We start from the raw sequence: 40451 nt of genomic DNA, 5'->3' as shown, positions 1-40451 counted from the left end.
CAATGCTCCGGGGTGTGTTGCAGCCTGAAAAGGCGGGCACTGAGATGAATAGAACGAACCCGTGAACTTGAATCGGATCATACCGACGTAAGGAGAGTGAGTTGTGCAGCTGCGGCCCGCGCAGTACAACTGCAAAATTTGCCACTATTTACGACCCTTTCGGAGCACTATGCCGGCCCTGCCGGTAACACCAACGAAAGGGCAACCGTGACAAAAGCCGATACCACTGCGCCAGCGATAGCGCCGGAAATTCTGACAGACCTGCTGGAATTCATGAGCCGGCCCCAGGGCGGCGACGACGAATTCAACGCCCTTGCGCTACGACTATTCACCCACCAGTTCCGGCATAACCTGGCATTCCAGCGCTATTGCCGGCAACAGGGAAAAACGGCACGAACAGTAAAGCACTGGCGCGACATTCCTGCTGTCCCCATCAATGCCTTCAAAGACCTGACGCTTAGTTGCGTGCCGCCAGAGCATTGCGAACGGGTATTCATGACCAGCGGCACCACGCGCATAGATAGCAAGGGCCGCCATTACCATCCCCACTTGCGCGTGTACGACCACTCCATGAAGCTGCACTTTGCAGAGCGCTTCATGCGCGGGATGAAACGGCTGCGCATGGGCATCCTGTTTCCAACAGAAGATATGATGCCCAATTCGTCCCTGGCGCACTATCTCGGCTTGGCGCTCGACGGGTTTGGGGCTGACGGCAGCAGCTACTTCATCGGTCCTCAGGGTATGGACACCGAACGCCTATGCGAAACGTTGACGCAAGTGCAGCGTGATGGCGAGCCTTACGCCTTGCTCGGCGCCAGCTACAGCTTCGTTCATCTTATGGACGCGCTGCAACAGCAGGGTTTGGCTTTTTCTTTACCGCCGGGCAGCCGCTTGTTTGATACCGGCGGGTTCAAAGGTCAATCCCGCGAAATGGCGACGGACGAATTCTATCGCCAGCTCAGCGCAAACTTTGGAGTGCCTGCCAGCGCATGCATCAACATGTACGGCATGACCGAACTCAGCACCCAATTCTATGACGATGGCAACGCCACGCAACCGGCGATCAAGTCGGGGCCGCACTGGATACGATCACGTACCGTAGACCCAATCACCGGACAAGACGTGCCGGCAGGCGAACGTGGCGTGTTGGCGCATTGCGACTTGGCGAACTTCAATTCGGTAACCACCATTCTTACCGAGGATGTGGGCGTGGCAGTCGACGGCGGCTTCTTGCTGTTGGGGCGCGCACAGGGCGCTCAGGCCAAGGGCTGCTCCATGGCAATGGATGCGTTTTTGCAAGCGGCAAAGGCATGAAACCCGCTCTCAAGGCCGTGGGCGGCTATATTCCCGGCATCGCGGCCAGCGCTTTAGCGTGGGAAACGCTGGCTTTCGAGGCCCATGGACAGCGGCTGGAAGTGGCTTTGCCCAGGCTCACGCCATCGCAATTGGAAACGGTAGCCACCACGGTAAGCGCAGCCGCACGGGGCCACTTGGCCTCATTGCCTGTTCTGGAAATCGTGGATGTTATCGATCGCACCATCGCCCGCATGCTGGACGCCGACGATCCCGGCCGTCAGGAAATCGAACGCATGCTGTCCATCGTTAGCGGCTTCGATCACGAGATGGTGAGGCTGGGCATCAACGCCAGCCTGAAGGCCTTTCGCCGGCCACAACTGCTGCGCTTTCTTGTCGAAGACTTTGGCGACCCAGGCCTGCTTGACGACTTCCGCCCTCGTGCAAAAGGTGGCTGGACACGCGCCTACGGCCCTGCGTTGCTGGGGCATGTCTGGGCTGGAAACGTCCCTGGCCTGCCGCTATGGAGCATGGTGTCTGGACTGTTGGTGAAAGCCGGCAATGTAGGCAAGGTATCCAGCGACGAGCCCTTGTTCGCGGGTTGGTTCGCACGCTCGCTTGCCGAGGTTGAGCCTCGGCTTGCCGGCGTCTTCGCCATCGCCTGGTGGCCAGGGGGTGAAACGGCGCTGGAACAGACGCTATGCCAGCATGCAGACGTACTGACGGTATATGGCGGCGATACGGCGCTTGCCGCCTGGCAGCGCCAGTTGCCTGTAGGCAAGCGCTTGCTGTCCCACGGCCACAAATTCAGCGCCGGCCTGATCTCGGCCACGGCCCTGGACGCCAGACAATCCCAGCTTACGGCCAGGCAGGCAGCATTGGACATCGTACGCTGGGATCAACAAGGCTGCTATTCACCACAAGTTTTTTACGTCGAACGAGGCGCGCAGGTTTCCCCGCACGAATTCGCCTGCCAACTCGCTGGCGAGGTGGCAGCACTGCAACATGCATTTCCGCGCCGAGCCTTATCACTGGAAGAATCCGCCGCCGCAGCCAGTTGGCGACAAGCACTCGAACTACACCAACTGCGAGGCGAGCCTATCGAATTGCTGGGGCCTGTGGACGCGCCCTGGTGCGTGGCTTATATCGACAAGCCACAGGCGTCGCCGCCAGGCGCATTGAATCGCACGGCATGCGTCGTGGCGGTCGACACCCTGGACGACGCTGCGCTTTGGCTAGGCAGCCAGAGCGCCTTCCTGCAAACAGTGGGGCTGGCTGCCAGCCCCGAAGAGCTATTTCGCCTGGCGCCTTTGTTCGCGCAAGCGGGCGCCACCCGTATCTGCGCATTGGGCACGATGACGATGCCTGCGGCCGGTTGGCATCATGACGGACGCTTCAGCCTATTGGATCTTGTGCGCATGGTTGACATTGAAGCTTCGGCGGAACAAGCCGCCGAGGCTTTGGCCTTATACAGGGACTAAATACCAGATCGCTATGGATGATGTTTTCTTAAGTATGCGTCAGGTCAGCTATCGCTACCCTGATGCGCCGGTCGCAGTCAACGAGGTAGATTGGCTCATGCCGGCAGGCGCTATCCATTGTTTGTTGGGGCGCAGCGGTTGTGGCAAATCGACACTGCTGAAACTGGCCGCGGGGCTGCTGCTGCCGGCAGCCGGCAGCGTGTCGCTCGAAGGCAAGCCAGTGCGCGGTCCCAGCCCGGCTACAGGTTTCGTGTTTCAAGCCCCCACATTATTGGAATGGCTGAGCGTACTCGACAACGTGCTGCTGCCGGTGTCCCTACAACGCTCGCCCGATGCCGCCGATACCGCACATGCACAAGCACTGCTCGATGAACTAGGCCTGGGAACAATGCATGATCGGTATCCGCATCAGCTTTCGGGTGGCCAGCAAAGCCGAGTAGCCATCGCACGGGCCCTGCTCACGCAACCTCGACTGCTGCTGATGGACGAGCCCTTTGCTGCGCTTGATGCGCTGACACGCGAAGAGCTTCAAGATATTTTGCTAGCGGTCTGTCGCCAGCATGGCACGTCGGTCTTGTTTGTCACGCATGACATTGCCGAGGCTGTCTACCTTGCCGATCGCGTGGCCGTGATGGACAAAGGCCGCATCACCTGCGAAAAATCGATACCCCTCGCCCGCCCCCGATCATCCGGCCTGCGTCACAGTACGCAATTCAACGAGATCTGCGCCAGCCTGCGGCAGGTCATGGATACGACACAATGAAAGCCGGCCTCTGGAAATCGTCACGAATCTGGTCGCTGATGCTGCTGCTGGCGGTCTTGGTGGTATGGGAATGGGCCGCTACCGCTTTTGCGTGGTCGGACCTTGTACTGCCGGCGCCATCCACGGTAGCGCGGTCGCTATGGCGAGGATTGTATTCGGGCTACTTCTGGCCGCATATTGCGCAAACCACACTGGAAGTCATCGCGGGCCTGGCGCTTGGTGGAATATTCGGATTCGCCTGCGGACTGTTGCTGGGTGAATCAGCTTTCGGCCGTCGCGTGTTCATGCCTTATGTCGTGGCCAGCCAGGTCATGCCCAAGCTTGCGCTTGCACCACTGCTTACCGTTTGGCTGGGCTTCGGCACGCTGCCTATGGTCGTCATTACCGCGCTGGTCTGCTTCTTTCCCTTGCTGGAAAGCACAATGACCGGCATCGGCCAAACGGACTTATCCCGTCGGGAACTGTTTCGCATGCTGGGCGCCACACGCTGGCAAACCTTGTGGCGCCTCCATGTGCCGACAGGGCTGCCGGTCATCCTCGCAGGACTGCGCATGGCGGTCGTCCTGGCGCTGGTCGGCGCTGTGGTGGGGGAATTCATAGGCGGCAGCCAAGGCTTGGGCGCCCTCATCATCGCGGCACAAGGCTCCATGGACACGCCGCTGATGTTTGCCGTGCTTACGCTCATTACCCTTGAAGGTTTACTGCTTTATCTTGCCGCCGTGTGGGTGCAAAAGCGACTGCTGCGCCCCTACACCGTCACCCAATCAGGACGTCAACAATCATGACACTCATACGAACGCTATTTTTGCGGCGCCTGGCGGCGCTAGGCGCGGGCATTGCCCTGGCGCTTGTTATGCAAACCAGTTGGGCCCAGGCTCCTGAGCTTGAAAAATTCACGTTGGCGGGCTGGAGCAAACCTATCACCGAGATCACCAATCTGCTGGCTGAGCCGGACCTGGGTTTTTTCCGCGATCAGGGGCTGGCGCTGAACTACCTTCCCGGCGCAGGAGGTGGCGATGCCCTGCGCAACCTATTAAGCGGCCAGGCCGATGTCGCGTTCACCGATCCCGGTTCTTTCTTTGCCGCGCTCGATAAAGGCGCCAAGCTACGCGCCATTTATGACATCTACCCGCAAAATGTATTCAATGTCGTGTCGCTGACGTCCAGCGGCATCACTAAGCCATCCGACCTCAAGGGCAAGCGAATTGGCGTGTATAGCCTGTCCAGCGGCACTCGGCAAAATTTGCAGATTCTTTTGCAACAGGCCGGGCTCAGCGAGGCCGATGTGACCGTCGTGGTGACTGGCCTGCTCAATTTCGTCCCGCTTATACAGGGTCAGGTTGATGCCACGGCCGCCACCGATACCGGCCTGGCGCTTGCCCGGCGGCGTGGCTTGGGGGACGTCAATGTGATCGAGGTCGCGAAGTACTTGAACTATTCCAGCGATTTGTTCGTGGTGCGCGAATCCACCTACCAGCACGACAAGGACAAGCTGCGCCGCTTCATTGCCGCCTACCGCCGCAGCGTCGAATGGATGATCAGCGATCCCGAACGCGCAGCGCAACTGGCGGTAAGGCGCGCCATCGATGGACAAGACCCCGCGCTGAACGCGGAAATCATCGCAATACGCAATCGCGCCAGCGTCTCGGAACTGACACGCAGGCTGGGGTTGGGTGTGCTTAACCTGGATACGCTGCAAGCAGCCGCCGACGCTTACCTCAAACTGGATTTGATCAGCCGGCCCATCACAATACGCGACGTCGTGGCTGTGGATTTGATTCCCCGTGCAGAATAAAGATCGGAAACAGGAAACAGACATGGACTTCAAAAATAAAGTGGTACTCGTCACCGGCGCCAGCCGGGGCATAGGCGCCGCCATCGCCCAGGCCTTTGCCCGTGAAGGCGCTTTGGTGGTGGTCAATTACTTGCGCAACGAAAAGGCCGCAGACCAGGTCGTCGAGCGCTGCAAAGAATTGGGCGGCGATGCCTGGGCCATAAGGGCCGACGTAATGGACCCGGCGGCAGTGGAAGACATGATCGCGCAAGTGCTTGCGGAAACCGGCCGCATTGACGCTGTCGTCAATAATGCCTTTCGCGCGTATCGGTTCAACCCCGATCATCGGCGCCGTTTCCAGGAACTGGACTGGGGCGCATATCAAGAACAATTCGACGGCGCGGTGCAAAGCGCCTGCAATGTATGCAAGGCGGTCCTACCCCATATGCGCCAACGCGCCAGCGGAAGTATCGTGAATATTTCCAGTGATCTGGTGGAACATCCCGTGGTGCCCTACCATGACTATGCGACGGCGAAGGCGGCACTGGTCGGTTTCAGCCGACACCTGGCCGCTGACTTGGGTCCTTACGGCATACGAGTCAATTGCGTCGCACCGGGGCTGGTCTGGCCCACGGAAGCCAGCCGGGAAACCCGCGAATCGATACGTGAACAACTGGCCGGACAAACGCCGCTGCGCCGCATTGCCACCCCAGAAGATGTGACAGGACCGGTGATGTTTCTTGCCTCTGACTGGAGCCGCTTCATGACGGGCCAGGTACTTTATGTAGATGGTGGCCTGGTGATGCGGTAAGGCAAGCCTGCGGCAACAGGTCTCGCCAGAATCATGTACAATCCTGGGCTTGGCTCCAATACTTGGTTGCCAAATGGCGCAATGGCAGAGTGGTCATGCAGCGGATTGCAAATCCGTCCACCCCGGTTCGATTCCGAGTTGCGCCTCCAGAATACTAGTCAGCACAAAAAAAACCTGCCCGGCCTTCGCCACGCAGGTTTTTTTATTTGTCGGTACTTACTATCGGACCACGACTAGATGAGTAGTGAAATTCCCCACGACACTAGCCCCCCTAATGCTATCGCCCCAGCACAGGCCAGTTTGACGCTACCTGTATCAACATAGTCATACAGCGCCTTCATAGCAATAACCAGCACAAAGCTGCCCAGTACAATCGCCGCGCCCTCGGGAAGCAAAAAAGCAGCCAGGGCGATGCCGACAAGAAAATGGAACAATATATGCAGCGTCCGGGCGGCCATGCGATCTCTCGGGTGGAAGGAAACGGCTCCCCATTGAGCCTTGTAGGCGGAATCGAGCTTGGAATTAATCATAGAGTATTCCGCCGTTAACGCTATTGAAAAGTGGGCAAATGAACAAGCCGTACCATACAGCTGACGCGGTGACGCATTAGCTGGCAGTGGCAAAATTGTCGGGTTTATACCAATATAAAACAACAAGAAGCTACAGCATCGGCCAATTGCCTGATCGCTGAACAGCCTATTGGGCTTAGTATTACCACCCAAATCCTGTCACATATGGTAGCTTAATCCAATAATAGCACATGCTACCAGTTACTTTTATACGTTTAACGCACGATAAGAACCCTGTCCATTACGCCAAATTACCTATAGATTACTAGAGCGTACATGTTATAGGATGCCGCCCGAAAAGAACCTCAAGAATTGTAAATTCAGGTTCTGCAATGGCTACAACCTTCATACAAACGTAATAAGTACGTTTTATTACGTTATATCTTTCCGTTTTTCGCCTAGATTGCTGCAATAGCGTTCAGTCGCAAACAAACGCGGTTTGTTACAGGGCATCCAAACTGCTCTGATAGAGTTCAACGTCACTAAACACTTGTCGATACGTGCAGCAAATACGTAGCGCTTTGAATAGGACGGATGCGAATTGCTTTGTAAACAGGACAAACATCCTAGAAACGATTTTTCTCATGCGCCAATTGGCCATGCAATGTCTCTTCAAGAGCCAAGCGCCAATTGGTATGTGGCGTACACCAAGCCTCGACAGGAGTCCGTAGCAGAGATCAACCTGCAGCGACAAGGTTTCGAAACATACTTGCCCCTCTTCAAAGTAATCAAGAAGCAAGCCGTGCAGCCCGGCAATAAGGAAATCGATGGGCTTACCGAAGCATCTGCCGCCTATGAACCCATGTTTCCCCGATATATGTTCTTCAAACCCGCCAGTGAGAAGCAATCGGTAGCGGTCGCAAGATCCAGTCGAGGAGTCAACAGCCTCGTGACATTCGGCACCGAGTTGGCGGTGGTCTCACCCGACGTGCTGCAAGCCATCCAGGACATGGAAGCACAGCGCAATAACGCTGATGTTTCCAGCATTAGCCCGTTCCAGCCAGGGCGCCGTGTGCGGTTACGTAATACCGCCCTGGACGGCATAGAAGGCGTCGTTCAAGCAGTGGGCGCCGAGCGCGTTGTGCTGCTAATGCACATTCTGGGGCAACAGAAAACACTCAAAGTGCAGCACGGTCAATTAGAACTTGCCTAGCCATTTCTAGCTGTTTGAGTGTTCCAAGAGTGACGTGTATCGCCGCAGTAAGAAGCGCGAGACACAAGTGTTCCCGCCGCCCACTATCGGATTAAGGGTTCGCACCTTGCAGTGTTTCTTGCCTGTCATGGCAAAAAACACTGCGGTAGCCTGCCCGGCCGTTTTATATCCCTGTTTTTTTTTAAAGTTCATTTGATGAAAGTATCGCTTTCAAGCCAGGTTGCTGGTTTCCCTGCACGTTGCGCCACGCTTTGTTCCGTGGTGGGAATGTCCGTCCTGCTGTCTGCATGCGCCCTCTCCCCTGGCATGTACATGGGTGACCCAGTGAATGACAAGGCGGCAATAGAAGCTGACGCCGCTCCAGCGGGTGCGCTCACCTCAATAACAGGCGAACTCATCGTGCAACAGCGCCAAGCCCAGGCAAAAGAGGTCAAGACAGAGGTCAAGCGACTGTACGGTTCAAGAAAATCCTACACGATTGGCCCCGGCGATATTGTCAATATCGTGGTCTGGGGTCATCCTGAAATGGCGCTCGCCCCGGCCACATCCAACCGCAGCATGGGCTCATCCAGCCAGGCTGACGTGGGCAACGGCTATAACGTGAATCCGGACGGCACCATCCAGTTTCCTTTCGTTGGCCCAGTCAAGATTGCCGGCCTGACCGAGAACCAGGCACGTGAGCTTCTGACCAGGCGCATCGCCAAGTACATCAAAGATCCGCAACTTACGGTACGCGTGCAGGCCTACCGCCATGATCGGATCTATGTCGATGGCGAAGTACGGGCCCCCGGACTACAAACCATGGATGACATACCCATGACCTTACCCGAGGCCATCAATCGCGCCGGCGGGTTCACGCCCGAGGCGGACCGATCAACGCTGATTCTGACACGCAAAAACAACTCGGTAGAAATCAATCTGCCACAGCTTACCCGGCTGGGCGTGAACCCCAATCGCATTATGTTGGCCGATGGCGACCTGCTTCGTGTAGTAAGCAGGAACGAATCCAAGATCTTTGTTCTGGGAGAAGTGTGGACCCCACGCGCGCTGCAAATGCAGGACGGCCGCCTGTCACTGACCGAGGCGCTTGGCGAGGCCGGCGGCGCCAGCCCGCTTACTGCCGATGCGGGGCAAATATATGTCATCCGCAAGGTCCCGCATGATAAAGACCCCGAAGGAAAGGCGGAAATTTATCACCTGGATGCCGGATCGCCTTCCGCATTCATGTTGGCAAACGACTTCCAGCTGAAGGCCCGCGACGTTGTCTTCATTGACGCCGCACCCGTCGTTCGCTGGCACCGTGTAATCGGCCACCTGATACCAAGCTATGACAGCCTGCTCATCAACACCCGAAATACCACCAAGTAGGCCGCGCTCTCATGGATAACATTCTTCTCGTCTGCGTCGGCAACATTTGCCGCAGCCCCGTTGCCGAAGCCTTGCTCAAAGAGCAGCTCCCTGACAAAAATATTTGGTCGGCGGGGCTGTCGGCGCTGGTGGGCCGGCCGGCCGATCCACTGGCGCAGGCTATCGCCGCGGAACATGGTCTGGACATATCGGCCCATCGCGCTCAGCAACTGACCAGTTGGATGTGTACGCAAGCCGATCTCCTGCTGGTCATGGAAGACGGCCACCGGCAGGAACTGGAGACCCGTTATCCACTGGCTCGCGGAAAAATCCACTGCCTGGGCGACCTGGGCCCGGACAAGGCTTTCCAGATCGCCGACCCTTACCGGCTATCAAGAATTGCATTCGAGGCCGCCCATGCGGAAATCGACCGCGGCGTCCATTTTTGGGCCAACCGCATCAGGCTATTGAGTTAAGAGATACTGAATGACGACACCTACCGACAACGCCTCATCTGCCCTATCCGAGCTCCGGAACAACGACGACTTTGATTTTCTTAGTTTGCTTGACGTGGTCCTGGAGGCTCGCTGGCTGATTATTTCCGTGGCGGTTGTCACCGCAGTGCTTGGCGGCGTCTACGCTTTCCTGAGCCAGCCGGTATACCAAGCCGACAGCCTGATCCAGGTCGAGCAAAGCCAGGGGACCAGCAGCAATGCATTAAGTGAAATGTCCTCGCTCTTCGACGTGCAATCTCCTGCGTCCGCAGAAATGGAGATACTCAAGTCGCGGCTCGTGGTGGGCCACGCCGTGGACAATCTTCAACTGTATATCAGCGCGAGTCCGCACTACCTTCCCTTTGTGGGCTCGTGGCTGGCGGCGCGCGCCAGCGATCTGTCTGACCCAGGCTTCATGGGTATTGGCGGTTATGTATCCGGAACCGAGAAGATACGACTGGGACACCTGGACGTACCTGCGCAGCTGGAAGGGCAAAGCCTTACGGTGCTCGCCACAAAGGACGGCTACCAGTTGCTGGATCCCGAAGGGCAGAAACTGGTCGACGGCAAAGTGGGCGTATCCGCTGAGTTTGAATCCGGCGGTGAAGCCGGGCGCATACTGATCAACACGCTGCAAGGCAAGCCAGGCGCCGAATTTAACGTGCAACGCCGCTCAAGGCTGGCCATGATAAATGGCTTGCAAGGCAGCCTGGTGATTACGGAAAAAGGCAAGCAGTCGGGCGTACTGTCGCTTACGCTGACCGGCACGAACCCGGCCCGGATCACACGCATTCTGAACGCAGTGGGATCCGCGTACGTACGCCAGAATGTCGAACGAAAGGCGGCCGAGGCGGAAAAATCGCTGGCCTTCCTCGATGACTTCCTGCCGGAACTGAAACGCAAAATGGACGAAGCGGCAGACAAATATACCGAGTTCCGCGACGCCCATGAAACATTCGACCTGGGCACCGAAGGAACGCTGTCATTGCATACCTCGGTGGGCTTGCAGACGAAGCTGTTCGAGCTGGAGCAGCAGCGACGGGAACTGTCAGCGCAATTCACCGATGCGCATCCGAGCGTGCGAGTCATTGACCAGCAGATCGGCGCCGTCAAGAAAGAAATCACTCAAATTACCGGGCAGATCAAACAACTGCCCGACCTGGAGCAGCAGTTGCTCAATCTGACACGCGACGTGAAAGTCAATGGGGAACTTTATGTGAACCTGCTTAATAGCGCCCAGCAGCTCAGATTGGTCAAAGAAGGCAAGGTCGGCAATGTGCGCGTTGTGGATACCGCCGTGGTTCCCGAAACCCCTATCAAGCCGAACAGAATGATGATCCTGAGCATCGCCGCGCTGTTCGGGCTGGCGCTGGGCATAGGAATAGCCCTGTTGCGCAACATGATGCGCCCCGGCATCAAGGATCCCAGCGATATCGAATCAGCGCTAGGTCTGCATGTGTTCGCGACCGTTCCGCATTCGCCTCCGCAAGCTGATCTGCACAAGCTCGTTTCGACGCGTGTTCCAGGCAGCCACGTGCTGGCCCATGTCTCGCCTAAAGATCCCGCCATCGAGAGCCTGCGCAGCCTGAGAACCGCTCTGCAGTTCGCCATGCTGGACGCCGCGAATAACATCGTATTGTTTACGGGCCCTACTCCAGGCATCGGGAAGTCGTTTACCAGCGTCAACTTTGCAACGATACTGGGCGCGGCGAATAAGCGCGTGCTCCTGATCGATGCCGACTTGCGCAAGGGTTATATCAACCAATACTTCGGGCTCGAGCGCCGTCATGGCTTCAGCGAACTGATTGCCGGCAGCCTGCCGCTGGAAGAGGTGTTGCACAAGAATGTTGTACCCAACGTAGACCTGCTGACCACTGGCGTGCTGCCTCCTAACCCGGCAGAACTGTTGATGTCGCCGGCCACCGTATCCATATTGCGCGGCCTCTCGGCCAGCTACGACCTGATCCTGCTGGACACCAGCCCCGTACTCGCCGTCTCGGACGCCACGGCTCTGGCGCCCCACGCCGGCACGGTATTCCTGCTTGCACGCGCCGGTGTCAGCACGCTGGGCGAACTGGAAGAGTCTTCCAAGCGCCTGCTGCAGGCGGGCACACAGGTCAAAGGCGTCATCTTCAATGACCAGGCAGTCAGCACCCGCCGCTATGGTTCCAAATATGGCAACTACCGATACACCAATTATGAATACGAGGCCGAAGGCCCAACGTCGTGACTAGCCTGAACAGCAAAATCGGAATAGGGATCGTCTGGAACCTGGCCAATATGTTTATTAGCCGGGGAGCCTCGGTCGTATTCACGCTATTCCTGGCCAAGTTCCTGGTTCCCGAAGCGTTTGGGCTGATGGCCATGATCGCCATTTGCTATGCATTGGCCGACGCCCTGATGACATCGGGCTTTGGCCAGGCCATCATTCGCCAGAAAGACATTACGCCGCTTGATCTCTCGACCGCCTTCTTTACCAACCTTGCGTTCAGTTTCCTCGTCTACCTGATGGTGTATCTGGTGGCGCCCTGGGCCGCCAGCTTCTATGAGCAGCCGGAGTTGACCACCCTGATACGCGTCACCGGTCTGGTGCTCTTCATCAATTCGCTGAAAGTAGTCCAGCTGGCACTGTTGAACCGGAACATGGACTTCAAGTCCCTGATGCGCATCAACTCGACGGCGACCGTCTGCGCCGGCCTGATAGCAGTCGCGCTGGCCTACGCGGGCTTTGGCGTCTGGAGCCTGGTCGCCCAATTCACCGTGTCGGCGCTGGTGTCCACGGGGATGCTCTGGCTATCCAGCACCTGGCGCCCCACCCTTTCCTTCAGCATGGCGTCGTTCAAGTACATGTTCGGGTTCGGCTCAAAGCTGACACTCGAAAGCACCTTGAATGTGCTTTACGAGAATTCCTACATTCTGGTGATAGGTAAGCTGTTCAGCCCGGAGATCACTGGCCTGTATTACTTCGCCAAGCGCATCCGGGACCTGATCGTCGACCAGGCCAACAGTGCGGTCCAGCAAGCCACGTATCCCGCCATGGCTCGCATTCAGGACGACGACACCGACCTGAAGAGAATGTACCGGCTTGTCATCCAGTTGCTGTTCTTCGTGGTGACCCCTGGACTGCTGGCCGTGTCCGTACTGGCGCAGCCTCTATTCGAGGTGGCTTTCAACGAGCGCTGGCTGCCTGCCGTGCCTTACTTGCAGTTGCTGTGCCTGGCCGGAATTCTGCTGCCAATCCATACCGTCAACTTCAACATGCTTAAAGTCAAAGGGCGTACGGATTTGATTCTATACCTGGGGCTGGTGAAGAAAGGACTGCACCTGGTATTGCTGGCCGCCTCGGTGCCTTATGGCATCGTGGGAATATTGATAGGACAGATCATTGCAGTGGTGTTGTCCTCGGCACCGTATATGTATTACTCGAACGCCTTGATCGGCTATCGCCTGGCCGAACAGATCAAGGACATGCTCAAGCCCGTGATCGCGGCAAGCATTGCGGCAATTGCCAGCTGGTTGCTATTGAACGCCCTGGGCCTGTCGGCCGTGTGGGCAGCAGTGAGCGGCGGCCTTGCCTTTTCAGTGCTCTATATCGGCATCAGCCACCTTGCCAATATCGAAGGCTACGCACTGATCAAGAGGAAATTTAAAACCATCCTGCCCGGCATCTTGCGCAAGCGAGCCTCCGGGACGCAAGCCTGAGCAGGCACGATGCAAACACACAGGCCACTGACTATGAGCGGGACGAAGGGTACAGAAATGAGCAAGACATTGTTTGCTGGGGAATATTCTTCCAGAAACGTAGGCGACGGCATCATCAAACTGGCTATCGAGCGGCTCTGCCGCGACCATGGCATAGCCGCGGATTTCAGGGACTTCTATGGCAACTCGGTCCAAGCCAGCAGCTTCACACTTCCGCATGGCAAGCCAAAAAAAAGCACGCTCAAGAACGCTTTGCTGCAGTCGGCCGCCGTTAACTATGCGATCGCTGTCCTGTTCTATTTCACGCGCTACAAAAAGATCGCAGCCGGCTACGACATTCCGAAGTACGAACAAGTCATTATCGGCGGCGGTAATTTAATGATGGACAACTTTCTGAATTTTCCGCTGCTGATCCTGCGCATCGTGCAGCAATGCGAGCGCAACAATATACCGGTCAAGTTGTTTTCGGTAGGGGCAGGAAAACAATACAGCTGGCTGGCCAGGCTGATTGTGTCGAGGATAGTGAAATCGACGGCAATGCGCAGCGTGATGTGCCGCGACAGCCACTCCTTCGCGCTGATCAGCGCCACAGCCGGGAAGCGCCATGAACACAAGGTCAAGGCCGGCTTCGACAGCGCGCTTTACTTGAAAAGAGAGACAGCGGAACAGGCGTCCGGCAGCGTAGTGGGGCTGGGCGTAATTGCCCCGGCCATCCTGAAGACACTTACACCCGAACACCCAATGTCGGACAAACAGTATGCATTGCGTTGGTGGGCAGACGTGGTCCAGGCTCTCGTGCCCCAGGTTGGTGCCGATCAGATCGAAGTGCTTTCGAACGGCTCGGCTGCGGACAATGAGTTCGCCCAGGAGCTTTGGGCGACTTTGGTTCCCAGGTTCCCGGGAATCACCGTATGCACCACCATACAAGACCCCACCGACTTGATCCAGAAAATCGGCAGCTATCGTGCCCTCGCCGCCTACCGCATGCATGCCGCAGTCACCGCCATGGCTATGGAAGTTCCGGTAGTCGGCTTCGAGTGGGATCCGAAAGTCCTGCATATGTTCACTTACTGCGGCCGGCCAGCATCCTGCGTATCCATGGCGCAGTTCAGCAAGCGCTCGGCGCAGGACATTACCACCGCTCTGCTCAGCGAAACCCCGGTGCGTCTCGACACCATCAGGGAAAGTCTCAGTAAAGATTTTCAAACAGCGGTGGGTGCATGAGGATCCCAGGCAAGATTGCCTTGTTCATTCCATCGCTACACGGTGGCGGCGCAGAGCGTGTCATTGTGTCGCTGGCCAATGGAATTGCCCGACGGGGCATTCCGGTAGACCTGGTGCTGGTCAAAGACGCCGGTATCTACCGGTCTCATGTTGATCCCAAGGTCAGAGTGGTAGACCTAAAGGGCAAGCGCGTGTTGACCAGCCTCTTCGCCCTGGCCGGATACCTCAGACGCGAACGGCCCGCAGCCATGCTCTCGGCGATGAACTATGTCAACGTTGTTGCCGTGTGGGCCCGCGTGCTCTCGCGCAGCAAGACGCGCCTGGTTCTGTCCGAACATGCCAATTTATCGCAGGCCATGGCGGACAACGCCGGCTTGATTTCGAAGGCGCTGCCGTGGCTGATGGCCATCTCATACCGCAAGGCGGATGCCATCGTGGCCGTGTCCGACGGCGTGGCCGAAGACCTTGCAGCAACATTGGGATACCCCCGCAACGCTGTGACTACACGCCACAACCCGATAGAGACTGATGAGCTGGCAATCAAAAGCCGTGTGGCGCTTGATCATCCCTGGTTCGCCGAGGGCGAGCCGCCCGTCATCATCGGTGTCGGACGCCTCAGCAAGGAAAAAGACTTTCCCACGCTCATCAAGGCATTCAACCAATTGCGAACCACGACACCCGCTCGCCTGGTCATATTGGGCGAAGGCGGCGAGCGCCCTCTGCTGGAGTCGCTTAAAGCAGCTTCGCCCTATGGCGCCGACATATTGCTGGGAGGTTTTCAGGACAACCCATACAACTGGATGCACCGTGCTTCAGTGTTCGTGCTCTCGTCCCGATGGGAAGGCTTTGGCAACGTGCTTGTCGAAGCCATGGCCTGCGGCACGCCGGTCATTAGCACTGCCTGCCCCAGCGGCCCGGAAGAAATACTGGAACAAGGCCGATGGGGCCGCCTGGTGCCTGTCGGTGACGCCGGCGCGCTCGCCAGCGCCATCACTCAGACATTCGCCAACGCCTCGCCACCCGACGTCGAAAAGCGGGCAGCAGCCTTCGGAGTTACCCACGCCGTCGACGCCTACCTGAACGTATTAGCCCCCAAACGCTTGGCTTCAATTTGATGACTCCCATACAAGGATTTTTATGTGCGGCCTGACAGGCTTCTACTCCCCCCACAGCACAAACGAAAGCGATGGCATCGGCTTGAATATGGCCAACGCCATTTCGCATCGGGGGCCTGACGATGCCGGCGTATGGACGGACCAGACGTCGGGCCTGACGCTGGCCCACCGCCGCCTGTCTATCCTGGACCTGTCTCCTGCCGGGCACCAGCCCATGCATTCGGCGTGCAGTCGCTATGTGATTGCCTTCAATGGCGAAATCTACAACCATCTCGAGTTGCGCGAGCGCTTGCATAGCGAAGGCGTCCAACTGGCCTGGCGCGGCCATTCCGATACCGAAACCCTACTGGCCTGCATCGCAGCCTGGGGTACGGAAAAAGCGCTGCAAGCCAGCGTCGGCATGTTTGCCATTGCGCTATGGGACCGGCAATCAAAGCAACTGACGCTGGCACGTGATCGCCTGGGCGAGAAACCGCTCTATTGGGGCTGGCAAAATGACACCCTGCTCTTCGGTTCCGAACTGAAGGCCTTGAAGGCTCATCCTGCGTTCCACGCCACGGTCAATCGCGATGCCATAGCGCTATTGCTGCGCCACGGCTACATCAGCGCGCCGCACAGCATTTATCAAGGCATCAACAAACTGTGCGCGGGGCATTACATCAGCATCCCCCTGGGAGATCCCCGCCTTGCCCGCACGGCCAGATCGACCGCCTATTGGAGAATGAACGACACTATCCATGCCGGCCTGAATGATCCCTTCCAGGGTACGGTCACCGCAGCCACCGACGCACTGGAACAGCAGCTAAGCACGAGCATAGGCGCCCAGATGCTGTCTGACGTGCCGCTGGGCGCGTTCTTGAGCGGCGGCATAGACAGCAGCACCATCGTCGCCCTGATGCAAGCCCAGAGCTCGCGGCCAGTGCGCACTTTTACAATAGGTTTCGACGATGCGCGCTATAACGAAGCGCAGCATGCCAAAGTTATCGCCAAACATCTGGGCACTGACCATACCGAGTTGTACGTACAGCCCGAAGATGCATTGGCGGTGATTCCGCGGCTTCCGGAAATCTATGACGAGCCATTCGCCGACAGTTCGCAGATACCCACTTTCCTTGTCTGCCAACTGGCCAGGCAACACGTTACCGTCTCACTAAGCGGCGATGCCGGCGATGAACTGTTCGGCGGCTACAACACGTATCAGTTCGCTCCCGCCCTATGGCGCAAGATCAGCCGGCTGCCGGCACCGCTACGCAGCATCGCCGCAGCCGCCATGGCAAAGCTGCCCGCGTCGTCGTGGGACTCGGTACTCAAAGCGCTTGGCCCCCTCATGCCTGATCGAGCCAAGCGCTCGCTCAGTGGCGAGAAGATCCATAAGGCGGCCGGGCTGTTGTCTTCCGACAGCCGGGAATCCTTCTACCACCGGCTCAGCAGCCACTGGGAACATCCCGAGCACATTGCGATTGGCTCCCGGGAACCTGCCAGCCTGTTCAATACGCCGCATGACTGGCCCCATACCGACAGTTTCGAACACTGGATGATGGCGGTAGGAACTCAGTCGTACATGGTCGATGACATCTTGCCCAAAGTCGACCGCGCCGCCATGGCAAACAGCCTGGAGGTCAGGATCCCGATGCTGGACCACCGCGTCATCGAACTGGCATGGCGCATGCCGCTTGATCTTAAGCTGCGCGATGGCAAAGGAAAATGGCTGCTGCGCGAAGTACTGTACCGGCATGTTCCTCGCGAACTGATCGAGCGCCCTAAGAAAGGCTTCTCGATACCCTTGGCCGCCTGGCTGCGCGGACCATTGCGCGACTGGGCCGAAGCATTGCTGGACGAACACCGCTTGCGCCGGGAAGGTTTTTTCTACCCGGCTCCGGTTCGCCAGGCATGGCGCCTGCACCTGGAAGGAAAACAGGATTTTTCGGCACGGCTATGGAGTCTGCTGATGTTCCAGGCATGGCTGGAAACACAATAATGACGATACAGCACCCCACCAAAATCACTCATGTCATCGTGGGCCTGGACGTGGGTGGCGCAGAACGTTTCCTGTTCCGCCTCGTCGACGCCCACAAGAACAATCCGAATTTCGAACACCGGGTCATCTCGCTGACCACAAAAGGCGTCCTGGGTCCCGGGCTCGAACAAATGGACGTACCGGTGACTGCGCTGGGTATGCGCAGCATTGCCGATACACCCAAAGTGTATTTCCGCCTGGTCGACGCCTTGCGCGCGAATAAGCCGGATGTCCTGCAATGCTGGATGTATTACGCAGACTTGCTGGGTGGACTGGCCGGCCGGCGACTAGGCATGAAAACCATATTGTGGGGCATCCGGAATTCCCATTTTGAATCGGGTGGCACGCGCCTGAAACGGCTGATCCGCAAAGTATGCGCATGGCTGTCTCATCTGCTGCCGAGCAGTATCGTCTGCGTTGCCGAGTCGGCGCGAACGGTGCATGCCGATGCCGGGTATGACAGCACACGCATGCAAGTCATTCACAACGGTTATGACCCGCAAGCTTTCCAATACTCCGACACGGCCAGGCAAGCATTGCGCCGTGCGCTGAATCTGCCCGACGACGCGATCGTCGTCGGTTCTGTCGGCAGGTATAGCGCCGCGAAGGACCATGCGAGCTTTGTGCGCGCAGCGGCCGTAGCCGGCCGCGAAGAACGCAATGCGTATTTCCTGCTGGTAGGCCGCGACCTGACGGCGGCCAACGAAACGTTGGTGCAACTGATCGCCGCAACGGGATTTCCCGAACGCTTCCTCTTGCTTGGTGAGCGAGCCGACATAGCCGCCTGCATGAGCGCCATGGACGTGTTCTGCCTGCACTCCCTGACCGAGGGCTTCCCCAACGTTCTGGGCGAGGCCATGTGCGTGGGTCTGCCTTGCGTTACGACGGATGTAGGCGATGCCAGCGTGCTGCTGGGCACAACCGGACTGGTCGTTCAAAAAAACTCCGTACCCGAGCTGGCCAGCGGCCTGTTGCGCATGCTGCGCACACCCGGATCTGACCGGGAAAAACTAGGCGCGCGCGCCAGACAGCGCATCGAAGAAAACTTCACTCTGGCGCATGCCGTGGACAAATTCGAAATGCTTTACCGCCCGCAGGCTTAACGGCTGCTTGTCAACCTGTTTATTGGTGAAAAATGGCTTTAAAAGATTTCATACTCAAGTACGCGCCGATCGTCGGCCAGAACATAGGCATCAGCCTCTACAACACTTTTTTGTACAAGCAGCGCCACAAAGGTCATTACAAGGCTTACGGCGATTACTACCGACGCTTCGAGAACGCCAGCGAGCAAGAGATCGCGCATGAAGCGCAGAACCGGCTCGACGAATTCCTGCAGTCAACCACGCAGAACTCACCCTGGTATCGAAAGCATCGGGGCAAGCCCTTGCACGAGTTTCCCATTTTGGAAAAAGCACAGTTGCTGGCGCACATGGACACAATCCGGACTATCGAAGAGAAAGAGGGAATAGTGAGCCTCACCGGCGGTACGACCGGCGCATCGATGAAGGTCATCTATGCACACAAGGACATGCAGGAACGCTTTGCGCTGAAGGACCACTTCCGGGCCCGCTACGGTTACCGCTTGGGCAAGAAAGTTGCCTGGTTCAGCGGCAAGAGCCTGGTGCGCCCCCAGGACTTGGAAAACGGCAATGTATTCCGCGACGACTACATCAACAAGATCCGCTTCTTTTCCACTTTTCATATCAGCCAGCAGAACTTCGACGCCTATTGGCGTGCCTTCTGCAGTTTCAAGCCGGAATATATCGTAGGTTTCCCGTCCAGCGTCTATGACCTGTGCACTATGGCGCAAGAGCGTAACCTCAAGTATGACGGCAAGGTCACGGCGTTCTTTCCCACGGCGGAAACGGTATTGCCGCAATACCGCTCGGTCATTTCGGAGGTATTCGGCTGCCAGGTCGTTGACCAGTACGCGGCCTCGGAAGGTGCGCCATTCATATTGGAATGCCCTCACGGATCGCTGCATATTCATCCCCTGACAGGCGTATTCGAGGTCGTCGACGAGAACATGCAGCCCGCGGATGAAGGCGAAATCCTGGTCACCTCTTTCACGACCCACGGCACGCCCCTGGTACGCTATCGCATCGGCGACCGAATCAAGCTTGCACCAGAATCTTTCCGCTGCGCATGCGGATCCAGCTTTCCGGTGGTCGAATACATTGACGGCAGAACATCCGATTTCATCTGGTCGCCGGAAAATGGCAAAGTCAACCTGGGCAACATCAGCAACTGCACCAAGGATGTTGACGGCATCATCTGCTTTCAAGTCATGCAGAAAGAAGCGCATGCCGTTCACATTGCCGTGGTCGCCAATGCGCGGTTCACGCGCGACCAGCAGCAGAATTTCATTGATGCGATGACTTTGCGGCTAGGGACCTCGGTGACGGTCCAGCTTGATCTGGTCGACGAAATACCACGCGAACCCAGCGGGAAATTCCGGCTGGTCAAGAACATGCTGACATCCGACCTGATGCAATCAGCATCGATGCAAAGAAGCTGAGCCGGATGTCCCTGATCGATTCGCCTATCCAGCTCGCCAGCACATTGCTGGTATATCTGGCCGGCCTGTTCATTTCCCTGTCAGTGGGCAAGCGCCTGGGTACACCGGTGCGGCGAACTTTCCTGCTTTATGTCTGGCACTCCCTGTTTTGTGTCGTCTATACGATGTACGCCATCAGCAATGGCGCCGATGCCCTGGTGTACTACCTGAAGGCGTCCAACGGCGAATTCATGCTGTCGGTTGGTACCGGTGCCGTAGTCAGTATCGCCACACTTTTCGTCACCGGCCTGAACCTGTCATTCCTGGGTGCGTGCATCCTGTTCAACATCTTCGGCACCATAGGCCTGCTGGCATTCGATGCCAGTTTGCGCGCGGCGATCGCTGACAAGTCGCGGCTCATGCGCCACTTCGCCACACTGATCGTCTTCCTGCCGTCCATCAGTTTCTGGACGGCGGCGCTGGGCAAGGATTCGCTTGCGTTCATGGCTGCAGGCCTGGCGCTCTGGTGCGCCTTGGACATGAGGCGCAGGACGCTAATCATGGCGTGCGCAATAGGCATCATGCTGCTGGTGCGCCCGCATATAGCCGGGACCATGCTTATCGCACTGACCGGCTCTCTTGTGATGCAACGAAAGATACCTTTGCCGCGACGTTTGATACTTGGCGGCGTGGCGCTCGCGGCGACGGCCGCCATGGTCCCGTTTGCATTGAACTATGCCGGGGTCGGTGAAGGAGCCGGCACCGATGAACTGATGAGTTATGTAGAGCAGCGCCAATCCGTCAATACACAAGGCGGCAGCAGCATTGACATAGCCTCCATGAGCCTGCCCTTGCAGTTGTACAGCTATCTCTTCAGGCCCTTGCCTTTCGAAGCCACGAGCGTCTTTGCCCTGGCCGCCTCGCTCGACAATGTGGTCCTGCTGTTCCTCTTCATCGCCGGTGGCATAAAGATTGCAAAACGGGGCAAATACACAGTCGAGAGCAATCGCGCCTTCTTATGGCTGTATTCGTTGCTGACCTGGGTCATCCTGGCCATGACCACGGCCAACCTGGGAATTTCGGTAAGGCAGAAATGGATGTTCGCGCCCATGCTGATCTTCCTGTTCATCTCCTTATTGGGCAAACCGCGACGCCAGTCCCGCCTACGCCAGGCCATTCCCCCACCACCCCTTGTTATTACGGCAAAAGTGTCCGAATCATGAAATTCTTGTTGATAGCGGGCTTCCCCGACTCCTTATTGCAGTTTCGCGGCGCTCTGATCGAAGCGCTGCAAGCCGCGGATCTGGAAGTGCATGTCGCCGCGCCGGATCTCCCGGAGGGCGATGCCATGCGCCAACGCCTGGAAGCGAAAGGCTTGATCATTCACGACATCCCGCTGCATCGCACAGGCATGAGTCCCGTCGCAGACCTGAAATGCACGCTGCATCTATGGCGGCTGATGCGGGCCGTAAAACCGGACTTCGTCATGGGCTACACCATCAAACCGGTCATTTATGGATCGCTGGCCGGATGGCTGGCCCGCGTGCCGCACAGGTTTGCCCTGGTGACCGGTCTCGGGTATGCATTTCAGGGCCAGCAGAGCGACGGCAAAGCCCGACGCCTGCTGCGTTCCCTGGTGCAGGGACTTTACTCCCTGGGTCTGCGCAGGACCGAAAAGGTATTTTTTCAGAACCCGGACGATGAAGCCTTGTTCAGGACGTTCAGCATACTGCCGCCCGCCACGCCCTCTTGCGTGGTCAACGGCTCCGGCGTGAACGTGGCCGAGTATCACCCAACGGCTCTGCCGGCCGCCCCCCATTTTCTCTTGATTGCGCGGCTGCTGGGCGACAAGGGCGTCCGTGAGTACGCTCAGGCCGCTGCGCAAATCCGCGCCCGGCGGCCTGACGTCCTGTTCAGCCTGGTGGGATGGATAGATGAAAATCCCGACGCCATCAAACAGGCAGAGCTTGACGCCTGGACAGGACAAAGAACATTGAACTACCTGGGGCGCCTCGCAGACGTGCGGCCCGCCATTGCGGCATGCAGCGTCTATGTCCTGCCCTCTTATCGCGAGGGCACGCCACGCACGGTGCTCGAAGCAATGGCCATGGGCCGGGCAGTCATCACGACAGACGCGCCAGGCTGCCGCGAAACGGTTATGGACGGCGTCAACGGTTGGCTGGTACCGGTCAGGTCGGCCGATGCTCTGGCAACTGCCATGCAGCGATTCCTGGATGAACCGGAACTTGCCGCGCGCATGGGAACCCGGTCGCGCGACATTGCAGAAACCAAGTATGACGTGCACAAAGTCAACGCAGTGATGTTGCACGAAATGGGTATCCAATGATTAAGCGCCTGCTCGATATAACGCTGTCTGCTTCCGCCCTGGTGCTGCTTGCCCCGGTAATGGGCGTCGTAGCCTGGCAGATCTCGCGAAAGCTGGGATCGCCTGTGCTGTTTCGCCAGACTCGCCCGGGGCTCGGCGGCCGCCCCTTTGAAATGATCAAGTTTCGCTCCATGCTCGACGCCGTCGATGCCAGCGGACAGCCATTGCCGGACAGTCAGCGCCTGACGCCATTTGGCAGCCTGCTGCGTTCCACCAGCCTTGATGAGCTGCCCGAACTATGGAATGTACTCAAAGGCGATATGAGTCTGGTCGGGCCGCGCCCGCTCCTCATGGAATACCTGCCGCTGTACAGCGCGCAACAATACCGGCGGCATGAAGTGCGCCCGGGAGTCACCGGATGGGCGCAGATCAATGGCCGCAATGCCTTGAGCTGGGAAGACAAGTTCAGGCTGGACGTTTGGTACATAGAACATCAATCACTGTCGCTCGACATAAAGATCCTCTTCATGACATTGAAAAAAGTAGTCGTTCGCGACGGCATCAGTGCCCAAGGCGAAGCAACCACTTCCCGATTCACCGGATCAACGCTTTCAGAAACGAAAACCGAAACAACAAGGCGCAAAGCATGAACACTCCCTTGTATGCCGTATACGGCGCCAGCGGCTGCGGCCGCGGCATCATGCCTCTGGCAAAGGCCCAACTCGACGAACTGGGCATTCGAACAGAACGGCTCGTGTTTATTGACGATAACCCGGCAGCACGCCTGATCAATGGACACCGAGTGCTGACCTACGACGAATTCCTCGCAACCGAGGCCGATATCCGCTATGCGATCATCGCTATTGCAAACGGAAACGTGCGCGAAGCTCTGGCCCGTCGCTGTGCCACCGACGGCGTCCAGTCATGGAGCGTGCGCGCAGCCAATGTCATCACCATGGACGACGTCACTGTGGGAGAAGGCTCTGCACTCAGCCCCTTCGTGACCCTGACCTCGAACATCCGGATTGGCAAGCATTTCCACGCCAATCTTTACAGCTATGTCGAACACGACTGCATCATCGGCGACTTTGTCACCTTCGCCCCCGGCGTCAAATGCAACGGCAACATTCATATCCATGACCATGCCTATATAGGCGCCGACGCCGTGATTAAACAGGGCACGCCCGACCATCCTCTGATCATCGGTCGCGGCGCGGTCGTCGGGATGGGAGCCGTCGTGACACGCAGTGTCCCGCCCGGCGCCACAGTCGTAGGCAATCCAGCCACTCATCTTATAAGGAAGTAAGAACATGCTGAATACCTCCTTCGCTCCATGGCCATCTTTCACTGAGGAAGAAGCCAATGCTGTACGCGACATCATCCTGTCAAACAAAGTGAACTACTGGACCGGCCAGGAATGCCGACAGTTCGAACAGGAATTCGCGAAGTGGACCGGCTGCGAACATGCTGTCGCTGTGAGTAACGGTACGCTTGCCCTGGACGTGGCGCTCAAGGCGCTGAATATAGGCCCCGGAGACGAGGTCGTCGTCACGCCGCGCACCTTCCTGGCCTCGGTGTCCTGCATTATCAATACCGGTGCAACGCCTGTTTTCGCCGACGTCGACCGCGACTCGCAGAACATCACGGCACAGTCGATACAGGCCGTCCTGACTCCACGTACCCGCGCCATCATTTGCGTTCATCTGGCGGGCTGGCCCTGCGACATGGACCCGATCATGGCGCTCGCCAATGAGCAAGGCATCTACGTCATCGAAGACTGCGCACAGGCCCATGGTGCGCTTTACAAGGGCAGACCTGTCGGATCCATCGGGCATATCGGCGCCTGGTCTTTCTGCCAGGACAAAATCATGAGCACCGGTGGCGAAGGCGGCATGGCGACGACCCGTGACCGTGCTCTCTGGTCAAAGATGTGGTCCTACAAGGACCACGGAAAAAGCTGGGAAGCCGTTTTCGAGCAAGATCATCCCCCGGGCTTTCGCTGGCTGCATGAAAGCTTCGGCACCAACTGGCGCATGCTGGAAACCCAGGCCGTCATCGGGCGCATTCAGTTGCGCCGTATGCAGGATTGGCAATCCCAACGCCTGAATAATGCACAACGTATCTGGGACACCGCCTCCCGGCTTCCTGGGTTGCGCGTACCTGTTCCGCAGGACGGCATCCGTCATGCTGCCTATAAATGCTATGTCTTCGTAGAACCGGCGCAGCTTAGGTCCGACTGGAGTCGGGACCGCATACAAAATGAAATCACCGCTTTGGGCGTGCCTTGCTATACAGGGTCATGCTCCGAGGTGTATCTGGAAAAGGCCTTCGACAATACCGGCTGGCGCCCGGCCCAGCGTCTACCGGTCGCCCGCGATCTGGGTGAAACGGCCTTGATGTTCCTGGTGCACCCCACCCTGACCGAGTCCGAAATCAATACAACATGCCTTGCCCTTGAGCAAGTCATGAGCCAGGCCGCCGCAACGGGTGAAAGCGATGCTCGCTGAACTGAAACGGCATATCCCGAACTTGCGCGAGCGTATGCTGGCCTTGTCCCGCGACCAGAAGTGCTTGCTGCAAATTCTCGCAGACACCCTTCTGATCTGGATGGCGCTGTGGCTGGCGTTTTTCATACGGCTTGATGATGCGTCCAAGATAGAGCCTATGCGCGGACATGCCTGGCTTTTCGTGCTGGCACCCGTGCTTGCCATACCCTTGTTCGCACGGTTTGGTCTTTACCGCGCCGTCATGCGTTATTTCGGTAATCAGGCTTTCACCACCATCGTCAAAGCCGTTACTGCGGCGAGCGCCCTGCTTGCGCTAGGCATCTATGTTTATGGCAAGCCCCCAGCCCTTATTCCACGATCCATCGTCATCATTTATTGGATGCTATGCCTAATGTTTGTCGGCGGATTGCGCATCGTCATGAGGCAGTATTTCAGCAGCGACCGCATCAGCCTGCGAACGCGGCCATCCGGCCGTCGCGACGGCAAGAGAAAGGATGCGCGTCCCCTTGTCATTATTTACGGCGCAGGCGCGGCCGGGAATCAGCTGCTGCTTGCCCTGCGTATCGGACGCGAGATGATTCCCGTGGCCTTCATCGACGACAATCCTGAACTGAGCGGGCGCATCATGGCCGGACTGACTGTCCATCCATCCAGCGACTTGGGCCAGCTGCTGGAGGACACTGACGCGGATGAGGTCTTGCTGGCGATTCCATCCGCATCGCGTATGCGGCGCAATGAAATCATCAACATGTTGGCGTCCTATCCCGTTTATGTGCGAACCATCCCCGGCTTCATGGACCTGGCCAGCGGTCGAGTTCAGGTGGAAGCACTGCGCGAAGTAGATATCGACGACTTGCTGGGCCGCGATCCGGTACAACCCCGACCCGACCTGTTCGAGCGCTGCATCAAGGATCAGGTGGTGATGGTTACGGGGGCAGGCGGGTCGATAGGTTCGGAGCTATGCCGCCAGATTGTGCGCAGCAGCCCCCAAGTCTTGATCCTGTACGAACACTCGGAATTCGGCCTCTACAGCATACATATCGAACTGGAAACGCACTTGCGCAATTCAGGGCGCACACTTCGCATCATTCCCATTCTGGGATCAGTGCGCAATCAGGGCCGCCTGTTCGATGTGATGAGCTCCTGGAAAGTCAACACCGTCTACCACGCCGCGGCCTACAAACATGTACCCATGGTGGAACGCAATATTGCCGAAGGGATCGTCAACAATACCTTCGGCACCCTCTATGCGGCGCAAGCAGCTTTGCGGGCGGGAGTGCAAAACTTCGTACTGATTTCGACAGATAAGGCGGTGCGTCCTACCAACATTATGGGAAGCACCAAGCGGCTGGCCGAACTGGTATTGCAGGCACTTTCCAGCGAGTCCATGCCGTTTCTTTACGATCGTAACGGTGAAACCGCCGAGAACAAAACACGCTTTACGATGGTGCGCTTCGGCAATGTCCTGGGCTCTTCAGGATCAGTGATCCCTCTGTTTCGCGAGCAAATCCGCAAGGGCGGTCCGGTAACGGTGACCCACCCGGACATCACGCGCTATTTCATGACCATACCGGAAGCGGCGCAGTTAGTGATCCAGGCCGGAGCCATGGGTTCCGGCGGAGATGTGTTCGTGCTGGACATGGGCGAACCGGTGAAGATCGCGCAATTGGCTGAAAAAATGGTGCAGTTATCCGGCCTGAGCGTGCGCTCGGCCCGGAATCTGGATGGAGATATAGCAATCGAGTTTACGGGGCTGCGTCCCGGCGAAAAGCTGTACGAGGAATTGCTGATCGGCGACAACGTGACGAAGACCGAGCACCCGATGATTATGCGGGCGCAAGAGAAGCAGTTAGCATGGGGTGTATTGAAGTTATCGCTTACCGAGCTGTCGACGGCGATCAAGAACGACAATTACACTGAGGTAAGAGAGCTGTTTTTTCGGCTGGTGGATGGGTATAAGCCAGAGGGCGGCATTGTGGATCTTATTCACGAGCGGCGCAGGCAGCCTTCGAAGATCCACTGACGGGATAGTTGGCGCTTAAGTAAGGTACGTTGTATAACCTAGAGCTTGCCAGCCGCAGTATCCCTCACGAGACCTTGCATGCCCTATCGGTTTGACCTGTATACGCTACAGCTTTTTATCGCTGTGATCGAAGAAGGTAGTATTGCCGCCGCCGCGCAGCGTGAACATATTGCGGCCTCAGCGCTGAGCAAACGGCTATCGGAATTAGAGCGGATGCTGGGCACGGATCTGTTCATCAGGCGCGCACGGGGCGTCGAGGCAACGAAGGCCGCCCAGGCGCTGGCTCGCGGAGCGCGTAATCTCTTGCACCATGCCGATGACTTGTCCAGCGAGTTGAGCGGATATTCCCAGGGAACGCTTGGCCATGTCCGGCTCGCAGCCAATCTTTCGTCCATTGCACAGTTCTTGCCGCGAGAACTGCAAGCCTTCCTTACACAATACCCTGGCGTGACAGTCGACTTAAGCGAAATGGTAAGCACTGAAGTCACTCGCTCTGTAGCAGAAAACGCCGCGGACATCGGCATTTATAGCCAAGCAGATGACCAATATGGGCTGACTACCTTCCCCTACCACAAGGATCGCATGGTTCTGGTAACCCCGTGCGATCATCCCCTTGCGTCAAGAAAGTCCGTTGCCTTTATCGACACGCTGGCCTACGACCATGTCGGCATGCATCGCGGCAGCGCTGCCAACATTCTCTTGGCGCGGGAAGCCATCGCGGCAGACCGCCCCCTCAAGCTCAAATTTCAAGTGACGTCATACGACGCACTTATTTCGATGGTGGACGCCGGATTGGGCGTCGGCATTATGCCCGTCAAAGCCACCGATCTGTATGTTTGCAGCGGGATACGGACTGTGCCGCTCACTGATACCTGGGCTTCCCGACAGCTCAAGCTTTGTGTTCGTCCGGGGGAAGCCTTATCGGCCGCAGCGCAAAGCCTGCTTAATCATTTAATCCAGAAGTAAACCATCGCGAAACGCGATGCCTCCATGAATAAATGTTGCTTGTTGCGATGCATCCGGGTCGATACGATATGGCCTATACGCTTGAAGCGGCAACAGATTCACGGAGAAGGAAATGAGCATACCAGTCAGCGTCGAAGTCATTGAAGTCGGCATGCGTGACGGGCTACAGATGGAGTCCGAGTTCGTTGACACAGCCACCAAAGTTGAGCTGATCAACGGGCTGATGGCCGCGGGAGTGCGACACATTGAGGCCACCTCCTTCGTTTCCCCCCGGGCAGTGCCGCAACTGGCGGACGCCGCCGAAGTCCTGGCTGACGCCAATCGCCCAGCGGGTTCGCGGTTCGCAGTGCTCGCGCCTAACTTAAAGGGTGTAGAGCGCGCCATCGCCGCCAAGGCCGATGAAATCGTGGTGTTTCTATCAGCCAGCGAAAGCCACAACCAGAAAAACCTGAATCGCTCGATCGACCGCTCTCTGGAGGATATCTCCGCCATCGCGCAACATGTCGAAGGCGTAGATATCAAAAAGAAAGGTGCTATCGCCTGTGCATTCGGCTGCCCTTTCGAGGGCGATGTTGAACTCGATACGCTCAAGCGCATTGTCGGCCACTTCCACTCGCTCGGCTTCCGGGCGCTCACTCTGGGTGATACGACCGGTATGGCAACACCCATGCTGGTCACCCGCACAGTTTCAGCACTGCGCGATGCGTTCCCGGACATGAAACTCACGCTGCACTTTCACAATACCCGTGGCATTGGATTGGTCAACGTTGTAGCCGGCCTGAACGCCGGTATTGACAGTTATGAGTCGTCAATAGGCGGGCTGGGGGGATGTCCCTTCGCGCCCGGCGCCAGCGGCAACATCTGCACGGAAGATCTTGTCTATCTACTGAACGAAATGGGCATACACACTGGCATCGATCTCGATAAGCTCATTGGTGTGGCCAATCATATGGAATCGGTTTTGGGCCGAACCCTGCCGGGGCAGGTGATGAAAGCCGGTCCGCGGCTACGGCTGCACGGCTACGAAGACGCCGCCTGCGCAATGGGTTGATGCCATGCCACTTTCCGGAATCCGCATACTTGATCTGACCCGAATTATTTCGGGCCCTTATTGCACGGCCTTGCTGGCCGACCTTGGCGCAGAGGTGCTGAAGATCGAATCGCCTGAATCGGGCGACCCCGTACGCGAACAAGGTGTTATTCGCGAAGGAATCAGTTGGTATTTCGCCAACTACAACCGCAACAAAAAATCGCTCGGGATCGACTTGTACAGCCAGGACGGCAAAGCCTTGCTCGCCCGTCTTATCTCTGCCAGCGATGTCGTCGTTGAAAACTACCGGCCTGGCGTCATGGAAAAAATGGGCTTTGGGCCCGAACGCCTCAAGGCGCTTCGTCCCGACATTATCCATTGCAGCATCAACGGGTTCGGAGACACAGGTCCCTATCGCGACCGCCCCGCTTTCGATTTCGTTGCACAGGCAATGAGCGGCTTTATGAGCCTGAATGGCGCTGAGAACGAACCGCCCCTGCGGGCAGGCCCGCCTATCAGCGATCTGATCGCCGGCTTGCATGGCGCGCTCGGCATTACGGCCGCCCTGTTGCGGCGCGGGCGGACCGGGCGCGGCGATGCCGTCAGTGTCAGCCTGCTCAGCAGCATGGTAAGCATGCTGAGCTTTCATGCGTCGAACTTCCTCGCCAGCGGCGTCGTGCCGCCCCGCAGCGGCAATGACCATGGCATCGCAGCACCTTATGGTCTGTTCCAGACTAGCGACGGCCAAGTCGCCATTGCTCCCAGCAATGAAGGCGTCTATCGCAAGTTGCTCGACGCGACCGGCCTGTCCCATATTGGCGAGCGTGCAGAGTTCAGCACCAATGCGCTACGCATGGAGCGTCGACAGGAGATCAAGGATATTATCGAGGCGCGCACGCGCGAACATTCAAGCGAGTACTGGATACAACGTCTGAATGACTTCGGCGTACCTTGCGGGCCAGTGCTTGGCCTTGCCGATGTTTTCGACGATCCGCAGGTCAAGGATCAGGAAATGGCGATTACAGTCAACCACCCTGGCCATGGCGACGTCAGCATGCTGGGTTTTCCAATCAAGTTTACCGAAGCCCCCAGTTCGTGCCGGCTTCCTGCGCCAGAGCTGGGCGCCGACACCGAAAGCGTTCTGATGTCCATAGGAGTCACTGCTGCCGAAATCGAGCACTTGCAAGAAACCGGCACTATTTCAACCCGTTGTACCCAAGCCTGAAAACAGGCCATAACAGAAACCAGGAGACAAAAACAATGACTCGGAAACTTCTACTCGCTTTGATGTCTCTGGCGTTAGCGTCGCCAGCCATGGCGCAGACCTATCCCGTTAGTCCAATCAGCATCATCGTTCCCTTCACGCCTGGCGGCGGCACCGACAGCATGACGCGACTGATCAGCAACCACCTGTCGGAACAAACCGGCTGGAATGTCATTGCAGAAAACCGGGCAGGCGCCGGCGGCACGATTGGCCTTGCCACCGCGGCACGGGCGACTCCTGACGGCTATCGTCTTGTGATGGGCCAGGTTGATAACCTGGCCGTTGCGCCATGGCTGTATCCAAATCTGTCATATGACTCGGTGAAGGACTTCGCGCCTATCGTGAATGTCGCCGGCACCTCAGTCATTATCGTGACACGCGCTGATTCACCCTACAAAACGCTGGACGACGTGATCAAGGCGGCCAAGGCGAACCCAAAGAGTATTGACTATGCATCCCCGGGCGCGGGCACCATCACCCACCTTGCAGCCGTGCTGTTCCAGGAGAAAGCCGGTATTACCTTACAGCATGTTCCCTATAAAGGTTCGGCGCCCGCTATGGCCGATCTGCTAGGGGGCCAAGTTCCCGTTCTGTTTACGTCGGTCCCCTCCGCGTTCGCGCAGTTGAATGCGGGCACCATCAGAGCGCTGGCTGTCACGTCGAGCAAACGCAGCAGCATACTGCCCGACGTACCGACCATCGCCGAACTGGGTTACGAAGGCTTCGACGTTACAGTGTGGTACGGGCTTCTTGCGCCGGCCGGAACGCCGAACGACATCGTACAAAAGATCAATACTGAAATGAACAAAGTGCTGTCATCCGAAGGGTTGGAGAAAGCCATGAACGCTCAAGGCGCTGAGCCCCTGGGCGGCACCTCCGCCGAATTCGCGCAGACCATCGCCCGCGACCACAAAAAGTGGGGCCCTATCGTCGACGCCTCCGACGCCAAGACCAAGTAATCTGATCATGCATAACTACTCCCGCGTCTATGTTGCTTGTCGGTTCCCACCCGAAGTGCTGGAGCTGTTCGTCCAGCGATTCGGCGCCAGCTATAACGATACGGGTCGAGTCCTGACCTCGGCAGAGCTCGTCGCTAACGCGCAAGGCATGGATGCAATCATTATTACCGCAACAGATCGCATCGACAAAAACGTTGTGGCCCAGTTGCCTTCCTCGGTCAAAGCGATCTGCACCTATTCCGTGGGTACAGATCACATAGACCTGGAAGCCTTGCGTGAGCAAGGTATTGCAGTACTCAGCACGCCTGATGTACTTAATGAGTCATGTGCCGACGCGGCATTGCTGCTGATGCTGGGCGCCGCAAGACGCGTCATCGAGGGCGCTGCTCTCATTCGCGAGGGCACCTGGACTGGCTGGAGCCCACAACAATTGATTGGCCACGATGTCTGGGGCAAAAGGCTGGGCATACTCGGCATGGGCCGTATCGGTCGGGCGATCGCCACACGGGCGCGCGGCTTCAACATGCAGATTCATTATCACAACCGCAGTCGCCTGGCGGCCGATATCGAGACTGGCGCCCGTTACCATGACAGCCTTGAAGCGCTCGCTACACACAGCGACTTCCTTTGCATCGCATGCCCGGCAAGTCAATCCACGCGAGGCATCGTCAATGCCAACATAATTAGTCGCCTGCCTGCCCACGCCATCGTATGCAATATCTCGCGCGGCGACATTGTCCAGGACGAAGACCTGATCCAGGCGCTTCAAAGTGGCGCCATCGCCGCCGCCGGTCTCGATGTGTTTGCCGGCGAACCAGACATCCACCCGGCTTATCGTACGATGCCTAATGTTTTCGGTTTGCCCCACATTGGCAGCAGCACGCTGGACACACGGATTGCCATGGGCGAAATCCTGTGCACAGGCCTGGAAGCCTTGTCGGCAGGCGCCAAGCCCATTAATCAGGTGTGCTGAATCGCGGCAAACACAGAAACAGTTCAAGCAAGGAGCAATATGAAAAAAATTGGAATGATAGGGATAGGCTTGATGGGGCACGGGATTGCCACGAATGTCCGAAAGGCGGGCTATCCGCTGGGCATACTGGAACACCCCGGAAACCAGCCTCTCGATAGCCTGATTGCACAAGGGGTAACAACATACCAAAGCCCCCGGGCACTCGCCGCGGATTCAGAAGTCATCATCCTGTGTGTCACGGGCTCGCCCCAAGTGGAAGCGGTTCTCTTCGAGCCGGATGGCGTGCTTGAAGGGCTTAAGGAAGGAACGGTGGTCATTGACTGCTCGACCGCAATACCTTCCTCGACGGTTAGGATTGCCCAACAAATCGTCGACAAAGGGGGACGATTCCTGGATTCGCCCATGACGCGGACGCCAAAAGAAGCCGCCGAAGGTCGATTAAACCTGCTGGTTGGCAGTGATCGCGCACTATTCGACGAAATGCTGCCTCTTTTGCGCAGTTTTGCCGAAAACGTCACGCACGCGGGCCCGGTGGGCTCGGGCCATCGTATGAAGCTCCTGCATAACTACGTCTCGTTGGGACAAGTGGCGCTTATCAGCGAAGCAGCAGCATGTGCAGCCAAAGCCGACATAGATCCCGCAGTGCTGGTAGAAGTGCTCGCCAAAGGCGGCGGCGGCGGAGCAGCCCTCGATAGGCTTAAGCCGTTTCTTCTCGATCAAGACCCGACCGCGTTGCGCTTCACGCTTTCTAACGCGAATAAAGACTTGGGCTATTACACGCTGATGGCTAAAGACGGCGAAGCCGCACACGAAATAGCCGACGCTGTAGCCACGACCTTCGAACGTTTTGCAGCGCTCGCACCAAACCGCTATGTATCCGAGCTCGCCTCTCTTCTAAATAATATCGAGTCAGATCAGCAGCTTAAATGAAAAAGCCGATATCGCGATAAACTACTGGCTCGGACAGTTCATCAGCCCCATGGCTTGCGCCCTGGGGCTTTGTTGTTTCGGTGCCTGACGCCAAGCCCTCAGGCCCTGTCGCGTTCGCGCTTCTATATACCTAAAAGCTATAACAACCTTCCAATAAGTTACTTCTCGTTTGTAAACACTCCTTCTACAATCTTTTAATTAATACAGCATCTACGGCAGCAGGCCCGTTGCTTGAGAACGGCTTGCTGCTTTTTTGTTCCCCATCCATGATAGAAATACAAGCAGTTTCCCAGCGTTTCAACGGACCATCCGGGCCTGTGGACGCGATACGCGACGTCAGCATATCGATACGCAAGGGCGAGGTCTTCGGCATTATCGGGCGCAGCGGCGCCGGCAAAAGTACGCTGGTGCGAACCCTGAATCTGCTGAACCGCCCTACTTCCGGCCAAATCATCCTGGACGGCCAGGACATGACATCGCTGAATCCCGAGGGTCTCCGACAGGCGCGACGCCACATCGGCATGATTTTCCAGCATTTCAACCTGCTGTCGTCCAGAACGGTATACGGTAATGTTGCCCTGCCGCTAGAACTGGCCGGCGTCAGCAAAGCCGATATCGACCGCAAGGTTCGTCAACTGCTTGAACTGGTCGACCTGACCGCGCTGGCCGATCGCTATCCCGCGCAAATCAGCGGCGGTCAGAAACAGCGCGTCGGTATCGCCCGCGCACTGGCAAATGACCCCAAGGTGCTGCTGTCGGACGAGGCCACCTCGGCGCTGGACCCGGAAACCACCAAGTCCATCCTTGAGCTTCTGAAGAAAATCAATCGGGAACTGGGGCTGACCATCGTGCTCATCACGCACCAGATGGAAGTGATCAAGCTGATCTGCGACCGCATGGCGGTCATGGAAGCAGGCGAACTGATTGAACACGGTTCCGTGCTGGACGTGTTCCGTGCGCCGCAGCATCCAGTGACGCGCGCCATGATAGGCGACGTTATTTCGCAAGACCTGCCAAAAGGAGTCTTGCAGCGCGTACGCGCACGGCTGGCGCAAACTAGCGAAGGCAAGGGGCGTGACCACCTGCTGCGCCTGGCCTTCACCGGATCAGAGGTGGAAGAACCCTTGCTTTCCGAAGTCGTGCGCCGGTTTGGCGTGGACTTCAATATCTTGCATGGCCAAATAGACGAGATCCAGGGGCAGGCCTTCGGCTCGCTGGCGATCCTGGCCACAGGCAATCTAGACGAAATAGAAAATGCGAAAACATTCATGCGTTCGCGCGGCGTAACGGTAGAGGAGCTGAATCATGTCACAGCAGATGATTGATCTATTCATCAAATCATTTCTTGAAACCTTGCTGATGGTGGGCGTATCGGGGGTCGTGGGCGCGCTGGTCGGCGTGCCGCTGGGCATCTTGCTGCACCTGACAGACCGCAACGGCGTGCTGCCCGCGCTAAGCCTGAACCGCACAGTAGGCATCCTGGTAAATGCAGTACGCTCCACACCATTTATTATCCTGCTGGTCGCCATTATTCCGCTTACCCGCTTCTTTGTCGGCACATCCATCGGTACTGCGGCGGCCATCGTTCCGCTGACCATTGCCGCCGCGCCGTTCGTTGCGCGGCTGGTGGAAACCGCATTGCGCGAAGTCGATCGCGGCCTGGTTGAAGCCGCGCAAGCGATGGGCGCCACCACATGGCAAATTGTCTATAAAGTGCTGGTCCCTGAAGCTTTTCCAGGCATCGTTGCTGGCCTGACCATCACCTTGGTGAGCCTGGTGGGCTATTCGGCAATGGCCGGAGCGGTCGGCGGCGGTGGCCTGGGCGACCTGGGCATCCGTTATGGCTACCAGCGGTTTCTACCCGAAGTCATGCTGCTGGTCGTATTGATTTTGATCGTTTTTGTTCAACTGGTGCAAACATTGGGTGATGCACTGGTGCGCCGTTTAAGCCATCGCTAGCCGCAATCCGGCCCATGCGAATTTAATGTATTTTTCAAAGGAAAAAAATGAAGCGTCGTCAGCTACTGCAGTTTGCCGCCGGACTGGGCGTGATCGCCAGCCTTGCCGCAAGCCCGGCCATGGCCCAGGACACCGTCTATAAAATCGGTGTAACAGGCGGCCCCCATGCCCAGATCATGGAGTTCGTCAAAGGCGTGGCAGCTAAAGACGGTTTGAAGATAGAGGTCGTTGAATTCAGCGATTACGTGCAGCCAAACGCCGCGCTGGCTGCCGGCGACCTGGCCGCCAACAGCTATCAGCATCAACCCTACCTGGATGCTCAAATCAAGGATCGCGGCTACAAGCTGACGAGCGTGGGCTACACAATTACCTTCCCCATGGGCATTTATTCCAAGAAAGTCAAAAGCCTGGCTGAACTGTCCAACGGAGCCCGCGTTGGCGTTCCGAACGACCCCACCAATGGCGGCCGAGCCCTGCTGTTGCTGCAATCGCAAGGCTTGCTGAAGTTGAGTGCCGATGCAGGCTTGAAAGCTACTCCATTGGATATCGTTGAAAATCCGAAGAAACTGAATATCGTCGAACTGGATGCGGCACAACTGCCCCGCTCGTTGTCAGACTTGGATGCTGCTGCCGTCAATGGCAATTATGCCGCTTCGGCAGGCCTGAATCCGGTTACCGACGCCATTGCCATTGAAGACGCGAAAGGGCCTTATGCCAACATTATCGCCGTGCGCACAGAAGACAAAGACCAACCCTGGGTCGCGCAGTTGCTGAAAGCCTATCACTCATCCGCCACCAAGGAATTCGTCACCTCCACGTTCAAGGATTCCGTCATTACCGCCTGGTAATAGTTATTCCGCCGGCGCGTATTTCTTGCGAGCCCCATCATTGGATACGCTCCGATGGTGGGGCTTTTGCCTGCGCTCCGTAGTACTATCGTTGAACAATCAACCACTCAGGCAACATTGATCATGGACGCAAACGTACTCGCCGCCATGGCACGCTGGCCGGATGTGCCCGATGTGTACGGCTGGCTTTCCTTAACCGAGAACGGTCAATGGCGCTTGCACCCGCGCGGCGATGCCTGGCCTTCAGACGCTCAAGGCTGGGACGCAGCAGTAACGGCGGACGACGGCAGCTTGGCTAGCGGCGCCGACACTGCGGGGGAATCTATTACCAGCCCTCAGATACTGCAATTCATCAATCGCAATTACGCCAACGACGAGCTTGGCCAATGGTTTTTTCAGAACGGGCCGCAGAAGGTCTATGTGCGCCTCGATGCAGCGCCGTACATCCTGCAAACCACAAACGACAATGCCGACGATACGCTTTGCCTGCGCACCCATAATGGCCTGGATATCAAAAGCATAACCGGGTGGATGCTGGACGAGACGGGCAAACTGTATGCGCAAACTGAACATGGACCTGGGTTAGTGGCGGGACGAGACTTGGCAAGCGTACTCAATGGCATTCATACACCGGAGGGCATCGCCATCCTTGATGTGCTCGAACAGACGCCCCTTCTGGACGGCGCAATCGCCGTCCAGGCGCAAAATCTGCCATCGACGGTGTTATTCAAGGCATGCACTGCAAAAGCAGTACCGCAAGCGCTGGGATTCGTGCGCTATCCAAGGGCATTGCCTGCCAGCCAGCCCAACCCATAAAAATAGAATGTGCGGACTGACTCACGATCCCCGCGCTTTGAGTAGAATCACGCCATGACCTTGCAAGCTCCCGACTTTTACTTCCCTGCTCCGCGTACGCAAAAATTCTGCAGCCAATGCGGTACGCTTCTTAGCCGGCATATTCCACCAGACGACAACCGACTGCGCGATGTTTGCAATAGTTGCGGCGCGGTTCACTATCAAAATCCACGGAATGTGGTGGGCGTGCTTCCCATATGGGAAGACAAGATCCTGCTATGTCGCAGGGCCATTGAGCCCCGCTATGACAAATGGACCCTGCCCGCCGGGTTTATGGAGCTGGGCGAAACAACGGCGCAAGGCGCCATGCGCGAAACACAGGAAGAAGCCGGTGCCCAGATCGAACTTGGCCGGCTATATACCGTGATCGATGTTCCGCATGCGGAACAGGTGCATTTTTTCTATTTGGCCAAAGTCCTCAGCGACGAACTGTATCCTGGCCCGGAAAGCCTCGATGCCGCGTTCTTCAAAGCTGAAGACATTCCCTGGTCAGAACTGGCTTTCCGCACGGTTGTCACGACACTGGAGCATTACCTGGCCGACCTCGAGACAGGTGTGTTTCCTATTCATCACTATGACATCCCATTGCCTCCACCCAAATAGTGACGGGATCGGGGTGCAACAGGCTATGTTGCGGCCAGGGCAACAACCATCATGACACGCCTTATCTGGCTGGACGACGCCACGCCTTTACCGCATCCCGATAACGCGCACCCGGAAGGTCTGCTGGCGGCCGGCGGCGGATTGTCTGTCGAACGCCTGACCGAAGCTTACAGCAAGGGGATATTCCCCTGGTTCAACGAAGGGGAACCCGTACTGTGGTGGAGCCCCGATCCCCGCATGGTCCTGACCTGCGCCAACTTCCGAGTGTCGCATTCCCTGGGCAAAAAATTGCGCCAAGTGGGACGCGACGAATGCTCGGCCAACGCCAGGATACGCATTACCACCGACACCGCTTTTGCGCAGGTCATTGCCGCCTGCGCAGACCCGCGCGCGCAGCAGCCAGGGACCTGGATTTCACCCGCCATACAGTCTGCCTATCTGGCCTGGCACCATGCAGGCGTTGCGCATAGCATCGAAACATGGATGGACGGGCAGCTTGTAGGGGGTGTATACGGCGTCAATCTGGGTGGGTTTTTTTTCGGCGAATCCATGTTCAGCCGCGCCAGCGATGCCAGCAAGCTGGCATTGGCCTACCTGGTTCGATTCCTGACCGCCCGCGGCATACATCATATTGACTGCCAACAGCAGACCGGCCACCTGGCCAGCCTGGGTGCACAGCCCATGAGCCGCGCGTCTTTTCTGAACATGTTGGCGCTTGCGCTCGAAGAAAAAAAACCGGTATGGGCGCGCGGGCAAATACTGCAGTCGGGCGAACTTGCACCTATGGGATGAATGACGCCATAATGACTGCATAGCATCACCGAGTCCAGTCATGAGCCATCCGACCGAGCTAACCTTCAAGACCTTGCAGTTTTACTCCACGGCCATTTATCCGTGCAGTTACTTGCCAGGCCTCGATGCACGATCACAGGTGGCGGCCCCCACCCACCTTATCGATGCACCCACCTATTCCAGCCTGGTAGAACAAGGCTTTCGCCGCAGCGGTCTGTTTACTTACCGCCCCCATTGCGATAACTGCCGGGCTTGCCTGCCGATACGGGTAGACACGCAGCGCTTCGTCCCAAACCGAACCCAGCGCAAAACATTAAAACGGCACGGCAATCTGCAAGTGTGTATCATGCCGCTGCAATGGGAAGCCGATCATTTCGACCTCTACGACCGCTATCAACGGGGTAGGCACCCAGGCGCAGGCATGGATGAAGACAGCCAGACACAATATAAGCAATTCCTGCTGACCAGCCGGGTCGACTCCCGCCTGGTCGAGTTCCGCTTGCCGTCGGGCGAGCTGCAAATGGTATCGGTCATTGATGTACTGGAAACAGGTCTGTCATCGGTATATACCTTCTACGATCCGGATGCGGCAGGCAGCCTTGGCGCTTACGGGATATTGTGGCAACTAGCGCAATGCCGCAGCATGAATTTGCCATGGCTATATCTTGGCTACTGGATACAGGAAAGCCGTAAAATGGCATACAAATCCCAATATACCCCGTGCCAGATCCTGCAAGATGGCGTCTGGACTGAACTGGCCATCCCCTAATTCCATCATGTCATTTTTATTCAATACCTATCCCCTGGCCCGTTCCGCCCTGTTTTCACTAGATGCCGAAGCCGCCCACGAATTAACGCTGACATCTTTGCAAAAGGCTTACGACTGCAGCCTGACTCGCAGGCTGATGACTTCACAACCAGAAAAGCCATGCTCTCTAATGGGTCTGTCTTTTCGCAATCCGGTCGGACTGGCCGCTGGGCTGGACAAGAACGGCGCGCACATCGATGCGCTGGGGCAATTGGGCTTCGGCTTTGTGGAAGTCGGCACTGTGACTCCAAAGCCCCAACCCGGAAACCCCAAGCCGCGCATGTTTCGGTTACCCCGCGCCGATGCCCTGATCAACCGGCTGGGCTTTAACAACCAGGGGCTGGATACCTTTATTGCCAACGTGCAAAGCAGTCAGTGGCGCAGCCATGGCGGTATTCTAGGGCTGAATATTGGCAAGAATGCAGCCACGCCCATCGAGCATGCCGTTGACGATTACTTGCTGGGCCTGGAAGGCGTGTATCCCCATGCCGACTATGTCACCGTCAATATTTCATCGCCCAACACCCAGAACCTGCGCGCCTTGCAAGGCCACGACGAGCTTGCCGCCTTGCTATTGCCCTTGCAGGAAAAACGCAAAGCACTCGCCGACCGTCATGGCCGCAATGTACCCATGGTGGTAAAAATCGCACCAGACTTGTCCACCGAGCAAATCGACATCATTGCCGATCTATTGCCCCGCTACGGCGTGGACGGCGTCATCGCCACCAACACCACCCTGTCCCGCGAGGCGGTACAAGGGCTGCCGCACGCCAATGAAGCCGGCGGTTTGTCGGGGCCTCCCGTACATGAACTGTCGCTGAAGGTCATTGCCCGCCTGCGGCAGCAGCTGGGTGAATCGTTTGCCATCATTGGTGTGGGTGGCGTGCTTTCGGGCAAACAGGCACGCGAAAAAATATCGGCCGGCGCCAATGCCATACAGCTATATACCGGGCTAATTTACCGCGGCCCAGCGCTAATAGCGGAATGCGTAAATGCCATGAAATAAATCGAACAAACCGGAGTGGGTTTCACCGCATGTAATCCACTTTCACTGTGTGTGGTCGCGCCTTCATACGTGCCTACGCGCGCGGCAGCCAGAGCGCTCTTGATTGCTTGTTCTGGTGGGATTGACGCCATGCGCCCCTTCTTGTATGGTGATTTCACTAGCCGTAGGACTTGCGGGCGAAAGCCTCCCCCTTCGGCCAGAAGATAGTTTAAAAAGGCTCACTTCGGTGGGCCTTTTTATTTCCTGACGGAAAGATTTTAATCACACAACAAGAATTGGTGGTGGCGAGCACCGATAAAGTGAGATCAAAAAGCCCGGCCCCGAAAAATTTCTTCTTCGGGGCCGGGCTTTTTGCATGCTGA

The 40451-nt window shown here is 57.4% G+C and carries 37 protein-coding genes and 1 tRNA gene; 37 read left to right on the top strand and 1 reads right to left on the bottom strand.

Annotated features, from left to right (window positions below):
* Positions 1 to 273: 273 nt before the first annotated feature.
* The 7 genes from ABWO67_RS05185 (at position 274) to ABWO67_RS05155 (ending at position 6271) form a co-directional block, all read left to right on the top strand.
* Complete coding sequence (locus ABWO67_RS05185; protein ID WP_353148499.1) at positions 274 to 1314, top strand: LuxE/PaaK family acyltransferase; 1041 nt, start codon at positions 274 to 276, stop codon at positions 1312 to 1314.
* Positions 1311 to 2774 (top strand): acyl-CoA reductase, encoded by a 1464-nt coding sequence (locus ABWO67_RS05180; RefSeq protein WP_353148496.1) that lies wholly within the window; start codon positions 1311 to 1313, stop codon positions 2772 to 2774. Before ABWO67_RS05185 ends, ABWO67_RS05180 begins: the two co-directional genes overlap by 4 nt.
* A 13-nt stretch (positions 2775 to 2787) precedes the next feature.
* The gene (locus tag ABWO67_RS05175; RefSeq protein WP_353148493.1) at positions 2788 to 3537 is read left to right on the top strand and encodes an ABC transporter ATP-binding protein; all 750 of its coding nucleotides are present in this window, start codon (positions 2788 to 2790) and stop codon (positions 3535 to 3537) included.
* Complete coding sequence (locus ABWO67_RS05170) at positions 3534 to 4322, top strand: ABC transporter permease (RefSeq protein ID WP_353148490.1); 789 nt, start codon at positions 3534 to 3536, stop codon at positions 4320 to 4322. The genes ABWO67_RS05175 and ABWO67_RS05170 overlap by 4 nt, the downstream gene beginning before the upstream one ends.
* Complete coding sequence (locus tag ABWO67_RS05165) at positions 4319 to 5332, top strand: ABC transporter substrate-binding protein (protein WP_353148487.1); 1014 nt, start codon at positions 4319 to 4321, stop codon at positions 5330 to 5332. The genes ABWO67_RS05170 and ABWO67_RS05165 overlap by 4 nt, the downstream gene beginning before the upstream one ends.
* Before the next feature lie 22 nt (positions 5333 to 5354).
* A complete protein-coding gene (locus ABWO67_RS05160; RefSeq protein ID WP_353148484.1) occupies positions 5355 to 6122 on the top strand; it encodes a 3-oxoacyl-ACP reductase in 768 nt (255 codons plus the stop codon).
* A 75-nt stretch (positions 6123 to 6197) separates the two neighbouring features.
* Positions 6198 to 6271, top strand: a tRNA-Cys gene (locus tag ABWO67_RS05155).
* An 84-nt stretch (positions 6272 to 6355) separates the two neighbouring features.
* Here ABWO67_RS05155 and ABWO67_RS05150 read toward each other — a convergent pair.
* Entirely contained in the window at positions 6356 to 6652 is a 297-nt protein-coding gene (locus ABWO67_RS05150) for a hypothetical protein (protein ID WP_353148482.1), read from the bottom strand.
* 643 nt (positions 6653 to 7295) lie between these two features.
* Between ABWO67_RS05150 and ABWO67_RS05145 the strand changes: the two genes are divergently transcribed.
* From ABWO67_RS05145 to ABWO67_RS05000, 30 genes are all read left to right on the top strand, one after another.
* Positions 7296 to 7844, top strand: a complete 549-nt coding sequence (locus tag ABWO67_RS05145; protein ID WP_353148480.1) for a transcriptional activator RfaH — start codon at positions 7296 to 7298, stop codon at positions 7842 to 7844.
* A gap of 195 nt (positions 7845 to 8039) precedes the next feature.
* Entirely contained in the window at positions 8040 to 9212 is a 1173-nt protein-coding gene (locus tag ABWO67_RS05140) for a polysaccharide biosynthesis/export family protein (protein ID WP_353148478.1), read from the top strand.
* Between the two features lie 11 nt (positions 9213 to 9223).
* Complete coding sequence (locus tag ABWO67_RS05135; protein ID WP_353148476.1) at positions 9224 to 9667, top strand: low molecular weight protein-tyrosine-phosphatase; 444 nt, start codon at positions 9224 to 9226, stop codon at positions 9665 to 9667.
* Between the two features lie 10 nt (positions 9668 to 9677).
* Positions 9678 to 11915, top strand: a complete 2238-nt coding sequence (locus ABWO67_RS05130; RefSeq protein WP_353148473.1) for a polysaccharide biosynthesis tyrosine autokinase — start codon at positions 9678 to 9680, stop codon at positions 11913 to 11915.
* Complete coding sequence (locus ABWO67_RS05125; RefSeq protein WP_353148470.1) at positions 11912 to 13387, top strand: lipopolysaccharide biosynthesis protein; 1476 nt, start codon at positions 11912 to 11914, stop codon at positions 13385 to 13387. The genes ABWO67_RS05130 and ABWO67_RS05125 overlap by 4 nt, the downstream gene beginning before the upstream one ends.
* A gap of 57 nt (positions 13388 to 13444) precedes the next feature.
* A complete protein-coding gene (locus ABWO67_RS05120; RefSeq protein WP_353148467.1) occupies positions 13445 to 14611 on the top strand; it encodes a polysaccharide pyruvyl transferase family protein in 1167 nt (388 codons plus the stop codon).
* Positions 14608 to 15726 carry a glycosyltransferase gene (locus tag ABWO67_RS05115; RefSeq protein WP_353148465.1) on the top strand — a complete coding sequence of 373 codons (1119 nt, stop codon included), beginning with the start codon at positions 14608 to 14610 and terminating at the stop codon, positions 15724 to 15726. Before ABWO67_RS05120 ends, ABWO67_RS05115 begins: the two co-directional genes overlap by 4 nt.
* A 22-nt stretch (positions 15727 to 15748) precedes the next feature.
* The gene (asnB, locus tag ABWO67_RS05110) at positions 15749 to 17704 is read left to right on the top strand and encodes an asparagine synthase (glutamine-hydrolyzing) (protein WP_353148463.1); all 1956 of its coding nucleotides are present in this window, start codon (positions 15749 to 15751) and stop codon (positions 17702 to 17704) included.
* On the top strand, positions 17704 to 18846 hold the full coding sequence (locus tag ABWO67_RS05105; RefSeq protein ID WP_353148460.1) for a glycosyltransferase family 4 protein: 1143 nt from the start codon (positions 17704 to 17706) through the stop codon (positions 18844 to 18846). The genes asnB and ABWO67_RS05105 overlap by 1 nt, the downstream gene beginning before the upstream one ends.
* 32 nt (positions 18847 to 18878) lie before the next feature.
* Positions 18879 to 20261, top strand: coding sequence for a phenylacetate--CoA ligase family protein (locus ABWO67_RS05100; RefSeq protein ID WP_353148457.1), 1383 nt, complete (start codon positions 18879 to 18881; stop codon positions 20259 to 20261).
* A gap of 5 nt (positions 20262 to 20266) precedes the next feature.
* Entirely contained in the window at positions 20267 to 21463 is a 1197-nt protein-coding gene (locus ABWO67_RS05095) for a hypothetical protein (protein WP_353148454.1), read from the top strand.
* Positions 21460 to 22587: a glycosyltransferase family 4 protein gene (locus ABWO67_RS05090; RefSeq protein WP_353148451.1), complete on the top strand. Its 1128-nt coding sequence runs from the start codon at positions 21460 to 21462 to the stop codon at positions 22585 to 22587. The genes ABWO67_RS05095 and ABWO67_RS05090 overlap by 4 nt, the downstream gene beginning before the upstream one ends.
* On the top strand, positions 22584 to 23216 hold the full coding sequence (locus tag ABWO67_RS05085) for a sugar transferase (RefSeq protein WP_353148448.1): 633 nt from the start codon (positions 22584 to 22586) through the stop codon (positions 23214 to 23216). Before ABWO67_RS05090 ends, ABWO67_RS05085 begins: the two co-directional genes overlap by 4 nt.
* Positions 23213 to 23872, top strand: coding sequence for a NeuD/PglB/VioB family sugar acetyltransferase (locus tag ABWO67_RS05080; RefSeq protein WP_353148445.1), 660 nt, complete (start codon positions 23213 to 23215; stop codon positions 23870 to 23872). The genes ABWO67_RS05085 and ABWO67_RS05080 overlap by 4 nt, the downstream gene beginning before the upstream one ends.
* Before the next feature lie 4 nt (positions 23873 to 23876).
* The gene (locus tag ABWO67_RS05075; protein ID WP_353148442.1) at positions 23877 to 25073 is read left to right on the top strand and encodes a DegT/DnrJ/EryC1/StrS family aminotransferase; all 1197 of its coding nucleotides are present in this window, start codon (positions 23877 to 23879) and stop codon (positions 25071 to 25073) included.
* The gene (locus ABWO67_RS05070; RefSeq protein ID WP_353148440.1) at positions 25063 to 27096 is read left to right on the top strand and encodes a polysaccharide biosynthesis protein; all 2034 of its coding nucleotides are present in this window, start codon (positions 25063 to 25065) and stop codon (positions 27094 to 27096) included. The genes ABWO67_RS05075 and ABWO67_RS05070 overlap by 11 nt, the downstream gene beginning before the upstream one ends.
* 78 nt (positions 27097 to 27174) lie before the next feature.
* On the top strand, positions 27175 to 28062 hold the full coding sequence (locus ABWO67_RS05065; protein ID WP_353148437.1) for a LysR family transcriptional regulator: 888 nt from the start codon (positions 27175 to 27177) through the stop codon (positions 28060 to 28062).
* 112 nt (positions 28063 to 28174) lie between these two features.
* Positions 28175 to 29113, top strand: a complete 939-nt coding sequence (locus tag ABWO67_RS05060) for a hydroxymethylglutaryl-CoA lyase (RefSeq protein WP_353148434.1) — start codon at positions 28175 to 28177, stop codon at positions 29111 to 29113.
* A 4-nt stretch (positions 29114 to 29117) separates the two neighbouring features.
* A complete protein-coding gene (locus ABWO67_RS05055; protein ID WP_353148431.1) occupies positions 29118 to 30317 on the top strand; it encodes a CaiB/BaiF CoA transferase family protein in 1200 nt (399 codons plus the stop codon).
* A gap of 35 nt (positions 30318 to 30352) precedes the next feature.
* The gene (locus tag ABWO67_RS05050) at positions 30353 to 31315 is read left to right on the top strand and encodes a Bug family tripartite tricarboxylate transporter substrate binding protein (RefSeq protein ID WP_353148429.1); all 963 of its coding nucleotides are present in this window, start codon (positions 30353 to 30355) and stop codon (positions 31313 to 31315) included.
* Positions 31316 to 31322: 7 nt separating this feature from the next.
* Positions 31323 to 32288 (top strand): 2-hydroxyacid dehydrogenase, encoded by a 966-nt coding sequence (locus tag ABWO67_RS05045; RefSeq protein WP_353148426.1) that lies wholly within the window; start codon positions 31323 to 31325, stop codon positions 32286 to 32288.
* Positions 32289 to 32327: 39 nt separating this feature from the next.
* Positions 32328 to 33218 (top strand): NAD(P)-dependent oxidoreductase, encoded by an 891-nt coding sequence (locus ABWO67_RS05040; protein WP_353148424.1) that lies wholly within the window; start codon positions 32328 to 32330, stop codon positions 33216 to 33218.
* Positions 33219 to 33484: 266 nt separating this feature from the next.
* Positions 33485 to 34543: a methionine ABC transporter ATP-binding protein gene (locus ABWO67_RS05035; RefSeq protein ID WP_353148421.1), complete on the top strand. Its 1059-nt coding sequence runs from the start codon at positions 33485 to 33487 to the stop codon at positions 34541 to 34543.
* Positions 34524 to 35177: a methionine ABC transporter permease gene (locus ABWO67_RS05030; protein WP_353148418.1), complete on the top strand. Its 654-nt coding sequence runs from the start codon at positions 34524 to 34526 to the stop codon at positions 35175 to 35177. The genes ABWO67_RS05035 and ABWO67_RS05030 overlap by 20 nt, the downstream gene beginning before the upstream one ends.
* A 47-nt stretch (positions 35178 to 35224) precedes the next feature.
* Complete coding sequence (locus ABWO67_RS05025; protein WP_353148415.1) at positions 35225 to 36025, top strand: MetQ/NlpA family ABC transporter substrate-binding protein; 801 nt, start codon at positions 35225 to 35227, stop codon at positions 36023 to 36025.
* 123 nt (positions 36026 to 36148) lie between these two features.
* Complete coding sequence (locus tag ABWO67_RS05020) at positions 36149 to 36841, top strand: DUF2946 family protein (RefSeq protein WP_353148412.1); 693 nt, start codon at positions 36149 to 36151, stop codon at positions 36839 to 36841.
* Positions 36842 to 36895: 54 nt separating this feature from the next.
* On the top strand, positions 36896 to 37483 hold the full coding sequence (locus ABWO67_RS05015; protein WP_353148409.1) for an NUDIX hydrolase: 588 nt from the start codon (positions 36896 to 36898) through the stop codon (positions 37481 to 37483).
* 51 nt (positions 37484 to 37534) lie between these two features.
* A complete protein-coding gene (aat, locus tag ABWO67_RS05010; RefSeq protein ID WP_353148406.1) occupies positions 37535 to 38275 on the top strand; it encodes a leucyl/phenylalanyl-tRNA--protein transferase in 741 nt (246 codons plus the stop codon).
* Positions 38276 to 38315: 40 nt separating this feature from the next.
* Positions 38316 to 39044, top strand: a complete 729-nt coding sequence (locus tag ABWO67_RS05005; RefSeq protein ID WP_353148403.1) for an arginyltransferase — start codon at positions 38316 to 38318, stop codon at positions 39042 to 39044.
* Positions 39045 to 39051: 7 nt separating this feature from the next.
* On the top strand, positions 39052 to 40089 hold the full coding sequence (locus ABWO67_RS05000) for a quinone-dependent dihydroorotate dehydrogenase (RefSeq protein ID WP_353148400.1): 1038 nt from the start codon (positions 39052 to 39054) through the stop codon (positions 40087 to 40089).
* Positions 40090 to 40451: the final 362 nt, after the last annotated feature.

The sequence above is a fragment of the Pollutimonas bauzanensis genome (genome assembly GCF_040393045.1).
GTDB classification, from domain to species: domain Bacteria; phylum Pseudomonadota; class Gammaproteobacteria; order Burkholderiales; family Burkholderiaceae_B; genus Pollutimonas; species Pollutimonas bauzanensis_A.
This window is presented reverse-complemented; position numbering and strand designations above follow the sequence as displayed.

What these genes read in the sequence shown, in the direction of transcription:
- ABWO67_RS05045 (WP_353148426.1), top strand. Translation starts at nt 31,323, where the DNA reads ATGCATAACTACTCCCGCGTCTATGTTGCTTGTCGGTTCCCACCCGAA.
- ABWO67_RS05145 (WP_353148480.1), top strand. Translation starts at nt 7,296, where the DNA reads ATGTCTCTTCAAGAGCCAAGCGCCAATTGGTATGTGGCGTACACCAAG.
- ABWO67_RS05085 (WP_353148448.1), top strand. Translation starts at nt 22,584, where the DNA reads ATGATTAAGCGCCTGCTCGATATAACGCTGTCTGCTTCCGCCCTGGTG.
- ABWO67_RS05160 (WP_353148484.1), top strand. Translation starts at nt 5,355, where the DNA reads ATGGACTTCAAAAATAAAGTGGTACTCGTCACCGGCGCCAGCCGGGGC.
- ABWO67_RS05175 (WP_353148493.1), top strand. Translation starts at nt 2,788, where the DNA reads ATGGATGATGTTTTCTTAAGTATGCGTCAGGTCAGCTATCGCTACCCT.
- ABWO67_RS05030 (WP_353148418.1), top strand. Translation starts at nt 34,524, where the DNA reads ATGTCACAGCAGATGATTGATCTATTCATCAAATCATTTCTTGAAACC.
- aat (WP_353148406.1), top strand. Translation starts at nt 37,535, where the DNA reads ATGACACGCCTTATCTGGCTGGACGACGCCACGCCTTTACCGCATCCC.
- ABWO67_RS05090 (WP_353148451.1), top strand. Translation starts at nt 21,460, where the DNA reads ATGAAATTCTTGTTGATAGCGGGCTTCCCCGACTCCTTATTGCAGTTT.
- ABWO67_RS05005 (WP_353148403.1), top strand. Translation starts at nt 38,316, where the DNA reads ATGAGCCATCCGACCGAGCTAACCTTCAAGACCTTGCAGTTTTACTCC.
- ABWO67_RS05020 (WP_353148412.1), top strand. Translation starts at nt 36,149, where the DNA reads ATGGACGCAAACGTACTCGCCGCCATGGCACGCTGGCCGGATGTGCCC.
- ABWO67_RS05055 (WP_353148431.1), top strand. Translation starts at nt 29,118, where the DNA reads ATGCCACTTTCCGGAATCCGCATACTTGATCTGACCCGAATTATTTCG.
- ABWO67_RS05120 (WP_353148467.1), top strand. Translation starts at nt 13,445, where the DNA reads ATGAGCAAGACATTGTTTGCTGGGGAATATTCTTCCAGAAACGTAGGC.
- ABWO67_RS05070 (WP_353148440.1), top strand. Translation starts at nt 25,063, where the DNA reads ATGCTCGCTGAACTGAAACGGCATATCCCGAACTTGCGCGAGCGTATG.
- ABWO67_RS05040 (WP_353148424.1), top strand. Translation starts at nt 32,328, where the DNA reads ATGAAAAAAATTGGAATGATAGGGATAGGCTTGATGGGGCACGGGATT.
- ABWO67_RS05165 (WP_353148487.1), top strand. Translation starts at nt 4,319, where the DNA reads ATGACACTCATACGAACGCTATTTTTGCGGCGCCTGGCGGCGCTAGGC.
- ABWO67_RS05075 (WP_353148442.1), top strand. Translation starts at nt 23,877, where the DNA reads ATGCTGAATACCTCCTTCGCTCCATGGCCATCTTTCACTGAGGAAGAA.
- ABWO67_RS05065 (WP_353148437.1), top strand. Translation starts at nt 27,175, where the DNA reads ATGCCCTATCGGTTTGACCTGTATACGCTACAGCTTTTTATCGCTGTG.
- ABWO67_RS05100 (WP_353148457.1), top strand. Translation starts at nt 18,879, where the DNA reads ATGGCTTTAAAAGATTTCATACTCAAGTACGCGCCGATCGTCGGCCAG.
- ABWO67_RS05095 (WP_353148454.1), top strand. Translation starts at nt 20,267, where the DNA reads ATGTCCCTGATCGATTCGCCTATCCAGCTCGCCAGCACATTGCTGGTA.
- ABWO67_RS05170 (WP_353148490.1), top strand. Translation starts at nt 3,534, where the DNA reads ATGAAAGCCGGCCTCTGGAAATCGTCACGAATCTGGTCGCTGATGCTG.
- ABWO67_RS05140 (WP_353148478.1), top strand. Translation starts at nt 8,040, where the DNA reads ATGAAAGTATCGCTTTCAAGCCAGGTTGCTGGTTTCCCTGCACGTTGC.
- ABWO67_RS05025 (WP_353148415.1), top strand. Translation starts at nt 35,225, where the DNA reads ATGAAGCGTCGTCAGCTACTGCAGTTTGCCGCCGGACTGGGCGTGATC.
- ABWO67_RS05000 (WP_353148400.1), top strand. Translation starts at nt 39,052, where the DNA reads ATGTCATTTTTATTCAATACCTATCCCCTGGCCCGTTCCGCCCTGTTT.
- ABWO67_RS05185 (WP_353148499.1), top strand. Translation starts at nt 274, where the DNA reads ATGAGCCGGCCCCAGGGCGGCGACGACGAATTCAACGCCCTTGCGCTA.
- ABWO67_RS05150 (WP_353148482.1), bottom strand. Translation starts at nt 6,652, where the DNA reads ATGATTAATTCCAAGCTCGATTCCGCCTACAAGGCTCAATGGGGAGCC.
- asnB (WP_353148463.1), top strand. Translation starts at nt 15,749, where the DNA reads ATGTGCGGCCTGACAGGCTTCTACTCCCCCCACAGCACAAACGAAAGC.
- ABWO67_RS05060 (WP_353148434.1), top strand. Translation starts at nt 28,175, where the DNA reads ATGAGCATACCAGTCAGCGTCGAAGTCATTGAAGTCGGCATGCGTGAC.
- ABWO67_RS05130 (WP_353148473.1), top strand. Translation starts at nt 9,678, where the DNA reads ATGACGACACCTACCGACAACGCCTCATCTGCCCTATCCGAGCTCCGG.
- ABWO67_RS05180 (WP_353148496.1), top strand. Translation starts at nt 1,311, where the DNA reads ATGAAACCCGCTCTCAAGGCCGTGGGCGGCTATATTCCCGGCATCGCG.
- ABWO67_RS05105 (WP_353148460.1), top strand. Translation starts at nt 17,704, where the DNA reads ATGACGATACAGCACCCCACCAAAATCACTCATGTCATCGTGGGCCTG.
- ABWO67_RS05080 (WP_353148445.1), top strand. Translation starts at nt 23,213, where the DNA reads ATGAACACTCCCTTGTATGCCGTATACGGCGCCAGCGGCTGCGGCCGC.
- ABWO67_RS05050 (WP_353148429.1), top strand. Translation starts at nt 30,353, where the DNA reads ATGACTCGGAAACTTCTACTCGCTTTGATGTCTCTGGCGTTAGCGTCG.
- ABWO67_RS05035 (WP_353148421.1), top strand. Translation starts at nt 33,485, where the DNA reads ATGATAGAAATACAAGCAGTTTCCCAGCGTTTCAACGGACCATCCGGG.
- ABWO67_RS05115 (WP_353148465.1), top strand. Translation starts at nt 14,608, where the DNA reads ATGAGGATCCCAGGCAAGATTGCCTTGTTCATTCCATCGCTACACGGT.
- ABWO67_RS05135 (WP_353148476.1), top strand. Translation starts at nt 9,224, where the DNA reads ATGGATAACATTCTTCTCGTCTGCGTCGGCAACATTTGCCGCAGCCCC.
- ABWO67_RS05015 (WP_353148409.1), top strand. Translation starts at nt 36,896, where the DNA reads ATGACCTTGCAAGCTCCCGACTTTTACTTCCCTGCTCCGCGTACGCAA.